Below are 57138 nucleotides of genomic sequence, written 5' to 3'. Positions count from 1 at the left end.
CCACGGTGTACAACGATGCCAGATAAAGCCCAACTGCTGTTGCTGGACCGCGACCAGGCCGCCGCGCTGTTGCAGCCGGAGCTGGTGATGGCCGCCGTGCGCGAAGCTTTCCTGCTGCACGCCAACGGCGAAGGCCGCATCTTCCCGCTGGTGCGCGAAGTCTTGCCGGCCGGCGTGTTCGGCATCAAATCCGGCGGCGTGATGCAGCAGGAGCTGCTGGGCATGAAGGCGGCCGGCTTCTGGCCCGGCAACCGCCAGCACGGCGCCGACGGCCACCAGGCCACGATCATGCTGTTCGATCCGGCCAGCGGCAGGCCGCAATGCCTGATCGACGGCAACGCCGTCACCACCACCCGTACCGCAGCGGCGGGCGCGCTGGGCCTGCTGGCTTTGGCGCGGCGGGACAGCGCGGCGCTGTGCGTGTTCGGCACCGGCGTGCAAGCCGCGGCGCATGTGGACTACGCGCTGCGCGTGCTGCCCGCCCTGCGCAGCGTGCGCTACCTGACCTCCGACGGCCGTCGCGACCCGCAGTTCGAAGCGCGCTTCGCGCAGCGCTGCGACATCGCCCCCGGCGCCGGTCCCGACGCGGCGGTGGCCGACAGCGACATCGTCATCACCGCCACGCCCGGACGCGGCCCGCTGTTCGCGGCGCAGGCCGTGCGTCCCGGCACCCATTTGAATTGCGTCGGCAGCGACACGCGCGGCAAGCGCGAGCTGCCGGAAGGCTTGCCGGCGCGGGCGCGCGTCTGGGCCGACGATTTGACGCAGGCGCTGACCATCGGCGAGCTGCAATGGGCGCCGCAGACGCCGGCGCAGGAATTCGGCACGCTGTTGGCCGCCGGCGGGCGCGCGCGCCACGGCATCGCGGCGGACACCGTCACGCTGTTCGACATGACGGGCATCGCCCTGCAAGATCTTTCGGTGGCGCGCATGCTGCGGCAGCGCGCTTTGGCAACTGGCACAGGCACCAACATCGCCTGGCCCTGGTAATGACAAGGAATAGCATGAGCGAACTGAAACTCCCAACCTACGCCGACGTGGTCGCCGCCTCGGAACGCATCGCCGGCCATGCGCACCGCACGCCGGTCGCCACCTCGCGCACCGCCAACGAGGAACTGGGCGCCGAGGTGTTCTTCAAGTGCGAGAACCTGCAGCGCATGGGCGCGTTCAAATTCCGCGGCGGCTACAACGCGCTGGCGCGCTTCGACGACGTGCAGCGCCGCGCCGGCGTGGTGGCCTTCTCGTCGGGCAACCATGCGCAGGCGATTGCGCTGTCGGCCCGGCTGATGGGCATACCCGCCACCATCATCATGCCGCACGACGCGCCGGCGTCGAAGATCGCCGCCACGCGCGGCTACGGCGCGGAGGTGGTGCTCTACGACCGTTACACCGAAGACCGCGAACAGATAGGCCGCGACCTGGCCGCCAAGCATGGCCTGACGCTGATCCCGCCCTACGATCACGCCGACGTGATCGCCGGCCAAGGCACTGCGGCCAAGGAATTGCTGGAGGATGTGCCCCGCCTGGACGCGCTGTTCGTCTGCCTCGGCGGCGGCGGCTTGCTGAGCGGCTCGGCTTTAGCGGCGCGCGCGATCTCGCCGTCGACCAGCATCTACGGCGTCGAGCCGGAAGCCGGCAACGACGGCCAGCAATCGTTCCGCAGCGGCAGCATCGTGCACATCGATACGCCCAAGACCATCGCCGACGGCGCGCAGACCCAGCACCTGGGCAAGCTGACTTTCCCCATCATCCAGCGCGACGTCGACGATATCCTGACCGTCAGCGACGAACAGCTGCGCGCGGAAATGCGCTTCTTCGCCGCCCGCATGAAGATGGTGGTGGAGCCGACCGGCTGCCTGGGCTTCGCCGCCGCGCGCGCCATGAAGGAGCAACTGCGCGGCAAGCGCGTGGGCGTCATCATCAGCGGCGGCAACGTCGATATCGAACGCTACGCCGCCTTGCTGGCGCCGTGATCAGGCGTACTTCTTCAGCTTGAAATCGCGCAGCACTTCGCGTGCGGCGTTGTGGCCGGGCGCGCCGGTCACGCCGCCGCCGGGATGCGTGCCCGCGCCGCAGGTGTAGAGCCCGGCGATCGGGCCGCGATAGTCGGCATGGCCCAGCATCGGGCGCGCCGAGAACAGCTGGTCCAGCCCCAGCGCGCCGTGGAAGATGTCGCCGCCGACCAGCCCGAAGGTGCGCTCCAGGTCGAGCGGACTCATGATCTGCCGGCCCAGCACCGAAGCCTTGAAGTTGGGCGCGTAGTGGTTGACGGTGTCTATCATCAGGTCGGCCACGGTATCGCGGTGCTCGTCCCAGCTGGCGCCGTCGGGCAATTGCGGCGCCACGTGCTGGCAGAACAGGCTGGCGACGTGCTGGCCGGGCGGCGCCAGCGTCGGGTCCAGCGTCGACGGGATCAGCACTTCCACGATGGGCTTGCGCGACCAGCCCAGCGCGCGCGCGTCGTGATAGGCGCGTTCCATGTAGTCCAGGCTGGGAGCGATGATGATGCCGCTGCCGTGGTGCTGTGCCATCTGCTTGCCGGGCAGGCAGCTGAAGTCCGGCAGTTCCGACAGCGCGACGTTCATGCGGAAGGTGCCGGAGCCGCAACGCCAGCCCTCCATGCGGCGCAGGAAGTCGGCGGGCAGGGCGGCCGCGTCGACCAGCGAGGTGTACAGCAAACGCGGATTGAGGTTGGACACCACCACCCGCGCATCGAGCCGCTCGCCGCTTGTGGTGACGACGCCCACGGCGCGGCCCTTATCCAACAGCACTTCCCGCACGCCGCAGCCGGTGCGGATCTCGACGCCGCTGGCCTCGGCCGAGCGCGCCATCGCCTGCGTGATCGCGCCCATGCCGCCGATGGCGTGGCCCCATGCGCCTTTCTTACCGTTCACCTCGCCGAACACATGGTGCAGCAGCACGTAGGCCGAGCCTGGCGTATAAGGGCTGGCGTAGTTGCCGACGATGCTGTCGAAACCGTAGGCGGCCTTGATCGGCGCGCTGTCGAACCAGCCGTCCAGATAGTCGCCGGCCGATTTGGTGAACAGGTCGAGCAATTCGCGCTGGGTGGCGATGGGCAGCTTGCGCAGGCGGTTGCCGAGGCTGCCGGCCTTGAACAGTTCGGGCAAGGCGCCCAGCCAGCCGCCCTGGACCACGTTGGGCGGCGTTTGCAGCACGGTGTCGCGCAGCAGCCCGGCGGCCGTTTCCAGATGCTCGGCGTAGGCTTGCAGGCGGCCGGCGTCGCGTGGGGAGAATTTCGCCACTTCGGCCTCGGTCTGGCCGGCGCCTATCTTCAGGTAGCGGCCGTCTTCCAGCGGCAGGAAGTTCGACAGCGGGCGCTCGACGATGCGCAAGCCGTGACTGGCCAGTTCCAGATCGGCGATCACCTTGGGATTGAGCAGCGACACGGTGTAGGCGGCCACGGAGTTGCGGAAGCCCGGATGGAATTCCTCCGTCACCGCCGCGCCGCCGACCACGGAGCGCCGCTCCAGCACGGTGACTTTCAAGCCGGCCTTGGCCAGATAGTGGGCACATACCAGGCCGTTGTGGCCGCCGCCGATAATCACTACGTCGCGCATCAGATCACTCCTTGAACTCAGAACCTCCATTGTGCGGACGGCTTCGGCAAATTGCATTGCGCAGGGCGACGAATTGCGCGAAAATTATTGTCAAAATGCCGAATATTTCGGCAAAAGGAAAACATGGACGAGATCGATCAACAACTGCTGGCGCTGCTGCGCGAAAACGCGCGCGCCACCACGACCGAGTTGGCGCGCAAGCTGGGGATGTCGCGCACGACGGTGCAAAGCCGCATCGAGCGGCTGGAGCGTTCCGGCGTGGTGATCGGCTACACGGTGCGTACTAGTGCGGACTATCAGGCCGGGCTGGTGCGCGCGCTGGTGATGATCACGGCGACGCCCAAGCTGACGCCCGCCATCGAGCGGGCCTTGCGCCGCGTCGCGCAGGTGCGCACGCTGCATTCGGTGAACGGGATTTACGACTTCATCGCCGGCGTCGAAGCGGCATCGGTGGAAGAGCTGGACGGCGTGGTGGATCGCATCGGCGCGCTGGATGGCGTGGAGCGCACGACGACATCGATCATGATGACCACGCGTATCGACCGCTAGCTGAAAAACGCTAAAATGGGGTCAAGTCTGACATTCGGACACGAGCTCTGCTGTAAGCGGGCGTTACAGCAGAGCTCGTGTCCGAATGTCAGACTTGACCCCAGTTGTTCGCGGGTATCGACCGTTGATAAAAAAAGCCGCGCGGCTTGCACCGTGCGGCTTTTTTGCGTGGCACCTGACCTTATCAGGCAGCCGGCAGCTTGGCGAATTGCTCGCGCATCTTGTCCAGCGTGGCCGAGAAGTTGGCGACGCGTTCCTTCTCCTGCGCCACCACCTCGGCCGGCGCGCGGGCGACGAAGCTTTCGTTCGACAGCTTGCCGTTGGCCTTGTTGATCTCGCCTTCAACGCGGGCGATCTCCTTGGCCAGACGCTCGCGCTCGGCCTTCACATCGATCTCCACCTTCAGCATCAGCTTGGTCGTGCCCACGATGGACACGGCGGCCGGCGATTCCGGCAGCGCGTCGACGATCTGCACTTCGGCCAGCTTGCCCAGCGACTGGATGTACGGTGCGAACACTTCCATCGCCGCCTTGTCGGCCGCATTGGTCGGCTCGACGATCAGCGGCACGCGCAGCGACGGTGCCAGCTGCATTTCGCCGCGCAGGTTGCGGGTCGCGTCGGTCAGCGCCTTCAACTGCTGCATCCACGCCTCGGCCGCTTCATCGATGGCGGCGGTGTTGGCGATCGGGTAAGGCTGCATCATGATCGAGTCGCCGGTCTTGCCGGCCAGCGGCGCAACGGCTTGCCACAATGCTTCGGTGACGAACGGGATCACCGGATGCGCCAGACGCAGCACCACTTCCAGCACGCGCAGCAGCGTGTGGCGGGTGGCGCGCTGCTGGCCTTCGGTGCCGCTCTGCACCTGGACCTTGGCCACTTCCAGATACCAGTCGCAGTACTCGTCCCAGACGAACTTGTAGATGGTCGAGGCGATGTTGTCGAAGCGGTAGTCTTCGAAGCCCTTGGCCACGTCCAGCTCGGCTTTTTGCAGCAGCGAGATGATCCACTTGTCGGCGTTGGAAGAGTGCAATGCGAGGTCGTCCACGCTGGCCGAGCAATCCTTGCCTTCGGTATTCATCAGCACGAAGCGGGTGGCGTTCCACAGCTTGTTGCAGAAGTTGCGATAGCCTTCGGCGCGGCCCAGGTCGAAGTTGATGTTGCGGCCCAGCGAGGCGTACGACGCCATCGTGAAGCGCACCGCGTCGGTGCCGTACGCGGCGATACCTTCCGGGAACTCCTTGCGGGTGGCCTTGGCGATCTTCTCGGCCGCTTTCGGGTTCATCAGGCCGGTGGTGCGTTTTTCCACCAGCGCATCGATGCCGATGCCGTCGATCAGGTCGATCGGGTCCAGCGTGTTGCCCTTGGACTTGGACATCTTCTGGCCGGTCGAGTCGCGCACCAGGCCGTGCACGTACACGGTCTCGAACGGTACCTTGCCGGTGAAGTGCGCGGTCATCATGACCATGCGCGCCACCCAGAAGAAGATGATGTCGAAGCCCGTGACCAGCACCGACGACGGCAGGAAGGCCTTGATATCAGGCGTTTCCTCCGGCCAGCCCAGCGTGGAGAACGGCACCAGCGCGGACGAGAACCACGTGTCGAGCACGTCGTTGTCGCGGCGCAGCGGGCCGGTCACGCCCTTGGCGGCCGCTTGCGCGATCGCTTCGGCCTCGGTCTTGGCGACAAAGATGTTGCCGGCGTCGTCATACCATGCCGGGATCTGGTGGCCCCACCACAGCTGGCGCGAGATGCACCAGTCCTGGATGTTGTTGAGCCACTGGTTGTAGGTGGTGCTCCAGTTTTCCGGCACGAACTTGATCTCGCCGTTGGCGACCTTGTCCAGCGCGGTTTCGGCGATCGATTTGCCCGGGAAGAAAGTGCCTTCCGGCGCCGGCTTGCTCATGGCGACGAACCACTGGTCGGTCAGCATCGGTTCGATGATGACGCCGGTGCGGTCGCCGCGCGGCACCATCAGCTTGTGCGGCTTGACTTGTTCCAGCAAGCCCAGCGCGTCCAGGTCGGCGACGATCTGCTTGCGCGCCACGAAGCGGTCCATGCCGCGGTAGGCGAGCGGCGCTTCATCGTTGATCTTCGCTTCCAGCGTCATGATGGTCAGCAGCGGCAGCTTGTGGCGCTGGCCGACGGCGTAGTCGTTCAGGTCGTGCGCAGGCGTGATCTTGACGCAGCCGGTGCCGAATTCCTTGTCGACGTATTCGTCGGCGATGATCGGGATTTCGCGGTCGGTCAGCGGCAGCTTCAGCATCTTGCCGACCAGCGGCAGGTAGCGCTCGTCGGTCGGGTCCACCGCCACGGCGACGTCGCCCAGCATGGTTTCAGGACGGGTGGTGGCGACGGTCAGCGTGCCGCTGCCATCGGCCAGCGGGTACTTGATGTACCACATCGAGCCGTCTTCCTCTTCCGACACCACTTCCAGGTCGGAGACGGCGGTGCCCAGCACCGGATCCCAGTTGACCAGGCGCTTGCCGCGGTAGATCAGGCCTTGCTCGTGCAGGCGCACGAAGACGTCGGTGACGACTTTCGAGCGCGGCTCGTCCATCGTGAAGTATTCGCGCTGCCAGTCCGGCGACGCGCCCAGGCGGCGCATCTGGCCGGTGATGGTGGAGCCGGATTTCTCTTTCCACTCCCAGACTTTCTTGACGAACTCTTCGCGGCCGAGGTCGTGGCGCGAGATTTTCTGCGCGTCCAGCTGGCGCTCCACCACGATCTGGGTGGCGATGCCGGCGTGGTCGGTGCCCGGGATCCAGGCGGTGTTATGGCCCAGCATGCGATGGTAGCGGGTCAGGCCGTCCATGATGGTCTGGTTGAAGGCATGGCCCATGTGCAGGGTGCCGGTCACGTTCGGCGGCGGCAGCTGGATGCTGAAAGAAGGTTTGCCGGCGTCGAGGGTGGCGGTGTAGTAACCGCGCTGTTCCCACTCGGTACGCCAGAATTGTTCAATGTCGGCAGGCTCGAAAGACTTGGCTAATTCCATGATTTGGCAGATTAAATTTGGGAAAACAGCCATTATAGATGACGCGGCAAGCCATGCGCAGATTCGAGGCTGCTTGGCGGATTGTTAAACTCTGGACATTTGCGGCCAGGATGTCGAATTCTGGAATTTTTTTGACTCGTCTCCGTCAAAGGCATACCGTTGTCGGCCCTGATGATGGTTTGAATGACAAGGAGACGGAAATGACAACACGCATCATTGCTGTGCTGATCGCTGGCTTATTCGCCGGTGCTTCGGCTTCCGCGCTGGCCCAGTCCAACAAGATCTGGATCAGCGTCGGCGACGCCGCCTATGCCCAGTTGCAAAAGGTGGCGCCGCAGCTGCAGGCGCGCGAGAGCCGCGCCACGTTCGCCGCTTCGGCGGGGCAGGAAAAGCTGCATCTGGTCGAGGTCGACGAGCAGCAGATGCTGTCGCTGTCGGCCGCCGTGCACAAGAAGCTGCGCCGCTGCGGCGGTTTCATGTTCCATGCCAGCGAGGCGGCCGGCCTGGCCGCGCTGTCGCCGGCCAAGGACCAGGCCCAGGCCCAGACTGCGCAACTGGCCGCGATACGGCCGTCGTATGTGATCGACCAGCAAAGCGTGGTCAATCCCATGCTGAGCCAGATGCAGGCCAGTAACATCGGCCAGACCATCGTCGACATGTCCGCCTACGCCAACCGCTACTACACCACCAACAACGGCGTCAACGCGTCCAATTGGCTCAAGCAGCGCTGGACCACGATCGCGGCCGGCCGCAGCGACATCGCCGTGACCCAGTACACGCACGCGTCGTGGCCGCAGAAATCGGTGATCCTGACCATCACCGGCACCGATAATCCGAACGAAGTGGTGGTGCTGGGCGGCCACCTGGACTCGATCAACCAGTCCGGCACCGGCGAGACCACCAAGGCGCCCGGCGCCGACGACGACGCCTCCGGCATCGCCAGCATGACCGAGGTGCTGCGGGTGATGGTGGCCAGCGGCTACAAGCCGCGCCGCACCATCAAGATGATCGGCTACGCCGCCGAGGAAGTGGGCCTGCGCGGCTCGCAGGACATCGCCCAGAACCACAAGGCCAACAACGTCAACGTGGTCGGCGTGATGCAGCTCGACATGACCAACTACAAGGGCTCGGTCAACGACATCTACCTGTACACCGACTACACCGACAGCGCGCAGAACACCTTCGTCGGCAACCTGATCACGACCTACCTGCCGACGCTGAAGATAGGCTACGACAAGTGCGGCTATGCCTGCTCCGACCATGCGTCGTGGACCTCGGCCGGCTACTGGTCGTCGATGCCGTTCGAGGCGGCGATGGGCGAGGACGATCCCTACATCCACACCGCCAACGACACCTACGCCAACACCGGCAACCAGGCCGACCACGCGCTGAAGTTCGCGCGCATGGCGCTGGCCTACGCGGTCGAGCTGGGCAGCGACGGCGGCGGCGTGACGCCGCCGGGCGACCGCACCGAGACCTTCACCGGCACGCTGGCCAAGGGCCAGACCCGCGCCTACGGCCCGTACAAGGTGGCGGCCAACGGCAGCTTCAAGGCCGCGCTCAGCGGCAGCGGCGACACCGACCTGTACGTGCGCAAGGCCGGCACGCCGACCACCACCACCTACGACTGCAAGTCCGACGGCCCGACCAGCACCGAGAATTGCAGCGTGTCGTACACCGCCGCCGGCAATGCCTATGTGCTGTTGAACGGCTACACCGCGGCCAGCTACACGCTGACCGTGACGTATCCGCCGCAGTAAGGGCGCTGTCACCGCCGTCATTCCCGCTTGCGCGGGAACGACGGGGGCAGGCGGCGGCCGGCTTGTTGCGGCCGCCCCAACTGGGGTATTCTTGGGCGAACCATCACAGGAGACCCCGATGCCCAGCTTTGAAACCGTCACCCTCAGCGTTGCAGACCATATCGCCACCGTGCGCCTGAACCGCCCGGAAAAACTGAACGCGATGAACCTGGCGATGTGGAACGATATCCGCAGCGTGTTCCAGCACATCGACGCCACGCCGGAGATCCGCGTGGCGGTGCTGGAAGGGGAGGGCAAGGCCTTCACCTCCGGCATCGACCTGCAGATGATGATGGGCATGGGCGCGCAGATCCGCGACGATTGCGACGGCCGCACGCGCGAGAACCTGCGCCGCGTGATCCTCGACCTGCAGGACACGCTGACCAGCCTGGAGCGCTGCCGCAAGCCGGTGCTGGCGGCCGTGCACGGCGCCTGCGTCGGCGGCGGCATCGACCTGATCTGCTGCGCCGACATGCGCTACTGCTCGGCCGACGCCTGGTTCAGCATCAAGGAAATCGACATCGGCATGACGGCCGACGTGGGCACCTTGCAGCGCCTGCCCAAGCTGATCGGCGACGGAATGGCGCGCGAGCTGGCCTACACGGCGCGCAAGGTGGACGCCGCCGAGGCGAAGGAGATCCGCCTGGTCAACCGCGTGTTCGACACGCCGGAAGCGCTGCGCGAGGGCGTGCGCGCGATCGCCGCCGACATCGCCGCCAAGGCGCCGCTGGCGATACGCGGCGTGAAGGAAATGATCACCTACGCCCGCGACCACTCGGTGGCCGACGGCCTCAACTACAACGCCACGTGGAACGCCGCCATGCTGATGTCGGCCGACCTGCAGGAAGCGATGATGTCCGGCATGGGCAAGCGGCCGCCGGTGTTCAAGGATTAAACCGGCGCGGCCGCCGCCACGACGACATTGTTCTTGCCCCCGCGCTTGGCCTCGTACATGGCGCGGTCGGCGCGGGCCAGCAGCGCGTCCAGGTCTTCGGCGTCGCCCGGCTGGTGGATGGCGATGCCGATGCTGGCGCTCAGGTTGACGGTGGCGGTCTTCAGCACGAAGGGCTCGCGCAGTAGCGGCATCATCTTGCGGCCCATCTCTTCCGCCGCCGCCGCGTCGCTGAGGTTTTCCAGTATCGCCACGAACTCGTCGCCGGCCAGCCGCGCCACGGTGTCGGTGCGCCGCACGGCGCCGACGATGCGCTGGCCAAACTGGCGCAGCAGCTCGTCGCCTTCCTCATGCCCGTGGGTGTCGTTGACGTTCTTGAAGCCATCGAGGTCGAGGAACAGCACCGCGCACGGCTGGCGCATGCGCGTCACGCGCGCCATCGCCGCGGGCAGCGCCTGCATCAGCGCGCGCCGGTTCGGCAGCCCGGTCAGCACGTCGCGCATGACCAGCTGCTCCAGCTCGGCGGTGCGCCGGGCCACCGTGCTTTCCAGTTGTTCGTTCATGGTTTGCAGCAGGTCCACGTGGCGCGCTTCGCTGTACACCATTTCCCGCATCGCCCGCGACAGCACCTGCGCTTCGCGGAAGCCGTCGATCGCCGGCACTTCCGGCAGCGGCTGGCCCTCTTCGACGGCCTTGGCGCGCTGTTCGATGGTGCGGCTCAGCCTGTCCATCGGCTGCGTCAGCCGGCGCGCCAGGAAGGCGGCGACCAGCGCCATCGCCGCGCCGGCGGCCACGCTCAGCCACAATATCAGCTGCTCCAGCTGGCGCGAGGCGGCCATCGCCACCTGCTCCGGCTGGCGCACCAGCACCGACCATTGCAAGGTGGCGGTGTCGCCGCTCTGCCCGGTCTGGCTGTAGCCGGTCAGGTAGACCTTGCCGTCCGGCCAGGTCTCGCGGATGGCGCCGGTCTGGCCGGCCTGCGCCAGTTGCAGGCTGGTGGTGTTGAGTTTCTTTTCCTCCATGCCCGCCGGCCCCAGCAGCACGGTGGCGTCGTTGCGCACCACCAGGATTTCAGCGCCGTATTCGCGCAGCGCCGGCGTAAGCAGATTGCGCGCCAGGCGGCGCGCCCAGTTCCAGCTCATGTGCACGCCCAGCACGCCCCACGGCTGGCCGTCGGCGCGCCGCACCGGCGCCGCCACGTCGATGAAGCGCCACGGGTCGGCCGCCTGCGGCAGCAGTTTGCCGAGCAGCAGTGCGGGATGATAGTCGATGGTGCGCAAGCCGCTCTGGCCGGCCTTGAACCACGGGCGCGCGCTGACGTCGGCGTTTTCCAGCAAGCCGTGGGCGGCGGCGTACACCTTGCCGTCCTGGCCGGCGATGCCGATCCAGGCGTAGTCGGGGAAGCTGTCCTGCAGGCTGTCGAGCACGGCGCGCGCGGCGGCCGGGTCGCGCGCTTCGCGCACCTGGGCCAGCGCCGTCACCAGCTGGACGTCGCCGGCCGCCTTGCTGACCACGCGGTTGAGCGAGTCGCGCATCTGCCAGGACAGCTGCTGTAGCCGCAGCTCGGCTTCCTTGCCGGCGTAGTTGGTGGCGAAGTGGTCGACCAGCGCCAGTTGCAGCGCCGTGCTCAGCGCCACCGTGGCGCAGACGCCCAGCGTGACCAGCGTTGCCAGCCTCAGTCGATTGCGCGGCTGGCCCGTCTCTGTTTTATTTTTCATACACCTAGGCTAGCGGCGAGTCATCCAAATAGCAAGCTAGTCAGTATTTTTTGCGCAACGTTGAAAGGCGGGGGTATAATCGTCCCGCTGCCGCGAGGCGGCACACGCTAGGGGTCCTGCCCATCGCATTATTGCGATGGCGCGGGTGAGAAATACCCTCCGAACCTGATCTGGATAATGCCAGCGAAGGGAAGCTTAGGACATCGCCGCCACGCATCGCTCCATCTGTGGCCCGGCGCCGTCCAACCTCCTTTGCTGGCTCCTGTAGCTAACGAAGGAGCCAAATGAACGCCAATCCTAAATTCCTCTCCGCCACCGCCACGGTGGACGAGGCAGCCATCAAGCCCCTGCCGAATTCCCGCAAAGTCTACGTCGAAGGCAGCCGTCCCGATATCCGCGTGCCGATGCGCGAAATCACCCAGGCCGACACGCCGGCCTCGTTCGGTTTCGAAGCCAATCCGCCGATCTACGTCTACGACACCTCCGGCCCTTACACCGACCCGGACGCCACCATCGATATCCGCTCCGGCCTGGCCGCCACGCCGCGCCTGCCGTGGATACTGGAGCGCGACGATACCGAGGAGCTGGACGGCCCGACCTCCGAATACGGCCAGGCCCGCCTGGCCGATCCGGCGCTGGCCGAGCTGCGCTTCAACCTGCACCGCAAGCCGCGCCGCGCCCGTGAAGGCAGGAACGTCACGCAGATGCACTACGCGCGCCAGGGCATCATCACGCCGGAGATGGAGTTCGTCGCCATCCGCGAAAACCTGCGCCGCCAGGAATACCTGGAAAACCTGAAGAACTCCGGCCCGATGGGCCAGCGCCTGGCCGACCTGATGGGCCGCCAGCATCCGGGCCAGTCGTTCGGCGCCAGCATCCCGGCCACCATCACGCCGGAATTCGTGCGCGACGAAATCGCCCGCGGCCGCGCCATCATTCCGGCCAACATCAACCACCCGGAAATCGAACCGATGATCATCGGCCGCAATTTCCTCGTCAAGATCAACGCCAACATCGGCAACTCCGCCGTCACCTCGTCGATCGGCGAGGAAGTCGAGAAGATGACCTGGGCCATCCGCTGGGGCGGCGACAACGTCATGGACCTGTCGACCGGCAAGCACATCCACGAAACGCGCGAGTGGATCATCCGCAACAGCCCGGTCCCCATCGGCACCGTGCCGATCTACCAGGCGCTGGAAAAGGTCAACGGCAAGGCCGAAGACCTGACCTGGGAAATCTTCCGCGACACGCTGATCGAGCAGGCCGAGCAGGGCGTCGACTACTTCACCATCCACGCCGGCGTGCTGCTGCGCTATGTGCCGATGACGGCCAAGCGCCTGACCGGCATCGTGTCGCGCGGCGGCTCCATCATGGCCAAGTGGTGCCTGGCGCACCACAAGGAATCCTTCCTGTACACGCATTTCGAAGAGATCTGCCAGATCATGAAGGCTTACGACGTCTCGTTCTCGCTGGGGGATGGATTGCGGCCTGGGTCCATTTACGACGCCAACGACGAGGCACAGCTGGGCGAGCTGAAGACCCTGGGCGAACTGACCCAGATCGCCTGGAAGCACGACGTGCAGGTGATGATCGAAGGCCCGGGCCACGTGCCGATGCAGCTGATCAAGGAGAACATGGACCTGCAACTGGAACAGTGCCACGAGGCGCCGTTCTACACGCTGGGCCCGTTGACCACCGACATCGCGCCAGGCTACGACCACATCACCTCCGGCATCGGCGCCGCGCAGATCGGCTGGTACGGCACCGCCATGCTGTGCTACGTCACGCCGAAGGAGCACCTGGGCCTGCCCGACAAGAACGACGTCAAGGACGGCATCATCACCTACAAGATCGCCGCACACGCGGCCGACCTGGCCAAGGGCCATCCGGGCGCGCAGATCCGCGACAACGCGCTGTCCAAGGCGCGCTTCGAGTTCCGCTGGGACGACCAGTTCAACATCGGCCTCGACCCGGACAAGGCGCGCGAGTTCCACGACGAGACGCTGCCCAAGGATTCGGCCAAGGTGGCGCATTTCTGCTCGATGTGCGGCCCGCATTTCTGCTCGATGAAGATCACGCAGGAAGTGCGCGAGTTCGCCGCCGCCAACGGCATGAGCGACGGCGCGGCGCTGGAACAGGGCATGCAGGTCAAGGCGGTGGAGTTCATCAAGAACGGCGCCGAACTGTATCGCAAGCTGTGAGGCCGGCATGATCGACATCGAATTGAACGGCGCCCCGCACCAGGTGCCGCCGCGCCAGACGCTGAATGAACTGATCGACGCTTTGTCGTTGACCGGGCAGGCGCTGGCGCTGGCGGTCAACCGCGCGGTGGTGCCGCGCCAGCAGTGGCCGCAGCGCGAGCTGCAGCCGCAGGACAAGGTCGACATCGTGCGCGCCATCGGCGGCGGTTAAACACATCAAGGAATCATCATGGAAAATCAAGACTTGCTCACCATCGCAGGCAAGAGCTACAAATCGCGGCTGCTGGTCGGCAGCGGCAAGTACAAGGACTTGCAGCAGACCCGCGAGGCGACCGACGCCGCCGAAGCGGAAATCATCACCGTGGCCATCCGCCGCGTCAACATCGGCCAGGATCCGAAGGCGCCCAGCCTGCTGGACGTGCTGCCGCCGTCGCAGTACACCATCCTGCCCAACACGGCCGGCTGCTACACCGCCAAGGACGCGGTCTACACGCTGCAAATGGCGCGCGAACTGCTGAACGGCCACAAGCTGGTCAAGCTCGAAGTGCTGGGCGACGAGAAGACGCTGTTCCCGCACATGCCGGAAACCCTGGTCGCCGCCGAGGCGCTGGTCAAGGACGGCTTCGACGTCATGGTGTATTGCAGCGACGATCCGATCCAGGCCAGGATCCTCGAAGACATCGGCTGCGTGGCGGTGATGCCGCTGGCTTCGCTGATCGGCTCCGGCATGGGCATCCTCAATCCGTGGAACCTGTCGCTGATCATCGAGCAGGCCAAGGTGCCGGTGCTGGTCGACGCCGGCGTCGGCACGGCGTCGGACGCCGCCATCGCCATGGAGCTGGGCTGCGACGGCGTGCTGATGAACACCGCCATCGCCGGCGCGCAGGATCCGGTGCGCATGGCGCGCGCCATGAAGCTGGGCGTGCAGGCCGGCCGCGAGGCTTACCTGGCCGGCCGCATCGCCCGCAAGTTCGCCGCCTCGCCATCGTCGCCGATGGCGGGCCGTCTCGCATGAGCGTGCCCTTGTCCGCCGAGCTGGCCGCCCAGCTGATGGCGCAACTGGTGGCGCGGCCCTGCGTGCTGGTGTTCGCCGGGCTCGATCCGTCGGGCGGCGCCGGCATCGCGGCCGACCTGCAATCGGTGGCCGGGCAGGGCGCGCACGCGCTCACCGTGGCCACCGCGCTGACGGTGCAGGACAACGACCGCGTCTACGGCGTGCAGCCGGTCGACGGCGCCATGGTGCTGCGCCAGGCCCAGGCGCTGGTCGACAAGGTGACGGTGCGGGCGGTGAAGATCGGCATCCCCGGCAGCGCCGCCAACGCGCAGGCGATCGCCGAAATCATCGCCCGCCTGCGCAGCCGCCAGCCGGAGCTGCCGGTGGTGCTGGACCCGGTGCTGGCCAGCGGCCACGGCGACCTGCTGTCGCGCGACGACGCGGTGCAGGCGCTGGCGCCGCTGCTGCCGCTGGTGACGGTGCTCACGCCCAACGGCCCGGAGGCGCTGGCGCTGACCGGCGCCGCCGAGCCGTCCGCGCAGGCGCAGGCCTTGCGCGCGCGCGGCTGCCGCCATGTGCTGATCACCGGCGGCCATGGCGAGGGCGACGAAGTGGTCAACCGCTGGTTCGGCCCCGGCGCGGCGCCGATGCAACGGCTGTCCGATCCCGGCCCGCAGGAAGATGCGCGCAACTGGCACTGGCCGCGCCTGAGCGGCGCCTTCCACGGCAGCGGCTGCACGCTGGCCTCGGCCATCGCCGGCCAGCTGGCGCTGGGCATGCCGATGGAGCGGGCGCTGGAACTGGCGCAGCAGTATTGCTACCGTTCCTTGCGCGGCGCCTACACCGTGGCGCCCGGCCAGCGCATCCCGCAGCGCTTACCCCACATCTGAGAGAACATCATGCAAGGACTTTATTTGGTAACGCCCGACTGGGACGACACCGGCCGCCTGCTGGACCTGAGCGAGCAGGCGCTGGCCGCCGGCCGGGGCGCGCGCCCCGGCATCGCGCTGCTGCAATACCGCCACAAGGAAGCCGGCCCGGCGCTGCGGCTGGAGCAGGCCGGCGCGCTGCTGGCGTTGTGCCGGCGCTACGGCGTGCCCTTCATCGTCAACGACCATGTCGAACTGTGCCAGCAGATCGGCGCCGACGGCGTCCATGTCGGCGGCACCGATGCCGAGGTGGCGCAGGTGCGCGCCCGGCTGGGCCCGGACAAGATCATCGGCGCCTCCTGCTACGGCGACCTGCCGCGCGCGCTGGATGCGCAGGCGGCCGGCGCCAGCTACGTGGCCTTCGGCGGTTTCTACCCGTCGCGCGTAAAAAAATACGCGGTGACTACCAAGATGGAGATCCTCGACCAGGCGCGCGCGGCCATCCGCGTGCCGACCGTGGTGATCGGCGGCATGACGCCGGAAAACGCCGCACCGCTGGCGGCGCGCGGCGCTTCCATGGTGGCGGCCATCAGCAGCGTCTACCAGGCCGACGATGTGGCGGCTGCGGTGGCGGCTTTTACCCGCCTGTATGCGGCGGAAAAGGCGGGTGTACAAATCGCTTGAGGCGGGCGCGGTTTTCCGCTTTATAATTGGTGCGTTAGCTTAAGCCCAAGGTTGCCGCCATATGAATGTCCCTACCAGCCCGAAGCGTCTGATACTCATCGTCGACGACGATCAACTGCTGCTCGATTTCCTCGGCGAGGTGCTGGGCAGCTCCGGCTACGATATCCTCAAGGCGTCGTCGGCCGAACAGGCGTTGCAGCTGATCGCCCAGCGTGAGCCGGACCTGGCCCTGCTCGACATCCACATGCCGGGCATGAACGGCCTGGAACTGGCCAAGCAGCTGCATGCCACCAGTTCGGTGCCGTTCATGTTCCTGTCCGGCCGCGGCGATGCCGACGCCGGCAAGCAGGCCGCCTCCTACGGCGCGGTCGGTTTCCTGGTCAAGCCGGTCGACGAGACCCACCTGATGCCGGCCTTTACCGCCGGCCTGGCGCGCGCCGACGAAATCCGCCAGCTGCGCCGCACCGAGCTGAACCTGAACGCCGCGCTGGCCGCCGGCCGCGAAACCAGCCTGGCCGTCGGCCTGCTGATGTGCAAGTTCCAGACCGACCGCAACACCGCCTTCGAGGTGCTGCGCGACCACGCCCGTTCCAACCGCCGCAAGGTCAACGAGGTGGCCGACCAGCTGCTGGCGGCTGAAGAAACATTGAACAGTTTGCACGTGGCCTTCAACCAGCGTCTGAAAAAGTAGACGCCGACGGCTTTTCGCCCAGCATTTTCTTGCTTTGTGGCATTCTTGATGTAGACTATGCTGGTGAGCGGCGGGTTTGACCCGCCCGCTTCGATGTGCGGCAGGGCCTCCAACCTGCGCTTGCCGCCTCTCCGGCCGCCTTTCCCCTGCGACCGTCATCATCCCTCGGCCCAACTCCGCCGACCCCGCGTTGCCCCGGCTATCCCTGTGCTGCCGGCACCGCATTTCCATTTGTTTTGTGTGCGGAGACACTTATGACGAACGATTTTTCCCAGGAAACCTACCGTCCCTTCAGCGACCAGGAAGGTGGCGGCGCCATCGGCTTTTCGATCTTCGCGGAAGCGCCGCGCGTGCTGCACGTGGACGGCGACGCCGACGCGGCGCTGGTGCTGTCCACGCTGCTCGTGCCGGAAACCCAGGTGACGCACGTGGCCACGCTGGCCGATGCCGAATCCCTGCTGCGGCTGCAGCGGTTCGCGCTGGTGGTGATCGACCCCGACCTGCCGGACGGCGACGGCGGCAGCCTGCTGGCGCTGGTGCGCCAGCGCCAGGGCGAGGCGCGCGTGCTGCTGTACTCGGCCCGCCATCCGGAGCAGCACCTGGCCGGCAGCGCCTTCCTGCCCAAGCCGTGGACCTCGCCGCGCCAGCTGTGGCGCACCGTGTCGGACCTGCTGTGCCTGGGCCAGGCGATGCCGATCGAACCCCAGTAGTCGAGCGCGCACCACAGATCGTCCCCGGCTTGTTATCATGGCGGACCACCGGAACGGCCCTCCGTTCCGGTCCCCCGAATAACACAGCCACAGGACGAACAATGAAAACCAAAGCAGCCATCGCATGGCAGGCGGGCAAACCGCTGACGATCGAGGAAGTGGAACTGGGCGGCCCGCGCGAGGGCGAGGTGCTGGTCGAGATCAAGGCCACCGGCATCTGCCACACCGATTACTACACGCTGTCCGGCGCCGACCCGGAAGGCATCTTCCCTGCCATTCTCGGCCATGAGGGCGCGGGCGTGGTGGTCGATGTCGGCCCCGGCGTCAAGTCGCTGAAAAAGGACGACCACGTCATTCCGCTGTACACGCCGGAATGCCGCCAGTGCAAATTCTGCCTGTCGCAAAAGACCAACCTGTGCCAGTCGATCCGCTCGACCCAGGGGCGCGGCCTGATGCCGGACGCCACCAGCCGCTTCTCCATCGACGGCAAGCCGATCTACCACTACATGGGCACGTCGACCTTCTCCAACTACATCGTGGTGCCGGAAATCGCGCTGGCCAAGATCCGCGAGGACGCGCCGTTCGACAAGGTGTGCTACATCGGTTGCGGCGTCACCACCGGCGTCGGCGCGGTGCTGTTCACGGCCAAGGTCGAGGCGGGCGCCAACGTGGTGGTGTTCGGCCTGGGCGGCATCGGCCTGAACGTGATCCAGGCGGCCAGGATGGTCGGCGCGGACAAGATCATCGGCGTCGACATCAACCCGGCCCGCCAGGACATGGCGCGCAAGTTCGGCATGACCCACTTCATCAATCCGACCGAGGTCGAGAACGTGGTCGACGCCATCATCGGGCTGACCGACGGCGGCGCCGACTACTCCTTCGAGTGCATCGGCAACACCACCACCATGCGCCAGTCGCTGGAGTGCTGCCACAAGGGTTGGGGCCAGTCCATCATCATCGGCGTGGCGGCGGCGGGGCAGGAGATTTCCACCCGTCCGTTCCAGCTGGTGACGGGGCGGGTGTGGAAGGGTTCGGCCTTCGGCGGCGCGCGCGGCCGCACCGACGTGCCGAAGATCGTCGACTGGTACATGGAAGGCAAGCTCAATATCGACGACCTGATCACCCATCGCCTGCCGCTGGAGCGCATCAACGAAGGCTTCGACCTGATGAAAAGCGGCGAATCGATACGCTCGGTGGTCATTTACTGACGCCCATCGCGGCGGAATGCAGCTGGCTCCGGCCAAGCTGCATTCTGTCGCAATCCGCAGGCGTTCAGCGATGTGTTTGGCTACAGTGGAGTCATGGAAGTAAGGCCCACCACTGAAGGAGCAACATCATGAACGTACTGAAAAACATGGAAATCATCTTCGTCGCCAGCGCCGTCATCCTGTGCGCCACCGGCTACGCCAGCGCCGAAGCGCGCGCCACCCCGGCCATCGACGCAGGCAAGATCAAGGTCGTCGTGGTCGACGGCGTCAAGATGCCGGTCGTCACCATCAGCGCCAAGCGCGCCCACTAATTCCCGGTGCGATGGATGTAGAAAAAAAGTTCTAGACAACGACATCTAGATAATTTATTCTACATCCATCAACTGGGGAGTGCGGCATGGAAGCGATACGCAGTCATAAGATTTCACGGCAGGCAGGACGCTCATGAGCAGCGTCCTGGCCGCCCTGGTGCCCGCCATCGGCTGGGCGCTGTTGCACTTTGTCTGGCAAGGCCTGCTGATCGGCTGGGCCGTCGCGCTGGCGATGTATGCGCTGCGCGGGGCCCGTCCGCAGACCCGCTACGCCGTGGCCTGCGCCGGCATGTTGCTGTGCGCCGCGCTGCCGCTGGCCGGCATACTGGTCCAGTTGTCCGATGCCGGGCAGGGCGCCGGAGCCGCCACGCTGCTGCGCGCGCTGGCCGGGCAGGGCGCCGGTCTGGCGGACGCCGCCGGCCAGGCCGCCGCTGCCGCCGCGCCAGGCCTGCTGGGCGATGGCGCTTTCTCCTCCTTTGAAGCGCTGCTGCGGCGCCAGTTGCCGTGGGTGGTAGGCCTGTGGCTGCTTGGCGCGGTGCTGATGTCGCTGCGGCTGGCGCTGGGCCTGCAATGGGTGGCCGCGCGCACCCGCGCTGGCGAGTACACCGTCAATCATTACTGGCAGCGGCGCCTGTCCGAGCTGGCCCGCCGCTTCGACATCGAACGCCATGTGCGGCTGGGCGTGGCCGATCTGCTGGACAGCCCGATCACGGCCGGCTGCTGGCGTCCCATCGTGCTGGTGCCGGCCGCGCTGGTCAGCGGCATGCCGCCGGACCTGCTGGAAGCCTTGCTGGCGCACGAGCTGGCGCATATCAAACGGCATGACTACCTGGTCAACCTGGTTCAAAGCGCGATCGAGATCGTGCTGTTCTATCACCCTAGTGTTTGGGCGCTGTCGCGCAGGATACGGATCGAGCGGGAACAAATCGCCGACGACCTCGCAGTGGACATGCTCGGCCAGCCCCAGAGGCTGGCGAAGGCCCTGTCGGAACTGGATCGGTTCCAGTTCGACACCACACAACTAGCCCACGCGGCTCACGGAGGAAATCTCATGTCTCGTATTAAACGCCTGCTGCGTCCCGATGTCGAACCAGTCAGCTGGAAGATGGCTTTGCCCCTGATGGGTTTGTTTGCTGCCGGCGCCGTGCTCTATGCGCACGCCGCGCCCTTGCCGCCCGCCGCTGCCGCCCCGGCCGCAACGGTGGAGCTGTCCGACCCGTCCGGCCAGGTGCCGCCTGCCGCGCCGCCGGCTCCGCCAGCACCGCCTGAGCCGGCCGAACCTGCCGAGCCGATAGCGGCCGAAGCCGTGCCCGCCGTTCCGGCAGCGCCTGCCAAACCGGCCAAGCCAGCCAAGCCTGCCAAGGTGATGCGCGCCTTGCCTGCGGTGCCTGCCGTACCTGCGTTGCCCATGATGGCCGCCCCGTCAGCGCCGGCCGCGCCGGCCGCCTTGCCTGCACCGCCCGCGCCACCGGCGCCACCGGCGCCGCGTATGACTGGCGTGCAGAACTTCCGCTACGACCGTGACAGCCGCAATGCCGGCTACGCGCTGGTGCATGCCAACAAGGAAGGCATCACGGTGTCCGCTTCCCGCACGGACCTGAACAAAATCGAGACCGCGCGCCGCACCGTCAAAGGCGATTTCATCTGGTTCCGCGACGGCGACAAGACTTACCTGATCCAAGACCCCGCGGCCATCGCCAAGGCCGACGAAGCCTGGGCGCCCGTCAACCGCATCGGTGAAAAAATGGATGCGCAGGGCAGGAAAATGGACGCCCAAGGCAAGGTCATGGACGAACTGGGCCGTCAGATGGACAGGCTCGGTCATGACGTCGGCGACAAGATCCAGCTGGACATGGACCGCCAGCAGCGCCAGATGGACCGGATAGCGCGGCAGCAGGAAGCGGTGGGACGGCGCATCGAACAGGCGGCGCGCGACATGGGCGACGATCCGACGCCGGAAAGAGTACGCCGCTTCCACGAGCGCCAGGCCGCGCTGCAGGCGGAAATGGAACCGCTGCAAAAGCAGATGGCGCAATACCAGCGCGAGCTGGCGCCGCAACAGGCGAAAATCCAGGCCATGCATCAACCCATGCAGGCGCTGAGCAAGCAGATGGCGGAAGCCGGCAAGCCGATGGCTGAGCTGGGCCAGGCCATGGGCGAGCTGGGCCGCGAGCAGGCCAAGGCCAGCCGCGAAGCCGAGCGCGCCATGAAGGAGCTGATCAAGGACGCCGTCAAGACCGGCAAAGCCGTGCCCGCGCCGTCCGCGTAATTAACCGCTGGGGTCAAGTCTGACATTTGGACACGGGCTCTGCCGTAGTGTTCACTACGGCAGAGCCCGTGTCCAAATGTCAGACTTGACCCCGGAGTACTGTGTATGCAGCCAGTACCGGTATAATCACGGGATGCACAATCTTCTTCATAACCTCAACGACGAACAACTCGCCGCCGTGACCCTGCCGGCACAAAGCGCCCTGATCCTCGCGGGCGCCGGTTCCGGCAAAACCCGTGTACTGACGACCCGCATCGCCTGGCTGATTCAAACCGGCCAGGTGTCGCCGTCGGGCCTGCTGGCTGTCACCTTCACCAACAAGGCGGCCAAGGAAATGATGACGCGTTTGTCGGCGATGTTGCCGATCAATACACGCGGCATGTGGATCGGCACCTTCCACGGCCTGTGCAACCGCCTGCTGCGCACCCACCACCGCGACGCCGCGCTGCCGCAGACCTTCCAGATCCTCGATACCCAGGACCAGCTGTCGGCCATCAAGCGCCTGATCAAGGCCCACAACGTCGACGACGAGAAGTTTCCGCCGAAAGAGGTGATGTACTTCATCAACGGCGCCAAGGACCAGGGCCTGCGCGCCGACAAGATCGAACCCTACAACGCCGACGAGCGCAAGAAGTGCGAGCTCTACCAACTCTACGACGACCAGTGCCAGCGCGAAGGCGTGGTCGATTTCGCCGAGCTGCTGCTGCGCACTTACGAGCTGCTCAGCCGTAACCAGCCGCTGCGCGAACACTATCAGCAGCGCTTCAAGCACATCCTGGTCGACGAGTTCCAGGATACCAATGACCTGCAATACAAGTGGCTCAAGCTGCTGGCCGGCCACGGCGAGCGCGACGGCGGCAGCGCCTTGTTCGCCGTCGGCGACGACGACCAGAGCATCTACGCCTTCCGCGGCGCCAACGTCGGCAATATGAGCGCCTTCGAGCGCGAGTTCAAGGTGCAGAACCTGATCAAGCTGGAGCAGAACTACCGCTCGCACGGCCACATCCTCGACGCCGCCAACGTGCTGATCGCCAACAACAGCAAGCGCCTGGGCAAGAACCTGCGCACCGACGCCGGCCACGGCGAACAGGTGCGCGTGTACGAAGCCAGCTCCGACCTGGCCGAGGCGCAGTGGATCATCGAGGAAACCAAGAGCCTGATCGCCGACGGCGCCGCCCGCAGCGAGATCGCCGTGCTGTACCGCTCCAACGCGCAGTCGCGCGTGATCGAGCATGCGCTGTTCTCGGCCGGCATTCCGTACCACGTGTACGGCGGCCTGCGCTACTTCCAGCGCGCCGAGGTCAAGCACGCGATCGCCTATCTGCAGCTGATGGACAATCCGCACAACGACTCGGCCTTTCTGCGCGTGGTCAATTTCCCGACGCGCGGCATCGGCCTGCGCTCGATCGAGGCATTGCAGGCGGCCGCCGAACAGCACCGCATTTCGCTGTATGCCGCCGTCCCGTATGTGGCGGGCAAGGCCGGCTCGTCGCTGGGCGGCTTCGTCAAGCTGATCGAGGGCGCGCGCTTTGAAACGCAGCAGATGGCCCTTGCCGGAACTGGTGCGCGTGGTGCTGGAGGCTTCCGGCCTGCTGACCCACTACCAGACCGAAAAGGAAGGCGCCGACCGCATCGAGAACTTGGAGCAGATGGTCAGCGCCGCGACCCAGTTCGTGTCCGAAGAGGGCTACGGCCAGGGCGCCCCGGCCCACCTGGGCCCGCAGGCGCAGGCCCAGGCCGGCGTACCGATCGTCAACGAAGACGGCTTCGAGATCCTCGACGCCGACGCCGCGCTGCCGACCGTGATGTCGCCGCTGTCGGCCTTCCTGTCGCACGCGTCGCTGGAGGCGGGCGACAACCAGGCCACCGCCGGCCAGGAAGCCGTGCAGATGATGACGGTGCACTCGGCCAAGGGGCTGGAGTTCAACAACGTCTTCATCACCGGCCTGGAAGAGGGCTTGTTCCCGCACGAGAGCAGCTCGCGCGAGCACGACGGCGTGGAAGAGGAACGCCGCCTGATGTACGTGGCGATCACGCGCGCGCGCCAGCGCCTGTACATGTGCTTTGCGCAGACCCGCATGCTGCACGGCCAGACCCGCTACAACATGAAGTCGCGCTTCTTCGATGAGCTGCCGGAGGAATCGCTGAAGTGGCTGTCGCCGAAGGTGCAGTCGCACTGGTTCGCCAACAAGAAGTCGGCCTGGGACGAGACGCCGCTGGTCGGCTCGGACAACGCCATCGCGCAAAAGATCGCGCAGAAGTCGCCCGGCTCGGGCTGGCGCATCGGCGAGTCCGTTGCGCACGGCAAGTTCGGCGAGGGGGTGATCGTCAACATCGAGGGCAGCGGCAACAATGCCCGCGCGCAGATCAACTTCGGCAGCCACGGCATGAAGGTGCTGGACCTGAGCATCGCCAAGCTGGAGCGGCTGGGCCGTTAACCCCGCACGGCCAGGCGGGGTCTGACCCCGTTCGGGGTCAGACCCCTAAGTGCCGCGGCGGGCGTATCGCTCAGGCATGCGGGGGTGTCGCCGGCGGCGCGCTGGCCTCCGGCGTGCCGAAGATCTGGCGGTAGCAGGCGTACAGCGTGCAGTGCATCAGGACCACCATGATCAGGAACAGCGTGAAGATGGCGGTCACTTCCAGCTGCGCCGAATCGAACAGCAGCACCGGGATCGCACTGCCGATCTGGAACATCAGGAACAGCACCACGGCCGCCGCCAGGAAGGCCTTGAAGTCGCGCGCCACCGTCACCACGCTGAAGAACAGCGCCTTGGCCAGCGTCATCTTCTGCCAGTAGATCAGCGGCGCGGCCAGGCTGGTCAGCATCCAGCCCAGCATGTAGATGCCGGACGAGACGAACAGCGCGCTGCGCGAGTTTTCCAGCATGTCCTTGTCCATCGGGATCTGGCGCGTGGCCATCTTGATCAGCACGCCGTCGTCCAGCCAGCTCAGCACCGCCAGCGCGAACAGCATCACCAGCAGGTACATCAGGCCCAAGCCCAGCAGCGGTCCGCGCGCGGGCTTGCGGAAGCCGCAGAACACCAGCCGGGGCAAGGCGCGCTGCTCATGGTCGATATCGGCGCAGGCTTGCAGCAGGGCGATGCTGAACATCGGCGCCAGCAGCGTCGGCGCCACCGAGCCGAGCAGCGGCACCACCAGCGAAAACAGCGACATGAACATGCAGCAGAAGAACAGCGCCATCAGCGCGCCCGGCTGCTTGCGGAACAGCTGCAAGGCTTGCTTGACCCAATGCCAGCCGGTGCGTGCGGGAAGTTTGCTCATCCGCGCAGCTCCGGCGCCGGCGTGGCGATGCGTTCGCGCAGGATGCGCTCGAAGTGGCCGGGGTCGTGCGGCGTCAGCATCTCCGCCTCGCGCGGCAGGTGGAAGTCGTACAGGCGCGACAGCCAGAAGCGCAGCGCCGCCGCGCGCAGCATCGGCTGCCACGCGCTCTGTTCGGCGTCGGTGAACGGGCGCACGGCATGGTAGGCGTCCAGCAGGGCGCGCACGCGGGCCGGGTCCAGCACGCCGGTGTCGAGGGCTATGCACCAGTCGTTGACGGTGACGGCGACGTCGAACAGCCAGGTGTCGCAGCCGGCGAAGTAAAAGTCGAAGAAGCCGGTCAGGCGCTCGCCGTCGAACATCACGTTGTTGCGGAACAGGTCGGCGTGCACCGGACCGCGCTGCAACTGGTGATAGGTGGCGCAGGCGGCAAACGCTTCCTGGAAGTGCATCTCGGCGCGCAGCAGGTGGGCGCAGCTGTCGTCCAGGAAGGGCAGTACTTGCGGCGTGGTCTCGTTCCACCAGTCCAGGCCGCGCAGATTGGGCTGTTGCAGCGGATAGTCGACGGCGGCCAGGTGCATGCGCGCCAGCATGGCGCCGACGGCGGCGCAATGCACCGGCTGCGGATCCATCTGCGACTTGCCTTCCAGCTTGGTGACGATGGACGCGGGCTTGCCGTGCAGGGCGACGATCAGCTCGCCCTGGTCGTTGGCGACCGGCGCCGGCACCAGCACGCCGCGGTCGGCCAGGTGGTGCATCAGCTTGAGGTAGAACGGCAACTGCTCGAAGGACAGGTTCTCGAAGATGGTCAGCACGAACTCGCCGCGCTCCGTCGTCAGGAAGAAGTTGCTGTTTTCAATGCCGCTGGCGATGCCTTTGAGCGCCAGGGCTTGGCCGAGGGGAAACTGCTTGATCCACGGGGTAAGGTCATCCAGGCTGACCGGGGTAAAAACTGCCATGTGAAAACTTGATGAGGTTCGGTGGGCGGCGCCGCAGTCGTGCGGGCGCCGGGGGACGCCCGCTGGGCGGGCGTGCGCTTTATTTCACGGCTGGCGGGGCGGCGGTGTCCGACGAGCCGTCTTCTTCCGTGGTTTTTTTCTTCTTCTTGCCGATGTCGAACTCCATCACCGTCCATTGCGGGCCGCGGTTGGCGCTGCCCATGGCGTCGCCGGGCAGGGCGGTGCCGGCGGGATGGTTGGGTTTCACTTTGTAAGTGCTGGGGCCGCTTTTGACGGTCGCTTCCACCACCTGGCCACTGTTGTCACGCTTTTCCGTGATCTGGCGCTCCTGCGCCGGCTTGGCTGTCACGGTGATCGGATCGTCGGCCATTTCCTCTATCTTTTCCAGTTTTGGCGGAGCCTGGCTCGGAGTCGACTGGGCAAACGCCGTGTGGGCGAACAGCGTCAGGAGGAGGGCAGGCAAGAGGGTGGTCGTGCGCATCATGATGGATCGCCTTAGGGGTGAAAGTCGGGTGTGAAAAACCGTCAAATTTTTATGTATGATCCATTGTAACAAACAGACACGGTTCTCTGTTTTTAAAAGCCGATTTCCCCACAGTGGCGCTGGGGTATTGTTATTTTGAAAAGACGGTCGCGGGCAGGGGAAGCGCCGCCAAAACCTGCGATAATGCGCCATTCGTTCGTGGCCTAGCCGCCATTGTTGCGCGGCGCCCTCACCCATATCTAGTGTCTATGCAAAATACCCTGCTGTTAGTTGACGGTTCCAGTTACCTCTATCGCGCCTTCCACGCGCTGCCCGACCTGCGCAGCGCGGACGGCCATCCGACCGGCGCCATGCACGGCATGGTCAATATGTTGCGCCGTCTGCGCGCCGACTTCCCGGCCGCCTACATCGCCTGCGTGTTCGACGCCAAGGGCAAGACCTTCCGCGACGACATGTATCCCGAGTACAAGGCCACGCGCGCCTCGATGCCGGACGACCTGCGCCTGCAGATCGAACCCATCCACGAGGCGGTCAAGGCCATGGGCTGGCCCATCCTGATGGTCGACGGCGTGGAGGCGGACGACGTCATCGGCACGCTGTCGGTGCAGGCGGCGCAGGCCGGCCTGAACGTGGTGGTGTCCACCGGCGACAAGGACCTGGCGCAGCTGGTCAACGACAAGGTCATGCTGATCAACACCATGACCAACGAGAAGATGGACGAGGCCGGCGTGCTGGCCAAGTTCGGCGTGCCGCCGAACCGCATCATCGACTACCTGACCCTGATCGGCGACACCGTCGACAACGTGCCCGGCGTCTCCAAGTGCGGCCCGAAGACCGCGCTGAAGTGGCTGACCGCCTACGACTCGCTGGACGGCGTGATCGCCAACGCCGCCCAGATCGGCGGCGCGGTTGGCGAAAACCTGCGCAACGCGCTGGAATGGCTGCCGAAAGGCCGCGAGCTGATCACCGTGAAGCTGGACTGCGACCTGTCCGGGCACATGACGACGATCGCCGAATCGCTGGTGGCGCGCGGCGAGGACAAGGAAACGCTGCTGGCCTTCTTCAGCAAGTACGGCTTCAAGACGCTGCTGCGCGAGCTGGGCACGGCCACGCCGCAGGCACCGGTGGGCAAGGCCAGCCCCGCGGCCGCCGCTGAACCGGCGGCCGGCGGCGCCGTTTCCGCCAACCTGGACATGTTCGGCGATGCGCCCAAGCTCGACACCAACTATGAAACCGTGCTGACCGACGAGCAGCTGGACAAGTGGATCGCCCTGATCGACGCCGCCAAGCTGACCGCCGTCGACACCGAAACCACGTCGCTGGAGCCGATGACGGCCCAGATGGTCGGCATTTCGCTGTCGGTGGAGCCGGGCGTGGCCTGCTACATCCCGGTCGCGCACAGCTACCAGGGCGTGCCGGAGCAGCTGTCGCGCGAGCACGTGCTGGCCAAACTGAAGCCATGGCTGGAAGACGCGAGCAAGCTCAAGGTCGGCCAGAACCTGAAGTACGACAGCCACATCTTCGCCAACCACGGCGTCAAGCTGCAAGGCATTCAGCATGACACGCTGCTCGAATCGTATGTATTCGAATCGCACCGCACGCACGATATGGACAGCCTGGCGCTGCGCCACCTGAACCACACGACGATACCGTTCGTGGATGTGTGCGGCAAGGGCGCCAGCATGATCACCTTCGACAAGGTGGAGATCGGCCGCGCCACCGAGTACGCGGCGGAAGACGCCGACATCACGCTGCGCCTGCACCAGGCCATGATCGGCGAAGTGGAGAACGACGCCAAACTGAACTTCATCTACCGCAACATCGAACTGCCGACCGCCGTCGTGCTGCAAAAGATCGAACGCAACGGCGTGCACATCGACGCCGAGCTGCTCAACATCCAGTCGGCCGAGCTGGGCGCGCGCATTGTCGAGCTGGAAGCGAAGGCGCATGAGCTGGCCGAGCAGCCGTTCAACCTCGGCTCGCCTAAGCAGATCGGCGAGATCTTCTTCGAGAAGCTGAAACTGCCGGTGGTGAAGAAGACCCCGAGCGGCGCCCCGTCCACCGACGAGGAAGTGCTGCAAAAGCTGGCCGAGGACTATCCGCTGCCGAAAGTACTGCTGGAATACCGCAGCCTGTCGAAGCTGAAGTCGACCTACACCGACAAGCTGCCGAAAGGGATCAACCAGGAAACCGGCCGCGTGCACACCAACTACGCGCAGGCGGTGGCGGTGACGGGCCGTCTGGCCTCCAACGACCCGAACCTGCAGAACATCCCGATCCGCACCAAGGAAGGCCGCCGCATCCGCGAAGCCTTCATCGCGCCGGCGGGCAGCCACATCGTGTCGGCCGACTATTCGCAGATCGAGCTGCGCATCATGGCGCACATCTCGGAAGACGAGAACATGCTGCGCGCGTTTGCCGAGGGCGTCGACATTCACCGCGCCACGGCCGCCGAGATCTTCGGCGTGGAGAAGGACGACGTCTCCAGCGAGCAGCGCCGCTACGCCAAGGTGATCAACTTCGGCCTGATCTACGGCATGAGCGCCTTCGGCCTGGCCGGCAACCTGGGCATCGAGCGCGGCGCGGCGCAAAGCTATATCGACCGCTACTTCGCGCGTTTCTCGGGCGTCAAGCAGTACATGGACGACACGCGCTTGCAGGCCAAGGCGCGCGGCTATGTGGAGACGGTGTTCGGCCGCCGCCTGTGGCTGCCGGAGATCAATTCGCCGAACGGCCCGCGCCGCCAGGGTGCGGAGCGCGCCGCGATCAACGCGCCGATGCAGGGCACGGCGGCCGACCTGATCAAGCTCGCCATGGTGGCGGTGCAGGACTGGCTGGAAAAGGATAAGCTGCAGACCAAGATGATCATGCAGGTGCATGATGAACTGGTGCTGGAGGTGCCGGACGCCGAACTGGCGCTGGTCAAGGAGATGCTGCCGAAGCTGATGGCCGGCGTGGCGGAGCTGAAGGTTCCGCTGACCGCCGAAGTCGGTGTCGGTAAGAACTGGGACGAGGCTCACTGAGCCTCGGCGAACTGAGCTTTCGCACGCTAAATACGGAGGAATCGCATGGATGATTTGACGCAGGATGCAGAGAGTTTGTTGACCAAGACCAGTCTGTCGGACGGCGTCGACCGCCGCGACTTCCTGAAGGTGGCGCTGGGCACCGGCTTTGCCGCCGCCGCGCTGCCGGTGGTGGCGCAGAACGTCATCAAGACCGATACCGCCGGCCTGACCGCCGGCACCATCACCCTGACGGTGGACGGCGTGCAAGTACCCGTGTACCGCGCCCAGCCGGAAGGCAAGACCAATCTGCCAGTGATACTGGTGGTGTCGGAAATCTTCGGCGTGCACGAGCACATCGCCGACGTCGCCCGCCGCCTCGCCAAGCAGGGCTACCTGGCGCTGGCGCCGGACCTGTTCGTGCGCCAGGGCGATCCGCAAAAAGCCGCCTCGATCGCCGAACTGCAGCGCGACATCATCTCCAAGACGCCGGACGCGCAAGTGATGGCCGACCTGGACGCGACCGTGGCCTGGGCCAAGGCCAACGGCGGCAACGGCGACAAGATCGGCATCACCGGCTTCTGCTGGGGCGGCCGCATCACCTGGATGTACGCCGCGCACAACCCGAGCATCAAGGCCGGCGTAGCCTGGTATGGCCGGCTGCTGGGCGACAGCACTCCGGTGACTCCCAGGCACCCAGTTGATATCGCTGGATCTCTGAGCGTACCCGTGCTGGGCCTGTACGGCTTGAAGGACACCGGCATCAGCCAGGAATCGATCACGGTCATGAAGGCGGCGCTGGCCAAGGGGCCGAACAAGTCCACTTTCGTCATCTATCCGAACTCCGGCCACGCCTTTAACGCGGACTACCGCGCCAGCTACGTCGAAGCCGACGCCAAGGATGGCTGGGGCCGTCTGCTGGCCTGGTTCAAGCAAAACGGCGTCATCTAAGGGCTGTTTTTCCGGGCTTTTAGCCAAAGATGAGCACAAAACCGGGCCGGGCGGTAAAATAACGCCCCCGGCCTGCGCGCAGCGGCACGGTCCCTGCTACAAGAGGCTATAACATCGATCCCGTACTCATCTCCATCCTACTGGCCACCACGGTTGCCGGCGTCGTCAGCATCACCGCTGCCGCGGTGTTCTCGTTTACGCTGCTGTCCAAGGTGGTGGAGCGCATGGTCAGCCTGTCGGTGGGCATCATGCTGTCGACCTCTTTGCTGCACGCCTTGCCGGAAGCGTTCGAATCGGGCGCCAGCGCGCGCAGCCTGTTCGCGACCCTGCTGGCCGGCCTGCTGGCCTTCTTCCTGCTGGAGAAGACGGCCATCCTGCGCCATTCGCACCACCACGAGGGCGACGGCCACCACCACCATCACGGCCACGACAAACGCGAGGCGGGCAAGGCCGGCTGGATGATCCTGGTCGGCGACGGCATGCACAACTTCACCGACGGCATCCTGATCGCGGCGGCCTTCCTGGCCAATCCCGAGCTGGGGCTGGTGACGGGGCTGGCCATCATCGCGCACGAGATACCGCAGGAGATCGGCGACTTCATCGTGCTGCTCAACGCCGGCTTCTCGCGCACGCGGGCCTACATCTACAATTTGCTGTGCAGCCTGCTGGCGATCGCCGGCGGTTTGCTGGGCTATTACACGCTGGACCGCGCCAGCAGCCTGATACCGTATGTGCTGGTGTTTGCGTCGTCGGGTTTCATCTACATCGCCGTCAGCGACCTGATGCCGCAGATGCAGCGCCGCGCCACGCTGCGCGAAACCATCCCGCAAGTGCTGTTGATCGCCCTCGGCGTCATCATCGTGCTGTTCCTCACGCGCGGCCACTGAGCCTTGTGACCGCTCAATCCCGCGCGCTTGCGTCAGGCGGCGCCGGGAGTATCATGGCGGGATGAACTCCAGACAAAAAAAGCAAGCTGAAGCGTTAGCGGCCCTCTCCGCCGCCGATCGCGCTCGCCTTGAACGGATTGCGAGCCTTGCGGATGTCACTCCGGAGCACCTTTGGCCTGACGTCTGGCTCTACGGATTCGAGGATGTGGAGGACGGCGTGCGGGCCGATCTTGAAGCTGAAGAAGATATTGCCGCTGGCCGGACCATTCCAAATGAAGAAGTCATGGCGGAAGCAAGACGCATAGTAGAGAGTTATGCCAAGCGGAAGCGGAACGCCGGCTAAACTACCGGTGCGCTGGAATTCGCGCGCGCGAACCTCGTTGAATAACTCGCTGCACCGCATCGGGGCGCAAGATCCAAGCACCAGCATTCTGATTCAGCAACGGGTTTCGGCTGCGTTGGATGCCATCGCAATGCAGCCGGGGATAGGCACACCGACGCGGCGTCGCAATACCAGGCGCTTTCCCATTGCCAAAACCGGGCATGTTATCGAGTACACCCTTGTTGGCGGTGCAATCACGGTGACGCGCTGGGTGCGCCAGGCGCGGGTGCGAAAAATCTAGTGAGCGCCAGTCGCCACCGGCCGGGTCGGGTCGGCGCACCATTCGCTCCAGGAGCCGGGGTAGAGCGCCGCGCCCGACAGGCCGGCCACTTCCAGTGCCAGCAGGTTGTGGCAGGCCGTCACGCCCGAGCCGCATTGCATGATCGCCTGCGCCGCGCTGGCGAACAGCGGCGCGAATTCCTCTTTCAATTGCGCGGCGTCCTTGAAGCGGCCGTCGGCGTTCAGGTTGTCCTTGAAGAAGCGGTTCTTCGCGCCGGGAATATGGCCGCCCACCGGATCGATGGTCTCGTTCTCGCCGCGATAACGGTCGGCCGCGCGGGCGTCGACCACGGTGCGGGCCTGCGTGGCCAGGTTGGCCACCACATCCTCCACCGACACCGTCTCCACCAGCGAAGCCCGCTCGCTGATGCCACCGCGTGCGCGTGGCGCTTCGGGCGTCGCCATCGGCAAGCCTTGCGACTGCCAGGCGGCAAGGCCGCCGTCCAGCACCGCCACCGCCGGATGTCCCACCCAGCGCAGCAGCCACCACAAGCGCGCCGCGAACATGCCGCCGTGCGCGTCATACGCCACCACTTGCGTATCGTCGTTGATGCCCCAGCCGCGCAGCGTGTCGATCAGCGCCGCGCGCTCCGGCAGCGGATGACGGCCGCGGAACTTGCCGTCCGCGCCGACCTTGGCGCCCGACAGGTCGCTGTCGATGTTGGCAAACTGCGCGTTCTGGATATGGCCGATGGCAAAGCCGTCGCGGCCGGCGTTCGGGTTCATCAGGTCATGGCGGCAATCGAGTATCACCCAATTGTCGTCGGTCAGGTGCTGGGACAGGTCGGCGGCGCTGATCAGAGTGGTGTACATATTCCGGGTTTCCTTAGACTTCGCTGGCTATGGGGTCGGTATTGGCTATCGCCTTACCGCGCTCGGTGTTACGCGTATTGTAAAACGTTGCGGCCACACCGGACACCAGTATCACGCCTATGCCCACCCAGCTATGCCAGCTGAACACGTCGCCGAACACCAGCACGCCCCACACGCTGGAAAACACGATGCCGGTGTACTGCAGATTGGCCACCACCAGCGTCTGGCCCAGGCGATAGGCGCGCGTCATGGCGATCTGCGCGCTGGTGGCGCAGATGCCTATGCCCAGCAACAGCAGGCCGCCGTGCATGGTATGGATCGGATGCCATACCGCGCCCTGGTCGCCGGCAAACACGAAATTGCCGGCGATACCGGCTACCAGATTCATCACCGAGAAGTAGAACACCACGCGGTTCTCCGGCTCGCCCGCCAGGCCCAGCTTGCGCACCTGCATATAGGCCATGGCCGACAGCACGCTGGAGCTGAGCGCGATCAGCGCCGGCGTCAGTTGATTGGCATGGAAGGCCGGTTGCAGCAGCAGCGTCACGCCGACAAAGCTCATGCCGACCGCCGCCATCAGCGGCCACCTGACCTGGTTCCTGGCATGCCACCAGCCCATCGCGAACAGCCAGACGGCGATCCAGATCGGCGCCATGTAGTTGAGGGTCATGGCGGTGGCCAGCGGCAGCTTGGCGATGGCGTAGAACCACAACCACAGCGACACCACGCCGACCAGCCCGCGCCACAGATGGGCGCCCGGCATGGTGGTGGTGAATTTGCCGCCTTGAAGTTTGATGATGGAAAACAGCACGGCCACGCCGACCACGCCACGGTACATCACGATTTCGGATGTGGAGAATTCCTCCGAGGCCAGCTTCACGCACACCCCCATGGCGGCGAACATGAAACTGGCAAACAACATCCAAAGTGACTGCATCGTTTTCCTAGAGCTCGATATTGGCCCGGTACCACTCGTGGAAGTGCTGCATGCCGTCTTCCATCGGCGACTGGTAAGGACCGGCGTCGCTGGTGCCGCGCTTCATCAGCGCCTTGCGGCCGGCGTCCATGCGCTGGGCGATCTCGTCGTCCTCGACGCAGGTTTCCATGTAGGCTGCGCGTTCGGCCTCGATGAACTCGCGCTCGAACAGCACGATCTCTTCGGGGTAGTAGAACTCCACCACGTTCTTGGTGCGCTGCGGGCCGTCCGGCCACAGGGTCGAGACGATCAGCACGTGCGGATACCATTCGACCATGATGTTCGGGTACAGCGTCAGCCAGATCGCGCCGTACGGCGGCGGTTCGCCGCCACGGAACTTGAGCACCTGCTCCTGCCAGCGCTTGTAGATCTCGGAGCCGGACTTCTGCAAGCCCTTGTTGACGCCGACGGTCTGCACGCTGTAGTCGCGGCCGAATTCCCAGCGCAGGTCGTCGCAGCTGACGAAGCCGCCCAGGCCCGGGTGGAAGGGCTCGACGTGATAGTCCTCCAGATAGACCTCGATGAAGGTCTTCCAGTTGTAGTTGCACTCGTGGACTTCGACGTGGTCGAACATATAGCCGGAGAAATCCAGGTCCTTCGTCACCGACAGGTCCTTGAGCTTATCCATGACGTCATAGCCGTTCTGCTCGAACAGCAGGCCGTTCCAGCTTTGCAGCCTGGTCTTGGGCAGGTTCAGGCAGGGCGTTTCCGGGAAGTGCGGCGCACCGATCAGCTCGCCCTTGAGGTCGTAGGTCCAGCGGTGCAGCGGGCAGACGATGTTGTTGGCGTTGCCGCGGCCGTTGAACATCAGCGCCTGGCGGTGGCGGCAGACGTTGGACAGCACTTCCAGCCCGTTTGCGTTGCGCACCAGCATACGCCCTTCATCTTCGGAGACGAGGGTCGCGAAATCGCCGCTGTTCGGCACCATCAGCTCGTGCCCGATATAGCGCGGGCCGGCGTGGAATAATTGCTGCATTTCTCGCTGCAGTAGCGCTTCGTCAAAATAGACGTCAACCGGAAGTTGCGCGTTCGAACGCGCCAGCTTGGCGTGGGTACCCAGATCGGACATCCCAACCCCCCTTAATATGTACATCAAACCAAAGAGAGACAGAATCCGTAAAGACCTGAATTCAATTCGTTGAAAATGGTATTTCGGACAGAACCGGAGATTATACCGCGTTTCTCCCCGTTTCAGCGGACTGCCGTGCCCGTTTCCGGGCAAAAGCTTGCATAAACTGCATGCCGATAGGGGATATGGGGGCGATTGCGATAAAATCCATGGTTTCCGCCCTGCGCCGGGGCCTATAGTTCCACCGGATAAGGTGGTTTGTTCTAAAATAACGGGCTACACTGCGCTGGCACGTGTTTTTGCCAAGAAACCTGAGTGACTATGTCTAAGAAATCAACTGCCGACGCGACCGCCGCCGCCCCCGTCTCGTTTGAAGAAGCGATGGCGGAGCTGGCGCAGCTGGTTGCCCAAATGGAGGCAGGCCAACTGCCGCTGGAAGCTTCGGTGGCCGCCTATGCGCGCGGCTCCGAGCTGGTGAAATTCTGCGCCGCCCAGCTGGAAAAAGTGGAATCCCAGGTCAAGGTGCTGGAGGGCGACATGCTCAAGCCCTTCGCCGAAGCCGCCGAGGCCGAACAATGAACGGCGCCTTCGACGATTGGATGAAAACCGTGCAGGCGGCATCGGAAAACGATTTATCCGCTTATTTGCCCACTTCGCTGCCTGACGCCGCCGCTGCTCCAGACAAGCTGCACGCGGCGATGCGCTATGCGCTGCTGGGTGGCGGCAAGCGCGTGCGTCCGCTGCTGGTGTACGCGGCCGGCGCGCTGTTCGGCGCCGACGCGGCCATCCTGAGCCGCGCCGCCGCTGCGGTGGAAATGATCCACGCCTACTCGCTGGTGCACGACGACATGCCGTGCATGGACGACGATGAACTGCGCCGCGGCAAGCCGACGGTGCACGTGGCCTACGACGAAGCGACCGCGCTGCTGGTCGGCGACGCGCTGCAATCGCAAGCCTTCCTGGTGTTGTCCGAAGCGGACAGCATTCCAGCGGCACGCCAGGTGGCGATGCTGCGCCTGCTGGCGCACGCGTCCGGCTCGGCCGGCATGTGCGGCGGTCAGGCGATCGATCTCGACAGTGTCGGCCTGAGCCTGACGCTGGAACAGCTGGAGCAGATGCACCAGCTGAAAACCGGCGCGCTGCTGCGCGCCGCGGTGGTACTGGGCGCGCTGGCCGGCAAGGATCTGGAACCGGCCGAACTGCAGGCGCTGAACGACTACGCGCGCGCCATCGGCCTGGCCTTCCAGGTGGTGGACGACGTGCTCGACGCCACGGCCGATTCGGCCACGCTGGGCAAGACCGCCGGCAAGGACGCCGCCGACAACAAGCCGACCTATGTCTCGATCCTGGGTCTGGAACCGTCGCGCGCCCTGGCGCAACAATTGCGGCTCGACGCGCACGCAGCGCTCGCGCCGTTTGGAGAAAAAGCTCTGCGGTTACGCGAACTCGCGGATTTGATCGTGCAGCGGAAGGCATAAATGAAATTGCTCGAAAACATAGACTCACCAGCGGATGTGCGCAAACTGGCGCGCACCCAGCTGACGCCGCTCGCGCATGAACTGCGCAGCTACCTGCTCGATTCGGTGTCGAAGACCGGCGGCCACCTGTCGTCCAACCTCGGCACGGTCGAACTGACCGTGGCGCTGCACTACGTGTTCAACACGCCGCACGACCGCATCGTGTGGGACGTGGGCCACCAGACCTATTCGCACAAGATCCTCACCGGCCGCCGCGAGCGCATGCACACGCTGCGCCAGCTGGGCGGCATCTCCGGCTTCCCGAAACGCGACGAAAGCGAATACGACACCTTCGGCACCGCCCACTCGTCGACCTCGATCTCGGCCGCGCTGGGCATGGCGCAGGCGGCCAAGATCAAGGGCGAGCACCGCCACGCGATCGCCGTGATCGGCGACGGCTCGATGACGGCCGGCATGGCCTTCGAAGCGCTGAACAACGCCGGCGTCCAGGAAGACCTGAACCTGCTGGTGATCCTGAACGACAACGACATGTCGATCTCGCCGCCGGTGGGCGCGCTGAACCGCTACCTGGCGCGCCTGATGTCGGGACAGTTCTACGCCGCCGCCAAGAACGTCGGCAAGTCCGTGCTGCCCGGCCCCGTGCTGGAACTGGCCAAGCGCCTGGAGGAACACGCCAAGGGCATGGTGGTCCCGGCCACGATGTTCGAGGAATTCGGCTTCAACTACATCGGCCCGATCGACGGCCACGACCTCGAATCGCTGGTGCCGACGCTGCAGAACATCAAGCAGCTCAAGGGCCCGCAGTTCCTGCACGTCGTCACCAAGAAGGGCCAGGGCTACAAGCTGGCCGAGGCGGAACCGGTGCTGTACCACGGCACGCCGAAATTCAATCCGGCCGAAGGCATCAAGCCGGCCGCCGCGCCGGGCAAGATGAGCTACACCGACGTCTTCGGCAACTGGCTGTGCGACATGGCCGCCGCCGACAAGAAGCTGGTCGGCATCACGCCGGCCATGCGCGAAGGTTCGGGCATGGTGCGCTTCGAGCAGGAATATCCTGACCGCTACTTCGACGTCGGCATCGCCGAGCAGCACGCCGTCACCTTCGGCGCCGGCCTGGCTTGCGAGGGCCTGAAGCCGGTGGTGGCGATCTACTCCACCTTCCTGCAGCGCGGCTACGACCAGCTGATCCACGACGTGGCGCTGCAAAACCTGGACGTGACCTTCGCGCTGGACCGCGCGGGCCTGGTGGGCGCGGACGGCGCCACCCACGCCGGCAACTACGACCTGGCCTACCTGCGCTGCATCCCGAACATGGTGGTGATGGCTGCCTCGGACGAAAACGAATGCCGCCAGATGCTGAGCACCGGCTACCACTACAAGGGACCGGCGGCGATCCGCTACCCGCGCGGCGCCGGCGCCGGCGCGGCGATCCAGCCGGAGCTGACGACCATTGAAATCGGCAAGGGCGAGATCAAGCGCAAGGGCCAGAAGATTGCCATTTTGGCCTTCGGCTCGATGGTGGCTCCGGCCACGGCCGCAGGCGAGGCGCTGGACGCCACCGTGGCGAATATGCGCTTCGTCAAGCCGCTGGACGTGGAACTGATCAAGCAGCTGGCGGCCGAACATGATTACCTGGTGACGGTGGAAGAGGGTTGCATCATGGGTGGCGCGGGCGCCGCCGTGGCTGAAGCGCTGGCCGCCGAAGGCATCGTCAAGCCGTTGCAGATGCTCGGCCTGCCGGACAAGTTCATCGACCATGGCGACCCGGCCAAGCTGCTGGCCAGCGTGGGCCTGGACGCCGCCGGCATCACCGCCTCGATCAAGGCGCGCCACGCCGCCGAGCCGCGCCTGGTGGTCAATAACGGCTAAATACCGTTGCTGTTACGCTCAAAGCCGCCTCCGGGCGGCTTTTTTCTTGCCTATCGCAAAGGTGCATCCTATATTGGTATAAACAGTTTATTCGGTTTATATCGCCATGAATGCCGCCGCCTCCCTGTTTTCCGGTTTGCTGTTCGCCTGTGGGACGGCGGGCGCGCAGGTGCCTGAGTCGGGCAGGGCGCAGGAGTTGAGCTTCAGCGCGGAGGAAGTGGCCAGCACCGTGGAAGACCGCTATATCGACCGCGTGGTCGAACTGGCCGCCGCCGGCCGCCTGGACGATGACCGCGCCTTGCTGGCCCGCCTGCAAACCATAGGCGCTGGCCTGATACGGGCCGCCGTGGCGTTGAAGCCGGAAGCGGCCGCCTGGCAATGGGAATTTCATACGACCAGCGACACCGAAGTCGACGCCATCTGCATGGCGGGCGGCAAAATCCTGGTGGGCAGCGCCTTCGTGCGCCAACTGGCCCTCAGCGACGGCGAACTGGCGACCCTGCTGGGCCACGAAGTCGCCCACGCGGTCGCCGAACATCACCGCGAAACCTTGTCGGAAGCGCTATTCCTGAACCGCTATCCGGCCGTGCCGCTGGAAGTGGTGCTGGAACGGCTGGAGAGCGACCTGTCGGTGCAGATCCGGCTTTCCAAGCTATCGAGCCTGCAGGAATCCGAGGCCGACCAATTGGGCATGGTGCTGGCGCACCGTGCCGGCTGGCCGGCTGCCGACATGGTCGGCTTCTACCGCAAGCTGTCCGACGGCGACCAGCTGGCGCTGGTGGCCGGCGCCTATCCGGCCAGCGCCTCGCGCCTCAGCATGGCCAAGGGCATGGCGCTGCTGTTCCAGGCCGATAAGTTTGGGGTCAAGTCTGACATTCGGACACGAGCTGTTCCGTAGCGGCCGCTACGGAACAGCTCGTGTCCGAATGTCAGACTTGACCCCAAACTTATCGGCCTGGAACAGCAGCGCCATGCCCTTGGCCATGCTGAGGCGCGAGGCGCTGGCCGGATAGGCGCCGGCCACCAGCGCCAGCTGGTCGCCGTCGGACAGCTTGCGGTAGAAGCCGACCATGTCGGCAGCCGGCCAGCCGGCACGGTGCGCCAGCACCATGCCCAATTGGTCGGCCTCGGATTCCTGCAGGCTCGATAGCTTGGAAAGCCGGATCTGCACCGACAGGTCGCTCTCCAGCCGTTCCAGCACCACTTCCAGCGGCACGGCCGGATAGCGGTTCAGGAATAGCGCTTCCGACAAGGTTTCGCGGTGATGTTCGGCGACCGCGTGGGCGACTTCGTGGCCCAGCAGGGTCGCCAGTTCGCCGTCGCTGAGGGCCAGTTGGCGCACGAAGGCGCTGCCCACCAGGATTTTGCCGCCCGCCATGCAGATGGCGTCGACTTCGGTGTCGCTGGTCGTATGAAATTCCCATTGCCAGGCGGCCGCTTCCGGCTTCAACGCCACGGCGGCCCGTATCAGGCCAGCGCCTATGGTTTGCAGGCGGGCCAGCAAGGCGCGGTCATCGTCCAGGCGGCCGGCGGCGGCCAGTTCGACCACGCGGTCGATATAGCGGTCTTCCACGGTGCTGGCCACTTCCTCCGCGCTGAAGCTCAACTCCTGCGCCCTGCCCGACTCAGGCACCTGCGCGCCCGCCGTCCCACAGGCGAACAGCAAACCGGAAAACAGGGAGGCGGCGGCATTCATGGCGATATAAACCGAATAAACTGTTTATACCAATATAGGATGCACCTTTGCGATAGGCAAGAAAAAAGCCGCCCGGAGGCGGCTTTGAGCGTAACAGCAACGGTATTTAGCCGTTATTGACCACCAGGCGCGGCTCGGCGGCGTGGCGCGCCTTGATCGAGGCGGTGATGCCGGCGGCGTCCAGGCCCACGCTGGCCAGCAGCTTGGCCGGGTCGCCATGGTCGATGAACTTGTCCGGCAGGCCGAGCATCTGCAACGGCTTGACGATGCCTTCGGCGGCCAGCGCTTCAGCCACGGCGGCGCCCGCGCCACCCATGATGCAACCCTCTTCCACCGTCACCAGGTAATCATGTTCGGCCGCCAGCTGCTTGATCAGTTCCACGTCCAGCGGCTTGACGAAGCGCATATTCGCCACGGTGGCGTCCAGCGCCTCGCCTGCGGCCGTGGCCGGAGCCACCATCGAGCCGAAGGCCAAAATGGCAATCTTCTGGCCCTTGCGCTTGATCTCGCCCTTGCCGATTTCAATGGTCGTCAGCTCCGGCTGGATCGCCGCGCCGGCGCCGGCGCCGCGCGGGTAGCGGATCGCCGCCGGTCCCTTGTAGTGGTAGCCGGTGCTCAGCATCTGGCGGCATTCGTTTTCGTCCGAGGCAGCCATCACCACCATGTTCGGGATGCAGCGCAGGTAGGCCAGGTCGTAGTTGCCGGCGTGGGTGGCGCCGTCCGCGCCCACCAGGCCCGCGCGGTCCAGCGCGAAGGTCACGTCCAGGTTTTGCAGCGCCACGTCGTGGATCAGCTGGTCGTAGCCGCGCTGCAGGAAGGTGGAGTAGATCGCCACCACCGGCTTCAGGCCCTCGCAAGCCAGGCCGGCGCCGAAGGTGACGGCGTGCTGCTCGGCGATGCCGACGTCGAAGTAGCGGTCAGGATATTCCTGCTCGAAGCGCACCATGCCCGAACCTTCGCGCATGGCCGGCGTGATGCCGACCAGCTTCTTGTCGGCGGCGGCCATGTCGCACAGCCAGTTGCCGAAGACGTCGGTGTAGCTCATCTTGCCCGGCGCGGCGGCCGGCTTGATGCCTTCGGCCGGATTGAATTTCGGCGTGCCGTGGTACAGCACCGGTTCCGCCTCGGCCAGCTTGTAGCCCTGGCCCTTCTTGGTGACGACGTGCAGGAACTGCGGGCCCTTGAGCTGCTTGATGTTCTGCAGCGTCGGCACCAGCGATTCGAGGTCGTGGCCGTCGATCGGGCCGATGTAGTTGAAGCCGAATTCCTCGAACATCGTGGCCGGGACCACCATGCCCTTGGCGTGTTCCTCCAGGCGCTTGGCCAGTTCCAGCACGGGGCCGGGCAGCACGGACTTGCCGACGTTCTTGGCGGCGGCGTAGAACTGTCCCGACATCAGGCGCGCCAGGTAGCGGTTCAGCGCGCCCACCGGCGGCGAGATCGACATGTCGTTGTCGTTCAGGATCACCAGCAGGTTCAGGTCTTCCTGGACGCCGGCGTTGTTCAGCGCTTCGAAGGCCATGCCGGCCGTCATCGAGCCGTCGCCGATCACGGCGATCGCGTGGCGGTGCTCGCCCTTGATCTTGGCCGCCTGCGCCATGCCCAGCGCGGCCGAGATCGAGGTCGACGAGTGGGCGGTGCCGAAGGTGTCGTATTCGCTTTCGTCGCGTTTCGGGAAGCCGGAGATGCCGCCCAGCTGGCGCAGCGTGTGCATGCGCTCGCGGCGGCCGGTGAGGATCTTGTGCGAATAGGTCTGGTGGCCCACGTCCCACACGATGCGGTCGTGCGGCGTGTTGAACACGTAGTGCAGCGCCACGGTCAGTTCGACCGTGCCGAGGTTGGACGACAGGTGGCCGCCGGTCTTCGACACCGAATCGAGCAGGTAGCTGCGCAGTTCATGCGCGAGCGGCGTCAGCTGGGTGCGCGCCAGTTTGCGCACATCCGCTGGTGAGTCTATGTTTTCGAGCAATTTCATTTATGCCTTCCGCTGCACGATCAAATCCGCGAGTTCGCGTAACCGCAGAGCTTTTTCTCCAAACGGCGCGAGCGCTGCGTGCGCGTCGAGCCGCAATTGTTGCGCCAGGGCGCGCGACGGTTCCAGACCCAGGATCGAGACATAGGTCGGCTTGTTGTCGGCGGCGTCCTTGCCGGCGGTCTTGCCCAGCGTGGCCGAATCGGCCGTGGCGTCGAGCACGTCGTCCACCACCTGGAAGGCCAGGCCGATGGCGCGCGCGTAGTCGTTCAGCGCCTGCAGTTCGGCCGGTTCCAGATCCTTGCCGGCCAGCGCGCCCAGTACCACCGCGGCGCGCAGCAGCGCGCCGGTTTTCAGCTGGTGCATCTGCTCCAGCTGTTCCAGCGTCAGGCTCAGGCCGACACTGTCGAGATCGATCGCCTGACCGCCGCACATGCCGGCCGAGCCGGACGCGTGCGCCAGCAGGCGCAGCATCGCCACCTGGCGTGCCGCTGGAATGCTGTCCGCTTCGGACAACACCAGGAAGGCTTGCGATTGCAGCGCGTCGCCGACCAGCAGCGCGGTCGCTTCGTCGTAGGCCACGTGCACCGTCGGCTTGCCGCGGCGCAGTTCATCGTCGTCCATGCACGGCATGTCGTCGTGCACCAGCGAGTAGGCGTGGATCATTTCCACCGCAGCGGCGGCGCGGCTCAGGATGGCCGCGTCGGCGCCGAACAGCGCGCCGGCCGCGTACACCAGCAGCGGACGCACGCGCTTGCCGCCACCCAGCAGCGCATAGCGCATCGCCGCGTGCAGCTTGTCTGGAGCAGCGGCGGCGTCAGGCAGCGAAGTGGGCAAATAAGCGGATAAATCGTTTTCCGATGCCGCCTGCACGGTTTTCATCCAATCGTCGAAGGCGCCGTTCATTGTTCGGCCTCGGCGGCTTCGGCGAAGGGCTTGAGCATGTCGCCCTCCAGCACCTTGACCTGGGATTCCACTTTTTCCAGCTGGGCGGCGCAGAATTTCACCAGCTCGGAGCCGCGCGCATAGGCGGCCACCGAAGCTTCCAGCGGCAGTTGGCCTGCCTCCATTTGGGCAACCAGCTGCGCCAGCTCCGCCATCGCTTCTTCAAACGAGACGGGGGCGGCGGCGGTCGCGTCGGCAGTTGATTTCTTAGACATAGTCACTCAGGTTTCTTGGCAAAAACACGTGCCAGCGCAGTGTAGCCCGTTATTTTAGAACAAACCACCTTATCCGGTGGAACTATAGGCCCCGGCGCAGGGCGGAAACCATGGATTTTATCGCAATCGCCCCCATATCCCCTATCGGCATGCAGTTTATGCAAGCTTTTGCCCGGAAACGGGCACGGCAGTCCGCTGAAACGGGGAGAAACGCGGTATAATCTCCGGTTCTGTCCGAAATACCATTTTCAACGAATTGAATTCAGGTCTTTACGGATTCTGTCTCTCTTTGGTTTGATGTACATATTAAGGGGGGTTGGGATGTCCGATCTGGGTACCCACGCCAAGCTGGCGCGTTCGAACGCGCAACTTCCGGTTGACGTCTATTTTGACGAAGCGCTACTGCAGCGAGAAATGCAGCAATTATTCCACGCCGGCCCGCGCTATATCGGGCACGAGCTGATGGTGCCGAACAGCGGCGATTTCGCGACCCTCGTCTCCGAAGATGAAGGGCGTATGCTGGTGCGCAACGCAAACGGGCTGGAAGTGCTGTCCAACGTCTGCCGCCACCGCCAGGCGCTGATGTTCAACGGCCGCGGCAACGCCAACAACATCGTCTGCCCGCTGCACCGCTGGACCTACGACCTCAAGGGCGAGCTGATCGGTGCGCCGCACTTCCCGGAAACGCCCTGCCTGAACCTGCCCAAGACCAGGCTGCAAAGCTGGAACGGCCTGCTGTTCGAGCAGAACGGCTATGACGTCATGGATAAGCTCAAGGACCTGTCGGTGACGAAGGACCTGGATTTCTCCGGCTATATGTTCGACCACGTCGAAGTCCACGAGTGCAACTACAACTGGAAGACCTTCATCGAGGTCTATCTGGAGGACTATCACGTCGAGCCCTTCCACCCGGGCCTGGGCGGCTTCGTCAGCTGCGACGACCTGCGCTGGGAATTCGGCCGCGACTACAGCGTGCAGACCGTCGGCGTCAACAAGGGCTTGCAGAAGTCCGGCTCCGAGATCTACAAGCGCTGGCAGGAGCAGGTGCTCAAGTTCCGTGGCGGCGAACCGCCGCCGTACGGCGCGATCTGGCTGACGCTGTACCCGAACATCATGGTCGAATGGTATCCGCACGTGCTGATCGTCTCGACCCTGTGGCCGGACGGCCCGCAGCGCACCAAGAACGTGGTGGAGTTCTACTACCCCGAAGAGATCGTGCTGTTCGAGCGCGAGTTCATCGAGGCCGAACGCGCAGCCTACATGGAAACCTGCGTCGAGGACGACGAGATCGCCCAGCGCATGGACGCCGGCCGCAAGGCGCTGATGAAGCGCGGCACCAGCGACGCCGGTCCTTACCAGTCGCCGATGGAAGACGGCATGCAGCACTTCCACGAGTGGTACCGGGCCAATATCGAGCTCTAGGAAAACGATGCAGTCACTTTGGATGTTGTTTGCCAGTTTCATGTTCGCCGCCATGGGGGTGTGCGTGAAGCTGGCCTCGGAGGAATTCTCCACATCCGAAATCGTGATGTACCGTGGCGTGGTCGGCGTGGCCGTGCTGTTTTCCATCATCAAACTTCAAGGCGGCAAATTCACCACCACCATGCCGGGCGCCCATCTGTGGCGCGGGCTGGTCGGCGTGGTGTCGCTGTGGTTGTGGTTCTACGCCATCGCCAAGCTGCCGCTGGCCACCGCCATGACCCTCAACTACATGGCGCCGATCTGGATCGCCGTCTGGCTGTTCGCGATGGGCTGGTGGCATGCCAGGAACCAGGTCAGGTGGCCGCTGATGGCGGCGGTCGGCATGAGCTTTGTCGGCGTGACGCTGCTGCTGCAACCGGCCTTCCATGCCAATCAACTGACGCCGGCGCTGATCGCGCTCAGCTCCAGCGTGCTGTCGGCCATGGCCTATATGCAGGTGCGCAAGCTGGGCCTGGCGGGCGAGCCGGAGAACCGCGTGGTGTTCTACTTCTCGGTGATGAATCTGGTAGCCGGTATCGCCGGCAATTTCGTGTTTGCCGGCGACCAGGGCGCGGTATGGCATCCGATCCATACCATGCACGGCGGCCTGCTGTTGCTGGGCATAGGCATCTGCGCCACCAGCGCGCAGATCGCCATGACGCGCGCCTATCGCCTGGGCCAGACGCTGGTGGTGGCCAATCTGCAGTACACCGGCATCGTGTTTTCCAGCGTGTGGGGCGTGCTGGTGTTCGGCGACGTGTTCAGCTGGCATAGCTGGGTGGGCATAGGCGTGATACTGGTGTCCGGTGTGGCCGCAACGTTTTACAATACGCGTAACACCGAGCGCGGTAAGGCGATAGCCAATACCGACCCCATAGCCAGCGAAGTCTAAGGAAACCCGGAATATGTACACCACTCTGATCAGCGCCGCCGACCTGTCCCAGCACCTGACCGACGACAATTGGGTGATACTCGATTGCCGCCATGACCTGATGAACCCGAACGCCGGCCGCGACGGCTTTGCCATCGGCCATATCCAGAACGCGCAGTTTGCCAACATCGACAGCGACCTGTCGGGCGCCAAGGTCGGCGCGGACGGCAAGTTCCGCGGCCGTCATCCGCTGCCGGAGCGCGCGGCGCTGATCGACACGCTGCGCGGCTGGGGCATCAACGACGATACGCAAGTGGTGGCGTATGACGCGCACGGCGGCATGTTCGCGGCGCGCTTGTGGTGGCTGCTGCGCTGGGTGGGACATCCGGCGGTGGCGGTGCTGGACGGCGGCCTTGCCGCCTGGCAGTCGCAAGGCTTGCCGATGGCGACGCCCGAAGCGCCACGCGCACGCGGTGGCATCAGCGAGCGGGCTTCGCTGGTGGAGACGGTGTCGGTGGAGGATGTGGTGGCCAACCTGGCCACGCAGGCCCGCACCGTGGTCGACGCCCGCGCGGCCGACCGTTATCGCGGCGAGAACGAGACCATCGATCCGGTGGGCGGCCATATTCCCGGCGCGAAGAACCGCTTCTTCAAGGACAACCTGAACGCCGACGGCCGCTTCAAGGACGCCGCGCAATTGAAAGAGGAATTCGCGCCGCTGTTCGCCAGCGCGGCGCAGGCGATCATGCAATGCGGCTCGGGCGTGACGGCCTGCCACAACCTGCTGGCACTGGAAGTGGCCGGCCTGTCGGGCGCGGCGCTCTACCCCGGCTCCTGGAGCGAATGGTGCGCCGACCCGACCCGGCCGGTGGCGACTGGCGCTCACTAGATTTTTCGCACCCGCGCCTGGCGCACCCAGCGCGTCACCGTGATTGCACCGCCAACAAGGGTGTACTCGATAACATGCCCGGTTTTGGCAATGGGAAAGCGCCTGGTATTGCGACGCCGCGTCGGTGTGCCTATCCCCGGCTGCATTGCGATGGCATCCAACGCAGCCGAAACCCGTTGCTGAATCAGAATGCTGGTGCTTGGATCTTGCGCCCCGATGCGGTGCAGCGAGTTATTCAACGAGGTTCGCGCGCGCGAATTCCAGCGCACCGGTAGTTTAGCCGGCGTTCCGCTTCCGCTTGGCATAACTCTCTACTATGCGTCTTGCTTCCGCCATGACTTCTTCATTTGGAATGGTCCGGCCAGCGGCAATATCTTCTTCAGCTTCAAGATCGGCCCGCACGCCGTCCTCCACATCCTCGAATCCGTAGAGCCAGACGTCAGGCCAAAGGTGCTCCGGAGTGACATCCGCAAGGCTCGCAATCCGTTCAAGGCGAGCGCGATCGGCGGCGGAGAGGGCCGCTAACGCTTCAGCTTGCTTTTTTTGTCTGGAGTTCATCCCGCCATGATACTCCCGGCGCCGCCTGACGCAAGCGCGCGGGATTGAGCGGTCACAAGGCTCAGTGGCCGCGCGTGAGGAACAGCACGATGATGACGCCGAGGGCGATCAACAGCACTTGCGGGATGGTTTCGCGCAGCGTGGCGCGGCGCTGCATCTGCGGCATCAGGTCGCTGACGGCGATGTAGATGAAACCCGACGACGCAAACACCAGCACATACGGTATCAGGCTGCTGGCGCGGTCCAGCGTGTAATAGCCCAGCAAACCGCCGGCGATCGCCAGCAGGCTGCACAGCAAATTGTAGATGTAGGCCCGCGTGCGCGAGAAGCCGGCGTTGAGCAGCACGATGAAGTCGCCGATCTCCTGCGGTATCTCGTGCGCGATGATGGCCAGCCCCGTCACCAGCCCCAGCTCGGGATTGGCCAGGAAGGCCGCCGCGATCAGGATGCCGTCGGTGAAGTTGTGCATGCCGTCGCCGACCAGGATCATCCAGCCGGCCTTGCCCGCCTCGCGTTTGTCGTGGCCGTGATGGTGGTGGTGGCCGTCGCCCTCGTGGTGGTGCGAATGGCGCAGGATGGCCGTCTTCTCCAGCAGGAAGAAGGCCAGCAGGCCGGCCAGCAGGGTCGCGAACAGGCTGCGCGCGCTGGCGCCCGATTCGAACGCTTCCGGCAAGGCGTGCAGCAAAGAGGTCGACAGCATGATGCCCACCGACAGGCTGACCATGCGCTCCACCACCTTGGACAGCAGCGTAAACGAGAACACCGCGGCAGCGGTGATGCTGACGACGCCGGCAACCGTGGTGGCCAGTAGGATGGAGATGAGTACGGGATCGATGTTATAGCCTCTTGTAGCAGGGACCGTGCCGCTGCGCGCAGGCCGGGGGCGTTATTTTACCGCCCGGCCCGGTTTTGTGCTCATCTTTGGCTAAAAGCCCGGAAAAACAGCCCTTAGATGACGCCGTTTTGCTTGAACCAGGCCAGCAGACGGCCCCAGCCATCCTTGGCGTCGGCTTCGACGTAGCTGGCGCGGTAGTCCGCGTTAAAGGCGTGGCCGGAGTTCGGATAGATGACGAAAGTGGACTTGTTCGGCCCCTTGGCCAGCGCCGCCTTCATGACCGTGATCGATTCCTGGCTGATGCCGGTGTCCTTCAAGCCGTACAGGCCCAGCACGGGTACGCTCAGAGATCCAGCGATATCAACTGGGTGCCTGGGAGTCACCGGAGTGCTGTCGCCCAGCAGCCGGCCATACCAGGCTACGCCGGCCTTGATGCTCGGGTTGTGCGCGGCGTACATCCAGGTGATGCGGCCGCCCCAGCAGAAGCCGGTGATGCCGATCTTGTCGCCGTTGCCGCCGTTGGCCTTGGCCCAGGCCACGGTCGCGTCCAGGTCGGCCATCACTTGCGCGTCCGGCGTCTTGGAGATGATGTCGCGCTGCAGTTCGGCGATCGAGGCGGCTTTTTGCGGATCGCCCTGGCGCACGAACAGGTCCGGCGCCAGCGCCAGGTAGCCCTGCTTGGCGAGGCGGCGGGCGACGTCGGCGATGTGCTCGTGCACGCCGAAGATTTCCGACACCACCAGTATCACTGGCAGATTGGTCTTGCCTTCCGGCTGGGCGCGGTACACGGGTACTTGCACGCCGTCCACCGTCAGGGTGATGGTGCCGGCGGTCAGGCCGGCGGTATCGGTCTTGATGACGTTCTGCGCCACCACCGGCAGCGCGGCGGCGGCAAAGCCGGTGCCCAGCGCCACCTTCAGGAAGTCGCGGCGGTCGACGCCGTCCGACAGACTGGTCTTGGTCAACAAACTCTCTGCATCCTGCGTCAAATCATCCATGCGATTCCTCCGTATTTAGCGTGCGAAAGCTCAGTTCGCCGAGGCTCAGTGAGCCTCGTCCCAGTTCTTACCGACACCGACTTCGGCGGTCAGCGGAACCTTCAGCTCCGCCACGCCGGCCATCAGCTTCGGCAGCATCTCCTTGACCAGCGCCAGTTCGGCGTCCGGCACCTCCAGCACCAGTTCATCATGCACCTGCATGATCATCTTGGTCTGCAGCTTATCCTTTTCCAGCCAGTCCTGCACCGCCACCATGGCGAGCTTGATCAGGTCGGCCGCCGTGCCCTGCATCGGCGCGTTGATCGCGGCGCGCTCCGCACCCTGGCGGCGCGGGCCGTTCGGCGAATTGATCTCCGGCAGCCACAGGCGGCGGCCGAACACCGTCTCCACATAGCCGCGCGCCTTGGCCTGCAAGCGCGTGTCGTCCATGTACTGCTTGACGCCCGAGAAACGCGCGAAGTAGCGGTCGATATAGCTTTGCGCCGCGCCGCGCTCGATGCCCAGGTTGCCGGCCAGGCCGAAGGCGCTCATGCCGTAGATCAGGCCGAAGTTGATCACCTTGGCGTAGCGGCGCTGCTCGCTGGAGACGTCGTCCTTCTCCACGCCGAAGATCTCGGCGGCCGTGGCGCGGTGAATGTCGACGCCCTCGGCAAACGCGCGCAGCATGTTCTCGTCTTCCGAGATGTGCGCCATGATGCGCAGCTCGATCTGCGAATAGTCGGCCGACACGATGTGGCTGCCCGCCGGCGCGATGAAGGCTTCGCGGATGCGGCGGCCTTCCTTGGTGCGGATCGGGATGTTCTGCAGGTTCGGGTCGTTGGAGGCCAGACGGCCCGTCACCGCCACCGCCTGCGCGTAGTTGGTGTGCACGCGGCCGGTTTCCTGGTTGATCCCTTTCGGCAGCTTGTCGGTGTAGGTCGACTTCAGCTTCGACAGGCTGCGGTATTCCAGCAGTACTTTCGGCAGCGGATAGTCCTCGGCCAGCTTTTGCAGCACTTCCTCGTCGGTGGACGGGGCGCCGCTCGGGGTCTTCTTCACCACCGGCAGTTTCAGCTTCTCGAAGAAGATCTCGCCGATCTGCTTAGGCGAGCCGAGGTTGAACGGCTGCTCGGCCAGCTCATGCGCCTTCGCTTCCAGCTCGACAATGCGCGCGCCCAGCTCGGCCGACTGGATGTTGAGCAGCTCGGCGTCGATGTGCACGCCGTTGCGTTCGATCTTTTGCAGCACGACGGCGGTCGGCAGTTCGATGTTGCGGTAGATGAAGTTCAGTTTGGCGTCGTTCTCCACTTCGCCGATCATGGCCTGGTGCAGGCGCAGCGTGATGTCGGCGTCTTCCGCCGCGTACTCGGTGGCGCGGCCGATCTCCACCTTGTCGAAGGTGATCATGCTGGCGCCCTTGCCGCACACATCCACGAACGGTATCGTCGTGTGGTTCAGGTGGCGCAGCGCCAGGCTGTCCATATCGTGCGTGCGGTGCGATTCGAATACATACGATTCGAGCAGCGTGTCATGCTGAATGCCTTGCAGCTTGACGCCGTGGTTGGCGAAGATGTGGCTGTCGTACTTCAGGTTCTGGCCGACCTTGAGCTTGCTCGCGTCTTCCAGCCATGGCTTCAGTTTGGCCAGCACGTGCTCGCGCGACAGCTGCTCCGGCACGCCCTGGTAGCTGTGCGCGACCGGGATGTAGCAGGCCACGCCCGGCTCCACCGACAGCGAAATGCCGACCATCTGGGCCGTCATCGGCTCCAGCGACGTGGTTTCGGTGTCGACGGCGGTCAGCTTGGCGGCGTCGATCAGGGCGATCCACTTGTCCAGCTGCTCGTCGGTCAGCACGGTTTCATAGTTGGTGTCGAGCTTGGGCGCATCGCCGAACATGTCCAGGTTGGCGGAAACGGCGCCGCCGGCCGCCGGTTCAGCGGCGGCCGCGGGGCTGGCCTTGCCCACCGGTGCCTGCGGCGTGGCCGTGCCCAGCTCGCGCAGCAGCGTCTTGAAGCCGTACTTGCTGAAGAAGGCCAGCAGCGTTTCCTTGTCCTCGCCGCGCGCCACCAGCGATTCGGCGATCGTCGTCATGTGCCCGGACAGGTCGCAGTCCAGCTTCACGGTGATCAGCTCGCGGCCTTTCGGCAGCCATTCCAGCGCGTTGCGCAGGTTTTCGCCAACCGCGCCGCCGATCTGGGCGGCGTTGGCGATCACGCCGTCCAGCGAGTCGTAGGCGGTCAGCCACTTCAGCGCGGTCTTCGGGCCGCACTTGGAGACGCCGGGCACGTTGTCGACGGTGTCGCCGATCAGGGTCAGGTAGTCGATGATGCGGTTCGGCGGCACGCCGAACTTGGCCAGCACGCCGGCCTCGTCCATCTTCTCGTTGGTCATGGTGTTGATCAGCATGACCTTGTCGTTGACCAGCTGCGCCAGGTCCTTGTCGCCGGTGGACACCACCACGTTCAGGCCGGCCTGCGCCGCCTGCACCGACAGCGTGCCGATGACGTCGTCCGCCTCCACGCCGTCGACCATCAGGATGGGCCAGCCCATGGCCTTGACCGCCTCGTGGATGGGTTCGATCTGCAGGCGCAGGTCGTCCGGCATCGAGGCGCGCGTGGCCTTGTACTCGGGATACATGTCGTCGCGGAAGGTCTTGCCCTTGGCGTCGAACACGCAGGCGATGTAGGCGGCCGGGAAGTCGGCGCGCAGACGGCGCAACATATTGACCATGCCGTGCATGGCGCCGGTCGGATGGCCGTCCGCGCTGCGCAGGTCGGGCAGCGCGTGGAAGGCGCGATAGAGGTAACTGGAACCGTCAACTAACAGCAGGGTATTTTGCATAGACACTAGATATGGGTGAGGGCGCCGCGCAACAATGGCGGCTAGGCCACGAACGAATGGCGCATTATCGCAGGTTTTGGCGGCGCTTCCCCTGCCCGCGACCGTCTTTTCAAAATAACAATACCCCAGCGCCACTGTGGGGAAATCGGCTTTTAAAAACAGAGAACCGTGTCTGTTTGTTACAATGGATCATACATAAAAATTTGACGGTTTTTCACACCCGACTTTCACCCCTAAGGCGATCCATCATGATGCGCACGACCACCCTCTTGCCTGCCCTCCTCCTGACGCTGTTCGCCCACACGGCGTTTGCCCAGTCGACTCCGAGCCAGGCTCCGCCAAAACTGGAAAAGATAGAGGAAATGGCCGACGATCCGATCACCGTGACAGCCAAGCCGGCGCAGGAGCGCCAGATCACGGAAAAGCGTGACAACAGTGGCCAGGTGGTGGAAGCGACCGTCAAAAGCGGCCCCAGCACTTACAAAGTGAAACCCAACCATCCCGCCGGCACCGCCCTGCCCGGCGACGCCATGGGCAGCGCCAACCGCGGCCCGCAATGGACGGTGATGGAGTTCGACATCGGCAAGAAGAAGAAAAAAACCACGGAAGAAGACGGCTCGTCGGACACCGCCGCCCCGCCAGCCGTGAAATAAAGCGCACGCCCGCCCAGCGGGCGTCCCCCGGCGCCCGCACGACTGCGGCGCCGCCCACCGAACCTCATCAAGTTTTCACATGGCAGTTTTTACCCCGGTCAGCCTGGATGACCTTACCCCGTGGATCAAGCAGTTTCCCCTCGGCCAAGCCCTGGCGCTCAAAGGCATCGCCAGCGGCATTGAAAACAGCAACTTCTTCCTGACGACGGAGCGCGGCGAGTTCGTGCTGACCATCTTCGAGAACCTGTCCTTCGAGCAGTTGCCGTTCTACCTCAAGCTGATGCACCACCTGGCCGACCGCGGCGTGCTGGTGCCGGCGCCGGTCGCCAACGACCAGGGCGAGCTGATCGTCGCCCTGCACGGCAAGCCCGCGTCCATCGTCACCAAGCTGGAAGGCAAGTCGCAGATGGATCCGCAGCCGGTGCATTGCGCCGCCGTCGGCGCCATGCTGGCGCGCATGCACCTGGCCGCCGTCGACTATCCGCTGCAACAGCCCAATCTGCGCGGCCTGGACTGGTGGAACGAGACCACGCCGCAAGTACTGCCCTTCCTGGACGACAGCTGCGCCCACCTGCTGCGCGCCGAGATGCACTTCCAGGAAGCGTTTGCCGCCTGCGCCACCTATCACCAGTTGCAGCGCGGTCCGGTGCACGCCGACCTGTTCCGCAACAACGTGATGTTCGACGGCGAGCGCCTGACCGGCTTCTTCGACTTTTACTTCGCCGGCTGCGACACCTGGCTGTTCGACGTCGCCGTCACCGTCAACGACTGGTGCATAGCCCTCGACACCGGCGTGCTGGACCCGGCCCGCGTGCGCGCCCTGCTGGACGCCTACCATGCCGTGCGCCCGTTCACCGACGCCGAACAGAGCGCGTGGCAGCCGATGCTGCGCGCGGCGGCGCTGCGCTTCTGGCTGTCGCGCCTGTACGACTTCCACCTGCCGCGCGAGGCGGAGATGCTGACGCCGCACGACCCCGGCCACTTCGAGCGCATCCTGCGCGAACGCATCGCCACGCCGGCGCCGGAGCTGCGCGGATGAGCAAACTTCCCGCACGCACCGGCTGGCATTGGGTCAAGCAAGCCTTGCAGCTGTTCCGCAAGCAGCCGGGCGCGCTGATGGCGCTGTTCTTCTGCTGCATGTTCATGTCGCTGTTTTCGCTGGTGGTGCCGCTGCTCGGCTCGGTGGCGCCGACGCTGCTGGCGCCGATGTTCAGCATCGCCCTGCTGCAAGCCTGCGCCGATATCGACCATGAGCAGCGCGCCTTGCCCCGGCTGGTGTTCTGCGGCTTCCGCAAGCCCGCGCGCGGACCGCTGCTGGGCTTGGGCCTGATGTACCTGCTGGTGATGCTGTTCGCGCTGGCGGTGCTGAGCTGGCTGGACGACGGCGTGCTGATCAAGATGGCCACGCGCCAGATCCCGATGGACAAGGACATGCTGGAAAACTCGCGCAGCGCGCTGTTCGTCTCGTCCGGCATCTACATGCTGGGCTGGATGCTGACCAGCCTGGCCGCGCCGCTGATCTACTGGCAGAAGATGACGCTGGCCAAGGCGCTGTTCTTCAGCGTGGTGACGGTGGCGCGCGACTTCAAGGCCTTCCTGGCGGCGGCCGTGGTGCTGTTCCTGATGTTCCAGATCGGCAGTGCGATCCCGGTGCTGCTGTTCGATTCGGCGCAGCTGGAAGTGACCGCCATCTTCACGCTGTTCCTGATCATGGTGGTCCTGATGCACTGCACGCTGTACGCCTGCTACCGCCAGATCTTCGGCACGCCGGAGGCCAGCGCGCCGCCGGCGACACCCCCGCATGCCTGAGCGATACGCCCGCCGCGGCACTTAGGGGTCTGACCCCGAACGGGGTCAGACCCCGCCTGGCCGTGCGGGGTTAACGGCCCAGCCGCTCCAGCTTGGCGATGCTCAGGTCCAGCACCTTCATGCCGTGGCTGCCGAAGTTGATCTGCGCGCGGGCATTGTTGCCGCTGCCCTCGATGTTGACGATCACCCCCTCGCCGAACTTGCCGTGCGCAACGGACTCGCCGATGCGCCAGCCCGAGCCGGGCGACTTCTGCGCGATCTTTTGCGCGATGGCGTTGTCCGAGCCGACCAGCGGCGTCTCGTCCCAGGCCGACTTCTTGTTGGCGAACCAGTGCGACTGCACCTTCGGCGACAGCCACTTCAGCGATTCCTCCGGCAGCTCATCGAAGAAGCGCGACTTCATGTTGTAGCGGGTCTGGCCGTGCAGCATGCGGGTCTGCGCAAAGCACATGTACAGGCGCTGGCGCGCGCGCGTGATCGCCACGTACATCAGGCGGCGTTCCTCTTCCACGCCGTCGTGCTCGCGCGAGCTGCTCTCGTGCGGGAACAAGCCCTCTTCCAGGCCGGTGATGAAGACGTTGTTGAACTCCAGCCCCTTGGCCGAGTGCACCGTCATCATCTGCACGGCTTCCTGGCCGGCGGTGGCCTGGTTGTCGCCCGCCTCCAGCGACGCGTGCGACAGGAAGGCCGACAGCGGCGACATCACGGTCGGCAGCGCGGCGTCGGCGTCGAGGATCTCGAAGCCGTCTTCGTTGACGATCGGTACGCCGGCCTGGGCCTGCGCCTGCGGGCCCAGGTGGGCCGGGGCGCCCTGGCCGTAGCCCTCTTCGGACACGAACTGGGTCGCGGCGCTGACCATCTGCTCCAAGTTCTCGATGCGGTCGGCGCCTTCCTTTTCGGTCTGGTAGTGGGTCAGCAGGCCGGAAGCCTCCAGCACCACGCGCACCAGTTCCGGCAAGGCCATCTGCTGCGTTTCAAAGCGCGCGCCCTCGATCAGCTTGACGAAGCCGCCCAGCGACGAGCCGGCCTTGCCCGCCACATACGGGACGGCGGCATACAGCGAAATGCGGTGCTGTTCGGCGGCCGCCTGCAATGCCTCGATCGAGCGCAGGCCGATGCCGCGCGTCGGGAAATTGACCACGCGCAGAAAGGCCGAGTCGTTGTGCGGATTGTCCATCAGCTGCAGATAGGCGATCGCGTGCTTGACCTCGGCGCGCTGGAAGTAGCGCAGGCCGCCGTACACGTGGTACGGAATGCCGGCCGAGAACAGCGCATGCTCGATCACGCGCGACTGCGCGTTGGAGCGGTACAGCACGGCGATCTCGCTGCGGGCGGCGCCGTCGGCGATCAGGCTCTTGGTTTCCTCGATGATCCACTGCGCCTCGGCCAGGTCGGAGCTGGCTTCGTACACGCGCACCTGTTCGCCGTGGCCGGCGTCGGTGCGCAGGTTCTTGCCCAGGCGCTTGCTGTTGTTGGCGATCAGCACGTTGGCGGCGTCGAGGATGTGGCCGTGCGAGCGGTAGTTCTGCTCCAGCTTGATCAGGTTCTGCACCTTGAACTCGCGCTCGAAGGCGCTCATATTGCCGACGTTGGCGCCGCGGAAGGCGTAGATGCTCTGGTCGTCGTCGCCGACGGCGAACAAGGCGCTGCCGCCGTCGCGCTCGCCGTGGCCGGCCAGCAGCTTGAGCCACTTGTATTGCAGGTCATTGGTATCCTGGAACTCGTCGACCAGGATGTGCTTGAAGCGCTGCTGATAGTGTTCGCGCAGCGGCTGGTTACGGCTGAGCAGCTCGTAAGTGCGCAGCAGCAGCTCGGCGAAATCGACCACGCCTTCGCGCTGGCACTGGTCGTCGTAGAGTTGGTAGAGCTCGCACTTCTTGCGCTCGTCGGCGTTGTAGGGTTCGATCTTGTCGGCGCGCAGGCCCTGGTCCTTGGCGCCGTTGATGAAGTACATCACCTCTTTCGGCGGAAACTTCTCGTCGTCGACGTTGTGGGCCTTGATCAGGCGCTTGATGGCCGACAGCTGGTCCTGGGTATCGAGGATCTGGAAGGTCTGCGGCAGCGCGGCGTCGCGGTGGTGGGTGCGCAGCAGGCGGTTGCACAGGCCGTGGAAGGTGCCGATCCACATGCCGCGTGTATTGATCGGCAACATCGCCGACAAACGCGTCATCATTTCCTTGGCCGCCTTGTTGGTGAAGGTGACAGCCAGCAGGCCCGACGGCGACACCTGGCCGGTTTGAATCAGCCAGGCGATGCGGGTCGTCAGTACACGGGTTTTGCCGGAACCGGCGCCCGCGAGGATCAGGGCGCTTTGTGCCGGCAGGGTCACGGCGGCGAGTTGTTCGTCGTTGAGGTTATGAAGAAGATTGTGCATCCCGTGATTATACCGGTACTGGCTGCATACACAGTACTCCGGGGTCAAGTCTGACATTTGGACACGGGCTCTGCCGTAGTGAACACTACGGCAGAGCCCGTGTCCAAATGTCAGACTTGACCCCAGCGGTTAATTACGCGGACGGCGCGGGCACGGCTTTGCCGGTCTTGACGGCGTCCTTGATCAGCTCCTTCATGGCGCGCTCGGCTTCGCGGCTGGCCTTGGCCTGCTCGCGGCCCAGCTCGCCCATGGCCTGGCCCAGCTCAGCCATCGGCTTGCCGGCTTCCGCCATCTGCTTGCTCAGCGCCTGCATGGGTTGATGCATGGCCTGGATTTTCGCCTGTTGCGGCGCCAGCTCGCGCTGGTATTGCGCCATCTGCTTTTGCAGCGGTTCCATTTCCGCCTGCAGCGCGGCCTGGCGCTCGTGGAAGCGGCGTACTCTTTCCGGCGTCGGATCGTCGCCCATGTCGCGCGCCGCCTGTTCGATGCGCCGTCCCACCGCTTCCTGCTGCCGCGCTATCCGGTCCATCTGGCGCTGCTGGCGGTCCATGTCCAGCTGGATCTTGTCGCCGACGTCATGACCGAGCCTGTCCATCTGACGGCCCAGTTCGTCCATGACCTTGCCTTGGGCGTCCATTTTCCTGCCCTGCGCATCCATTTTTTCACCGATGCGGTTGACGGGCGCCCAGGCTTCGTCGGCCTTGGCGATGGCCGCGGGGTCTTGGATCAGGTAAGTCTTGTCGCCGTCGCGGAACCAGATGAAATCGCCTTTGACGGTGCGGCGCGCGGTCTCGATTTTGTTCAGGTCCGTGCGGGAAGCGGACACCGTGATGCCTTCCTTGTTGGCATGCACCAGCGCGTAGCCGGCATTGCGGCTGTCACGGTCGTAGCGGAAGTTCTGCACGCCAGTCATACGCGGCGCCGGTGGCGCCGGTGGCGCGGGCGGTGCAGGCAAGGCGGCCGGCGCGGCCGGCGCTGACGGGGCGGCCATCATGGGCAACGCAGGTACGGCAGGCACCGCAGGCAAGGCGCGCATCACCTTGGCAGGCTTGGCTGGCTTGGCCGGTTTGGCAGGCGCTGCCGGAACGGCGGGCACGGCTTCGGCCGCTATCGGCTCGGCAGGTTCGGCCGGCTCAGGCGGTGCTGGCG

At 65.2% G+C, this 57138-nt stretch carries 50 protein-coding genes, 2 pseudogenes and 1 riboswitch (1 of these 53 only partly in view); of the genes and pseudogenes, 32 read left to right on the top strand and 20 right to left on the bottom strand.

The genetic code is table 11. The features are described 5' to 3' along the window. The 3 genes in view from DUGA2_RS19255 to DUGA2_RS19245 are tightly spaced (at most 14 nt apart) and all read left to right on the top strand, a layout consistent with a single transcriptional unit that may run on beyond the window. Positions 1–26 carry the end of a transcriptional regulator gene (locus DUGA2_RS19255; protein ID WP_070271119.1) on the top strand. The gene continues 601 nt to the left of window position 1, outside the view, so the window shows 26 of its 627 coding nt (coding positions 602–627); its start codon lies off the left edge, out of view; its stop codon occupies positions 24–26. Continuing rightward, positions 16–990 (top strand): ornithine cyclodeaminase family protein, encoded by a 975-nt coding sequence (locus DUGA2_RS19250; protein ID WP_070271118.1) that lies wholly within the window; start codon positions 16–18, stop codon positions 988–990. The genes DUGA2_RS19255 and DUGA2_RS19250 overlap by 11 nt, the downstream gene beginning before the upstream one ends. A gap of 14 nt (positions 991–1004) precedes the next feature. Then, positions 1005–1973, top strand: coding sequence for a threo-3-hydroxy-L-aspartate ammonia-lyase (locus tag DUGA2_RS19245; RefSeq protein ID WP_070271117.1), 969 nt, complete (start codon positions 1005–1007; stop codon positions 1971–1973). On the opposite strand, the gene DUGA2_RS19240 is transcribed toward DUGA2_RS19245, so the two are convergent. Then, the gene (locus DUGA2_RS19240; RefSeq protein ID WP_070271116.1) at positions 1974–3578 is read right to left on the bottom strand and encodes an NAD(P)/FAD-dependent oxidoreductase; all 1605 of its coding nucleotides are present in this window, start codon (positions 3576–3578) and stop codon (positions 1974–1976) included. It lies immediately after the preceding gene. Positions 3579–3701: 123 nt separating this feature from the next. Between DUGA2_RS19240 and DUGA2_RS19235 the strand changes: the two genes are divergently transcribed. After that, positions 3702–4127, top strand: coding sequence for an Lrp/AsnC family transcriptional regulator (locus DUGA2_RS19235; protein WP_070271115.1), 426 nt, complete (start codon positions 3702–3704; stop codon positions 4125–4127). 184 nt (positions 4128–4311) lie between these two features. Here the strand turns inward: DUGA2_RS19235 and DUGA2_RS19230 are convergent, their stop codons facing one another. Beyond that, positions 4312–7119, bottom strand: coding sequence for a valine--tRNA ligase (locus DUGA2_RS19230; protein WP_070271114.1), 2808 nt, complete (start codon positions 7117–7119; stop codon positions 4312–4314). Between the two features lie 200 nt (positions 7120–7319). On the opposite strand from DUGA2_RS19230, the gene DUGA2_RS19225 reads away from it, so the two are divergent. Together DUGA2_RS19225 and DUGA2_RS19220 are read left to right on the top strand one after the other, a co-directional pair. Continuing rightward, positions 7320–8879 (top strand): M20/M25/M40 family metallo-hydrolase, encoded by a 1560-nt coding sequence (locus DUGA2_RS19225; RefSeq protein ID WP_070271113.1) that lies wholly within the window; start codon positions 7320–7322, stop codon positions 8877–8879. Positions 8880–8997: 118 nt separating this feature from the next. After that, the gene (locus tag DUGA2_RS19220; protein ID WP_070271112.1) at positions 8998–9813 is read left to right on the top strand and encodes a crotonase/enoyl-CoA hydratase family protein; all 816 of its coding nucleotides are present in this window, start codon (positions 8998–9000) and stop codon (positions 9811–9813) included. Here DUGA2_RS19220 and DUGA2_RS19215 read toward each other — a convergent pair. Beyond that, positions 9810–11528, bottom strand: coding sequence for a sensor domain-containing diguanylate cyclase (locus DUGA2_RS19215; protein ID WP_070271111.1), 1719 nt, complete (start codon positions 11526–11528; stop codon positions 9810–9812). The two genes, DUGA2_RS19220 and DUGA2_RS19215, sit on opposite strands and share 4 nt — an antisense overlap. A 99-nt stretch (positions 11529–11627) precedes the next feature. Beyond that, a riboswitch (TPP riboswitch) is annotated at positions 11628–11737 on the top strand. A 75-nt stretch (positions 11738–11812) separates the two neighbouring features. Between DUGA2_RS19215 and thiC the strand changes: the two genes are divergently transcribed. The 11 genes and pseudogenes from thiC to DUGA2_RS19160 all read left to right on the top strand — a co-directional run bounded on the left by thiC (position 11813) and on the right by DUGA2_RS19160 (position 23903). Then, a complete protein-coding gene (gene thiC, locus DUGA2_RS19210; protein ID WP_070271110.1) occupies positions 11813–13729 on the top strand; it encodes a phosphomethylpyrimidine synthase ThiC in 1917 nt (638 codons plus the stop codon). 7 nt (positions 13730–13736) lie between these two features. Next, positions 13737–13940 carry a sulfur carrier protein ThiS gene (gene thiS / locus DUGA2_RS19205; protein ID WP_070271109.1) on the top strand — a complete coding sequence of 68 codons (204 nt, stop codon included), beginning with the start codon at positions 13737–13739 and terminating at the stop codon, positions 13938–13940. An 18-nt stretch (positions 13941–13958) separates the two neighbouring features. Next, complete coding sequence (locus DUGA2_RS19200; protein WP_070271108.1) at positions 13959–14744, top strand: thiazole synthase; 786 nt, start codon at positions 13959–13961, stop codon at positions 14742–14744. After that, positions 14741–15613 (top strand): hydroxymethylpyrimidine/phosphomethylpyrimidine kinase, encoded by an 873-nt coding sequence (locus tag DUGA2_RS19195; protein WP_083296377.1) that lies wholly within the window; start codon positions 14741–14743, stop codon positions 15611–15613. The genes DUGA2_RS19200 and DUGA2_RS19195 overlap by 4 nt, the downstream gene beginning before the upstream one ends. A 9-nt stretch (positions 15614–15622) precedes the next feature. Further along, on the top strand, positions 15623–16276 hold the full coding sequence (gene thiE / locus DUGA2_RS19190) for a thiamine phosphate synthase (protein WP_070271107.1): 654 nt from the start codon (positions 15623–15625) through the stop codon (positions 16274–16276). A 61-nt stretch (positions 16277–16337) separates the two neighbouring features. Beyond that, on the top strand, positions 16338–16967 hold the full coding sequence (locus DUGA2_RS19185) for an ANTAR domain-containing response regulator (protein WP_070271106.1): 630 nt from the start codon (positions 16338–16340) through the stop codon (positions 16965–16967). A 254-nt stretch (positions 16968–17221) separates the two neighbouring features. Further along, the gene (locus DUGA2_RS19180) at positions 17222–17677 is read left to right on the top strand and encodes a response regulator (RefSeq protein ID WP_070271105.1); all 456 of its coding nucleotides are present in this window, start codon (positions 17222–17224) and stop codon (positions 17675–17677) included. Between the two features lie 101 nt (positions 17678–17778). Further along, positions 17779–18885 (top strand): S-(hydroxymethyl)glutathione dehydrogenase/class III alcohol dehydrogenase, encoded by a 1107-nt coding sequence (locus tag DUGA2_RS19175; RefSeq protein ID WP_070271103.1) that lies wholly within the window; start codon positions 17779–17781, stop codon positions 18883–18885. A gap of 128 nt (positions 18886–19013) precedes the next feature. Next, on the top strand, positions 19014–19196 hold the full coding sequence (locus DUGA2_RS19170) for a hypothetical protein (protein ID WP_070271101.1): 183 nt from the start codon (positions 19014–19016) through the stop codon (positions 19194–19196). Positions 19197–19329: 133 nt separating this feature from the next. Then, positions 19330–21465: a M56 family metallopeptidase gene (locus DUGA2_RS19165; protein ID WP_070271099.1), complete on the top strand. Its 2136-nt coding sequence runs from the start codon at positions 19330–19332 to the stop codon at positions 21463–21465. A 133-nt stretch (positions 21466–21598) separates the two neighbouring features. Continuing rightward, positions 21599–23903 (top strand): annotated as a pseudogene (locus tag DUGA2_RS19160) (UvrD-helicase domain-containing protein). A gap of 70 nt (positions 23904–23973) precedes the next feature. Here the strand turns inward: DUGA2_RS19160 and DUGA2_RS19155 are convergent. The 3 genes from DUGA2_RS19155 to DUGA2_RS19145 all read right to left on the bottom strand — a co-directional run bounded on the left by DUGA2_RS19155 (position 23974) and on the right by DUGA2_RS19145 (position 26187). Next, entirely contained in the window at positions 23974–24747 is a 774-nt protein-coding gene (locus tag DUGA2_RS19155) for a BPSS1780 family membrane protein (RefSeq protein ID WP_070271093.1), read from the bottom strand. Then, positions 24744–25703 carry a homoserine kinase gene (locus DUGA2_RS19150; protein ID WP_070267111.1) on the bottom strand — a complete coding sequence of 320 codons (960 nt, stop codon included), beginning with the start codon at positions 25701–25703 and terminating at the stop codon, positions 24744–24746. The genes DUGA2_RS19155 and DUGA2_RS19150 overlap by 4 nt, the downstream gene beginning before the upstream one ends. A 79-nt stretch (positions 25704–25782) precedes the next feature. Further along, positions 25783–26187 (bottom strand): hypothetical protein, encoded by a 405-nt coding sequence (locus DUGA2_RS19145; RefSeq protein ID WP_070267112.1) that lies wholly within the window; start codon positions 26185–26187, stop codon positions 25783–25785. 248 nt (positions 26188–26435) lie between these two features. Between DUGA2_RS19145 and polA (DUGA2_RS19140) the strand changes: the two genes are divergently transcribed. From polA (DUGA2_RS19140) to DUGA2_RS33635, 5 genes are all read left to right on the top strand, one after another. Beyond that, complete coding sequence (polA, locus tag DUGA2_RS19140) at positions 26436–29210, top strand: DNA polymerase I (protein ID WP_070267113.1); 2775 nt, start codon at positions 26436–26438, stop codon at positions 29208–29210. A gap of 45 nt (positions 29211–29255) precedes the next feature. Beyond that, positions 29256–30140, top strand: coding sequence for a dienelactone hydrolase family protein (locus DUGA2_RS19135; protein ID WP_070267114.1), 885 nt, complete (start codon positions 29256–29258; stop codon positions 30138–30140). Between the two features lie 185 nt (positions 30141–30325). Further along, entirely contained in the window at positions 30326–31027 is a 702-nt protein-coding gene (locus DUGA2_RS19130; protein WP_008445231.1) for a ZIP family metal transporter, read from the top strand. Positions 31028–31088: 61 nt separating this feature from the next. Then, complete coding sequence (locus DUGA2_RS32825) at positions 31089–31370, top strand: hypothetical protein (protein ID WP_071658844.1); 282 nt, start codon at positions 31089–31091, stop codon at positions 31368–31370. A 37-nt stretch (positions 31371–31407) separates the two neighbouring features. Continuing rightward, positions 31408–31650 (top strand): hypothetical protein, encoded by a 243-nt coding sequence (locus DUGA2_RS33635; RefSeq protein WP_168167754.1) that lies wholly within the window; start codon positions 31408–31410, stop codon positions 31648–31650. On the opposite strand, the gene DUGA2_RS19120 is transcribed toward DUGA2_RS33635, so the two are convergent. From DUGA2_RS19120 to DUGA2_RS19110, 3 genes are read right to left on the bottom strand one after another with little or no spacing between them, the layout of a single operon-like run. Further along, positions 31647–32501, bottom strand: coding sequence for a sulfurtransferase (locus DUGA2_RS19120; RefSeq protein ID WP_070267116.1), 855 nt, complete (start codon positions 32499–32501; stop codon positions 31647–31649). The two genes, DUGA2_RS33635 and DUGA2_RS19120, sit on opposite strands and share 4 nt — an antisense overlap. A gap of 13 nt (positions 32502–32514) precedes the next feature. Further along, positions 32515–33438, bottom strand: coding sequence for a DMT family transporter (locus tag DUGA2_RS19115; protein ID WP_070267117.1), 924 nt, complete (start codon positions 33436–33438; stop codon positions 32515–32517). 7 nt (positions 33439–33445) lie between these two features. Continuing rightward, on the bottom strand, positions 33446–34546 hold the full coding sequence (locus DUGA2_RS19110; RefSeq protein WP_070267118.1) for an aromatic ring-hydroxylating dioxygenase subunit alpha: 1101 nt from the start codon (positions 34544–34546) through the stop codon (positions 33446–33448). Positions 34547–34867: 321 nt separating this feature from the next. Here DUGA2_RS19110 and DUGA2_RS19105 point away from each other — a divergent pair, with 321 nt between their 5' ends. The 4 genes from DUGA2_RS19105 (at position 34868) to DUGA2_RS19090 (ending at position 38791) form a co-directional block, all read left to right on the top strand. Then, complete coding sequence (locus DUGA2_RS19105; RefSeq protein ID WP_070267119.1) at positions 34868–35125, top strand: exodeoxyribonuclease VII small subunit; 258 nt, start codon at positions 34868–34870, stop codon at positions 35123–35125. After that, positions 35122–36024: a polyprenyl synthetase family protein gene (locus tag DUGA2_RS19100; RefSeq protein ID WP_070267120.1), complete on the top strand. Its 903-nt coding sequence runs from the start codon at positions 35122–35124 to the stop codon at positions 36022–36024. The genes DUGA2_RS19105 and DUGA2_RS19100 overlap by 4 nt, the downstream gene beginning before the upstream one ends. Continuing rightward, the gene (gene dxs, locus DUGA2_RS19095) at positions 36025–37893 is read left to right on the top strand and encodes a 1-deoxy-D-xylulose-5-phosphate synthase (RefSeq protein WP_070271095.1); all 1869 of its coding nucleotides are present in this window, start codon (positions 36025–36027) and stop codon (positions 37891–37893) included. It abuts the gene before it with no gap. Between the two features lie 106 nt (positions 37894–37999). Continuing rightward, entirely contained in the window at positions 38000–38791 is a 792-nt protein-coding gene (locus tag DUGA2_RS19090; RefSeq protein WP_070267121.1) for a M48 family metalloprotease, read from the top strand. Positions 38792–38797: 6 nt separating this feature from the next. On the opposite strand, the gene DUGA2_RS19085 is transcribed toward DUGA2_RS19090, so the two are convergent. From DUGA2_RS19085 to DUGA2_RS19070, 4 genes are all read right to left on the bottom strand, one after another. Then, complete coding sequence (locus DUGA2_RS19085) at positions 38798–39589, bottom strand: M48 family metalloprotease (RefSeq protein ID WP_070267121.1); 792 nt, start codon at positions 39587–39589, stop codon at positions 38798–38800. 106 nt (positions 39590–39695) lie between these two features. After that, entirely contained in the window at positions 39696–41564 is a 1869-nt protein-coding gene (dxs, locus tag DUGA2_RS19080) for a 1-deoxy-D-xylulose-5-phosphate synthase (RefSeq protein ID WP_070271095.1), read from the bottom strand. Further along, entirely contained in the window at positions 41565–42467 is a 903-nt protein-coding gene (locus DUGA2_RS19075) for a polyprenyl synthetase family protein (RefSeq protein WP_070267120.1), read from the bottom strand. Continuing rightward, positions 42464–42721 (bottom strand): exodeoxyribonuclease VII small subunit, encoded by a 258-nt coding sequence (locus DUGA2_RS19070; RefSeq protein ID WP_070267119.1) that lies wholly within the window; start codon positions 42719–42721, stop codon positions 42464–42466. The genes DUGA2_RS19075 and DUGA2_RS19070 overlap by 4 nt, the downstream gene beginning before the upstream one ends. A gap of 321 nt (positions 42722–43042) precedes the next feature. Here DUGA2_RS19070 and DUGA2_RS19065 point away from each other — a divergent pair, with 321 nt between their 5' ends. The 3 genes from DUGA2_RS19065 to DUGA2_RS19055 are packed head-to-tail and all read left to right on the top strand — an operon-like array spanning position 43043 to position 45942. Next, entirely contained in the window at positions 43043–44143 is a 1101-nt protein-coding gene (locus tag DUGA2_RS19065; RefSeq protein ID WP_070267118.1) for an aromatic ring-hydroxylating dioxygenase subunit alpha, read from the top strand. 7 nt (positions 44144–44150) lie between these two features. Next, on the top strand, positions 44151–45074 hold the full coding sequence (locus DUGA2_RS19060; protein WP_070267117.1) for a DMT family transporter: 924 nt from the start codon (positions 44151–44153) through the stop codon (positions 45072–45074). A 13-nt stretch (positions 45075–45087) separates the two neighbouring features. Further along, positions 45088–45942: a sulfurtransferase gene (locus tag DUGA2_RS19055; RefSeq protein ID WP_070267116.1), complete on the top strand. Its 855-nt coding sequence runs from the start codon at positions 45088–45090 to the stop codon at positions 45940–45942. On the opposite strand, the gene DUGA2_RS33630 is transcribed toward DUGA2_RS19055, so the two are convergent. From DUGA2_RS33630 to polA (DUGA2_RS19035), 5 genes are all read right to left on the bottom strand, one after another. Continuing rightward, the gene (locus DUGA2_RS33630; protein WP_168167754.1) at positions 45939–46181 is read right to left on the bottom strand and encodes a hypothetical protein; all 243 of its coding nucleotides are present in this window, start codon (positions 46179–46181) and stop codon (positions 45939–45941) included. The two genes, DUGA2_RS19055 and DUGA2_RS33630, sit on opposite strands and share 4 nt — an antisense overlap. 37 nt (positions 46182–46218) lie before the next feature. Further along, a complete protein-coding gene (locus DUGA2_RS32820; RefSeq protein WP_071658844.1) occupies positions 46219–46500 on the bottom strand; it encodes a hypothetical protein in 282 nt (93 codons plus the stop codon). 61 nt (positions 46501–46561) lie between these two features. Beyond that, positions 46562–47263 (bottom strand): ZIP family metal transporter, encoded by a 702-nt coding sequence (locus tag DUGA2_RS19045; protein WP_008445231.1) that lies wholly within the window; start codon positions 47261–47263, stop codon positions 46562–46564. Between the two features lie 185 nt (positions 47264–47448). After that, positions 47449–48333, bottom strand: coding sequence for a dienelactone hydrolase family protein (locus tag DUGA2_RS19040; protein ID WP_070267114.1), 885 nt, complete (start codon positions 48331–48333; stop codon positions 47449–47451). A gap of 45 nt (positions 48334–48378) precedes the next feature. Further along, positions 48379–51153, bottom strand: a complete 2775-nt coding sequence (gene polA, locus DUGA2_RS19035) for a DNA polymerase I (RefSeq protein ID WP_070267113.1) — start codon at positions 51151–51153, stop codon at positions 48379–48381. Positions 51154–51401: 248 nt separating this feature from the next. Here polA (DUGA2_RS19035) and DUGA2_RS19030 point away from each other — a divergent pair, with 248 nt between their 5' ends. From DUGA2_RS19030 to DUGA2_RS19020, 3 genes are all read left to right on the top strand, one after another. Further along, a complete protein-coding gene (locus DUGA2_RS19030; protein ID WP_070267112.1) occupies positions 51402–51806 on the top strand; it encodes a hypothetical protein in 405 nt (134 codons plus the stop codon). A 79-nt stretch (positions 51807–51885) separates the two neighbouring features. Next, positions 51886–52845, top strand: coding sequence for a homoserine kinase (locus DUGA2_RS19025; protein WP_070267111.1), 960 nt, complete (start codon positions 51886–51888; stop codon positions 52843–52845). Further along, positions 52842–53615: a BPSS1780 family membrane protein gene (locus DUGA2_RS19020; protein ID WP_070271093.1), complete on the top strand. Its 774-nt coding sequence runs from the start codon at positions 52842–52844 to the stop codon at positions 53613–53615. Before DUGA2_RS19025 ends, DUGA2_RS19020 begins: the two co-directional genes overlap by 4 nt. A gap of 70 nt (positions 53616–53685) precedes the next feature. Here the strand turns inward: DUGA2_RS19020 and DUGA2_RS19015 are convergent, their stop codons facing one another. Together DUGA2_RS19015 and DUGA2_RS19010 are read right to left on the bottom strand one after the other, a co-directional pair. After that, a complete protein-coding gene (locus DUGA2_RS19015; RefSeq protein WP_070271092.1) occupies positions 53686–55989 on the bottom strand; it encodes a UvrD-helicase domain-containing protein in 2304 nt (767 codons plus the stop codon). 133 nt (positions 55990–56122) lie between these two features. Beyond that, positions 56123–57138: pseudogene (locus DUGA2_RS19010) on the bottom strand (DUF4175 domain-containing protein); the annotation flags it as partial.

This window comes from Duganella sp. HH101 (assembly GCF_001758795.1).
Taxonomy (GTDB): domain Bacteria; phylum Pseudomonadota; class Gammaproteobacteria; order Burkholderiales; family Burkholderiaceae_D; genus Rugamonas; species Rugamonas rivuli.
Note: the sequence above shows the minus strand (reverse complement) of the source record. Positions and strands in the feature narration are given on the sequence as shown.

Coding starts and splice junctions, on each gene's coding strand:
- DUGA2_RS19105 (WP_070267119.1), top strand. CDS start 34,868: ATGTCTAAGAAATCAACTGCCGACGCGACCGCCGCCGCCCCCGTCTCG.
- DUGA2_RS19170 (WP_070271101.1), top strand. CDS start 19,014: ATGAACGTACTGAAAAACATGGAAATCATCTTCGTCGCCAGCGCCGTC.
- DUGA2_RS19215 (WP_070271111.1), bottom strand. CDS start 11,528: ATGAAAAATAAAACAGAGACGGGCCAGCCGCGCAATCGACTGAGGCTG.
- DUGA2_RS19150 (WP_070267111.1), bottom strand. CDS start 25,703: ATGGCAGTTTTTACCCCGGTCAGCCTGGATGACCTTACCCCGTGGATC.
- DUGA2_RS19175 (WP_070271103.1), top strand. CDS start 17,779: ATGAAAACCAAAGCAGCCATCGCATGGCAGGCGGGCAAACCGCTGACG.
- DUGA2_RS19060 (WP_070267117.1), top strand. CDS start 44,151: ATGCAGTCACTTTGGATGTTGTTTGCCAGTTTCATGTTCGCCGCCATG.
- DUGA2_RS19040 (WP_070267114.1), bottom strand. CDS start 48,333: ATGGATGATTTGACGCAGGATGCAGAGAGTTTGTTGACCAAGACCAGT.
- DUGA2_RS19100 (WP_070267120.1), top strand. CDS start 35,122: ATGAACGGCGCCTTCGACGATTGGATGAAAACCGTGCAGGCGGCATCG.
- DUGA2_RS19240 (WP_070271116.1), bottom strand. CDS start 3,578: ATGCGCGACGTAGTGATTATCGGCGGCGGCCACAACGGCCTGGTATGT.
- DUGA2_RS19025 (WP_070267111.1), top strand. CDS start 51,886: ATGGCAGTTTTTACCCCGGTCAGCCTGGATGACCTTACCCCGTGGATC.
- DUGA2_RS19185 (WP_070271106.1), top strand. CDS start 16,338: ATGAATGTCCCTACCAGCCCGAAGCGTCTGATACTCATCGTCGACGAC.
- DUGA2_RS19135 (WP_070267114.1), top strand. CDS start 29,256: ATGGATGATTTGACGCAGGATGCAGAGAGTTTGTTGACCAAGACCAGT.
- DUGA2_RS19120 (WP_070267116.1), bottom strand. CDS start 32,501: ATGTACACCACTCTGATCAGCGCCGCCGACCTGTCCCAGCACCTGACC.
- dxs (WP_070271095.1), bottom strand. CDS start 41,564: ATGAAATTGCTCGAAAACATAGACTCACCAGCGGATGTGCGCAAACTG.
- DUGA2_RS19200 (WP_070271108.1), top strand. CDS start 13,959: ATGGAAAATCAAGACTTGCTCACCATCGCAGGCAAGAGCTACAAATCG.
- DUGA2_RS19115 (WP_070267117.1), bottom strand. CDS start 33,438: ATGCAGTCACTTTGGATGTTGTTTGCCAGTTTCATGTTCGCCGCCATG.
- DUGA2_RS19085 (WP_070267121.1), bottom strand. CDS start 39,589: ATGAATGCCGCCGCCTCCCTGTTTTCCGGTTTGCTGTTCGCCTGTGGG.
- polA (WP_070267113.1), top strand. CDS start 26,436: ATGCAAAATACCCTGCTGTTAGTTGACGGTTCCAGTTACCTCTATCGC.
- DUGA2_RS32825 (WP_071658844.1), top strand. CDS start 31,089: ATGAACTCCAGACAAAAAAAGCAAGCTGAAGCGTTAGCGGCCCTCTCC.
- DUGA2_RS19090 (WP_070267121.1), top strand. CDS start 38,000: ATGAATGCCGCCGCCTCCCTGTTTTCCGGTTTGCTGTTCGCCTGTGGG.
- DUGA2_RS19020 (WP_070271093.1), top strand. CDS start 52,842: ATGAGCAAACTTCCCGCACGCACCGGCTGGCATTGGGTCAAGCAAGCC.
- DUGA2_RS19225 (WP_070271113.1), top strand. CDS start 7,320: ATGACAACACGCATCATTGCTGTGCTGATCGCTGGCTTATTCGCCGGT.
- DUGA2_RS19165 (WP_070271099.1), top strand. CDS start 19,330: ATGAGCAGCGTCCTGGCCGCCCTGGTGCCCGCCATCGGCTGGGCGCTG.
- thiE (WP_070271107.1), top strand. CDS start 15,623: ATGCAAGGACTTTATTTGGTAACGCCCGACTGGGACGACACCGGCCGC.
- DUGA2_RS19065 (WP_070267118.1), top strand. CDS start 43,043: ATGTCCGATCTGGGTACCCACGCCAAGCTGGCGCGTTCGAACGCGCAA.
- DUGA2_RS19030 (WP_070267112.1), top strand. CDS start 51,402: ATGATGCGCACGACCACCCTCTTGCCTGCCCTCCTCCTGACGCTGTTC.
- DUGA2_RS19195 (WP_083296377.1), top strand. CDS start 14,741: ATGAGCGTGCCCTTGTCCGCCGAGCTGGCCGCCCAGCTGATGGCGCAA.
- DUGA2_RS19075 (WP_070267120.1), bottom strand. CDS start 42,467: ATGAACGGCGCCTTCGACGATTGGATGAAAACCGTGCAGGCGGCATCG.
- DUGA2_RS19245 (WP_070271117.1), top strand. CDS start 1,005: ATGAGCGAACTGAAACTCCCAACCTACGCCGACGTGGTCGCCGCCTCG.
- DUGA2_RS19230 (WP_070271114.1), bottom strand. CDS start 7,119: ATGGAATTAGCCAAGTCTTTCGAGCCTGCCGACATTGAACAATTCTGG.
- dxs (WP_070271095.1), top strand. CDS start 36,025: ATGAAATTGCTCGAAAACATAGACTCACCAGCGGATGTGCGCAAACTG.
- thiC (WP_070271110.1), top strand. CDS start 11,813: ATGAACGCCAATCCTAAATTCCTCTCCGCCACCGCCACGGTGGACGAG.
- DUGA2_RS19155 (WP_070271093.1), bottom strand. CDS start 24,747: ATGAGCAAACTTCCCGCACGCACCGGCTGGCATTGGGTCAAGCAAGCC.
- DUGA2_RS19015 (WP_070271092.1), bottom strand. CDS start 55,989: ATGCACAATCTTCTTCATAACCTCAACGACGAACAACTCGCCGCCGTG.
- DUGA2_RS19055 (WP_070267116.1), top strand. CDS start 45,088: ATGTACACCACTCTGATCAGCGCCGCCGACCTGTCCCAGCACCTGACC.
- polA (WP_070267113.1), bottom strand. CDS start 51,153: ATGCAAAATACCCTGCTGTTAGTTGACGGTTCCAGTTACCTCTATCGC.
- DUGA2_RS19250 (WP_070271118.1), top strand. CDS start 16: ATGCCAGATAAAGCCCAACTGCTGTTGCTGGACCGCGACCAGGCCGCC.
- DUGA2_RS19235 (WP_070271115.1), top strand. CDS start 3,702: ATGGACGAGATCGATCAACAACTGCTGGCGCTGCTGCGCGAAAACGCG.
- DUGA2_RS19180 (WP_070271105.1), top strand. CDS start 17,222: ATGACGAACGATTTTTCCCAGGAAACCTACCGTCCCTTCAGCGACCAG.
- DUGA2_RS32820 (WP_071658844.1), bottom strand. CDS start 46,500: ATGAACTCCAGACAAAAAAAGCAAGCTGAAGCGTTAGCGGCCCTCTCC.
- DUGA2_RS19220 (WP_070271112.1), top strand. CDS start 8,998: ATGCCCAGCTTTGAAACCGTCACCCTCAGCGTTGCAGACCATATCGCC.
- DUGA2_RS19110 (WP_070267118.1), bottom strand. CDS start 34,546: ATGTCCGATCTGGGTACCCACGCCAAGCTGGCGCGTTCGAACGCGCAA.
- thiS (WP_070271109.1), top strand. CDS start 13,737: ATGATCGACATCGAATTGAACGGCGCCCCGCACCAGGTGCCGCCGCGC.
- DUGA2_RS19145 (WP_070267112.1), bottom strand. CDS start 26,187: ATGATGCGCACGACCACCCTCTTGCCTGCCCTCCTCCTGACGCTGTTC.
- DUGA2_RS19070 (WP_070267119.1), bottom strand. CDS start 42,721: ATGTCTAAGAAATCAACTGCCGACGCGACCGCCGCCGCCCCCGTCTCG.